Source organism: Thermovenabulum sp. (genome assembly GCF_049723235.1).
Taxonomy (GTDB): Bacteria; Bacillota; Thermosediminibacteria; order Thermosediminibacterales; family Thermosediminibacteraceae; genus Thermovenabulum.
This window is the reverse complement of sequence record NZ_JBNARB010000021.1, coordinates 1-42,081: the sequence shown is the minus strand read 5'-3', so window position 1 is coordinate 42,081 and position 42,081 is coordinate 1. Positions and strand designations below refer to the sequence as shown.

Genomic DNA, 42,081 nt, shown 5'->3' with positions numbered 1-42,081 from the left:
AGAGGTTGTAATTAACAGTACTTGTACTTTCTGGAAAATTATATCATAACTTCAGAATAGTTTTAATTAATTTCTTGACAGAAAATTAAAAACAACATATAATTTTTAGTAATATATTAAAGCAATGAAGGGTGTAAAAGGAATTCCCCGGTGAAAAGAGAGGGAAACTCATGGGCTGAAAGGTTTCCTGCACCGGTTTCCCGATCCCGACCCTGAGCAGCTGGCGATGAGCTCAGCCGGTGTTCCTTACCGTTAAAAAAGGAGGGTATTTCCCCAGCTGCTGGGGCGTACCTCAAATGAGCGGGCTGTTTGTAAAATCCTTATTTTTTGCAAACAGTCAATCAAAGGTGGTACCGCGGAGAGAACCTTCCGTCCTTTTTACGACGGAAGGTTTTTTTATTCATCATTTTCAAGGGGGAATTAAAAATGGATAGTAAAAAACTGGGTTTTTTTGGAGCCGGTTCAATGGCTCAAGCCTTAATTAAAGGAATATTAGGAGCATTGACTTTTCCGCCGGAAGGGATATATGTTACAAATAAAAATAACGAAGAAAGGCTAAAATTTATTGAAAAAAATTTTTCTGTCAGGACTACACGAGATTACCAGGCTCTATTAAAAGAGTGTGATGTAATTATTATTGCTGTAAAACCCAAGGATATTAATGAGCTGTTATGTAATATAAAGAATTATATAACCGAGGATCATCTGGTTATTTCCGTAGTTGCCGGCGTCACCACTTCAATGATAGAAAAGTTAGTGGGAAAAAATATAAGGGTTATAAGGGCGATGCCCAATACCTCATGTCAGGTAAAGGAATCGGCCACAGCGATTGCCGCCGGAAGATATGTGAAGCCTGAGGATGAAGAGGAAGCCTTTAGAATATTTTCTTCGGTAGGTAAAGTGGTGAAAGTTGATGAACAATGGATGGATGCGGTTACTGCACTTTCGGGAAGCGGACCGGCGTATGTATATCTTATGATTGAAGCCTTAACCGAAGCCGGCGTAAAAGCAGGTTTACCTAATGAAATTGCATTAAATCTATCAATTCAAACGGTTTTTGGGGCTGCAAAAATGGTGGTAGAGACCGGGGAAATGCCGGAAAACTTGCGTAAAAAAGTAATGTCCCCGGGAGGCACCACTGTAGCCGCAATAGAAACTTTAAAGAAAATGGGTTTTGGGGACTCAATTATTCAGGCTGTAAAAAATGCAGCTCATCGTTCAAAAGAACTTATGAAGGAAAGGGAAAATTACAATGGTAATTAAAAGTTACAAATAACTCCAATAATTCCTATGGATTATTAGAAATAAATTCATTAATAATTATTAGCTTGTAGCTAAATCTTAAATTTAATGCTAATATTATATTGTTATAAGGGATAAATTGAAAAAAAGGGCTGATAAAATTTGAATAGATATTTTCTCAATGTTACAATTGCAACGATTACAGGATATTTAACGGCTTATTTTCTCCCCGATGCCGGGAGATTTTTTTATTATTTTGCAACAATCTTTATTTTAATTTCCCTTTTTCTTTTGTTTTATTATTTGAACAGCAGAAAATATAATCAGATTATATTGATAGCTGCCATTTTTTTATTAAGCCTTTTGTATTTTCATTTTTATGAATTAAAGATGCAAAATGATTTTATTAATTACAATGGTCAAGAATTGGAATTAATAGGATATATAAAGGATTTTCCCGAAATTAAAAATGAGGAAGTGATTTATTCTATAAATACTCTATATATAAAAAAAGATAATACATATAAAAGGATAAAAGGTATTATTAGGCTTAAAACCGTAGACAATAAAAACATTTTCAACTACGGTGATGTTTTGAGGTTTAAAGGGAAGATAAGAATTCCAAAAGAAAGAACCAATCCCGGAAGCGTTGATTATAAAGCAGTGATGTTACAAAAAGGAATTTTTGCCACGCTTTTTTCCCGGGAAATAGAAAAAATAGGTGAGTATAATGAAGGTTTATTAAGGACTTATATTTATAAAGTTGCTTATAATTTAAGGGAACATTATCGGAAGGTATTACAAAATAATTTAGATTTAAAATTTTCTTCATTGATGATGAGTGTGATTTTTGGTATAAAATCAAATGTGGATTCGGAGTTGCTCAAGGAAATGGGAGAAGGGGGCATTATACACGTTCTTGCTGCTTCGGGGCTTAATGTAGGGATAATTTATACCGCTTTCTATAGCTTGCTGAATTTTTTTAAAATTAAAAGTTCTATTAAAGCCTGTATTTCTTTATTTATAGTGTTTATTTATGCCCTTGCAGCAAATTTTTCTCCTCCGGTTTTCAGGGCATTTATTATGCTTCTAATTATAGTTTTGGGAAATATTATAAACAGAAAATCAGATCCGTTAAATAACTTATCATTTGCAGCTTTTTTAGTATTAATTTTTAACCCTTTGTTATTATTTTCCATTAGCTTTCAATTTTCTTTTTTGGCCACCCTGGGTTTAATCTTATTTTACGGTTATTTTAAGAGGATGTTTTCTTTCTTGCCGGATTTTTTAAATGCAACTTTTTCTACTACCCTTTCCGCACAAATATTGTTAATACCTTTTTTGATATACTATTTTCACTATTTGTCCTTAGCGAGTATTTTTACAAATATTATAATTGTTCCTATTATAAGTTTTTGTTTAATAATCGGTCTGATCTCGGGAATAAATATATTCCCCATTTTTAATTCATTTTTATTAAAGTTGAGCGGATTGCTTTTAAAATATTCCTTGATGTTTAACAGTATTGTAATTAAATTTCCTTATGCAGTGGTGCCCGTAGAGGATAAAGGTCTTTTACCATTAATACTGTATTACCTTATTATTGCGATGCTGTTTGATTTTCCTAAAAAAATGTTAAGTAAGGGAAATTATAATGTAGATTATTACAGGAAATTTAAAATAACAACCCTAATTTTTAGTATTATTCTAATTATTTTTGTATATTTTCAAAAAGGTCCTCTTGAAGTAACTTTTCTCGACGTTGGTCAGGGGGATTCCTGTATTATAAAAACTGAAGATAATAGAGCGTTTATAATAGATGGTGGAGGAACACCGCGGTATTTAACTGGAGATTTTGATACCGGGGAAGATATTTTGGACCCTTTTTTAAAAAGTAAGGGTTTAAATAATATTGAAGCGGTAATAATAAGTCATTTCGATGATGATCATGCTAAGGGGCTTTTATATATACTAAAAAATTATAAGGTTAATTATCTGCTTTACGGTGTAAAAAGTAGTGCAATGCTGTATGACGAAATTATGAAAATTGCTTTAAAGAAAAATATTAAAGTAATGAGCATAGCCGAAGGGGACGAATTTAAATACAGAAATATAAAGTTTGAAGTCCTGAATCCTTTAAAAAAATACGACTTTAAAGATGAAAATGATGCATCTATTGTACTAAAAATGGATTATAAAGGTTTCAAAATATTATTTACCGGTGATTTGAGTGTAGAGGGAGAAAAACTGCTTTTACAGCAAAAAGCCGATTTAAAAGCCAATGTATTAAAAGTAGGACATCACGGCAGTAAGACTTCCAGTTCCCAAGAGTTTGTTAAAGCGGTAAGCCCTCAGTTTGCAGTGATCTCCGTAGGGGAAAATAATTTTGGGCATCCTTCGGAAGATGTGCTTAATTTATTAAAAAAACAGAAAATTTCTATCTTAAGGACCGATGAATACGGAGCTATTACCTTTAAAATTTTTGATAATAGAGTACATATAGGAACAATGAGAGATGAATAAAGATTTACATTAAATTATGCGAAAGCTAAAATATAAATCGGGGGTGGTTTCAATTTCAAAGGATTCGATGAATAAAAATATTTTTTTACTTTACGGTAGTGAAGGATTATTAATTGAGGAAGCGGTGGAAAAAATTAAAAAAAAGTATTTAAAGGGTGGTTCTGAAGAAATGGACTTTATTAAATTCGATGGAGAAGAGATTAATAGTTCGGATATTATAGATTCATGTCTTGTAGTTCCTTTCATGAGTGAAAAAAGGGTTGTGCTTGTTAAAAATGCAAGCTTTTTAAGTGATTCTAAAAGCAGCAAAAAAATTGGGGAAGAGAAGCTTGCTAATTTTATTGAAAAGGATTTTCCCGAATATGCATGCCTTATTTTAACCTGCGAGAAAGTTGATAAGAGGAAAAAAATATACAGGACAATAGAAAAAATAGGGTTTATAAAGGAATATAAAATAAATAATCAAAAAGAAAAAATTCAATGGATAAAGAAAAGGGCAATTCTTTACAATAAAAATCTGGATGAAACAGCTGCAGCATATTTAGCATATTATACCGGGGATTTATACCAAACGGAAAACGAGATAAAAAAAATTGTTTTTTCTTTTGACGAGAATAAAGTAATAAAAGCAGAGGAGATTGAAGAAATAATTTCCAAAAATGATGAAACAAATATTTTCGAACTTATTGACTGCATAATGGAAAATAAAAAAAATTTAGCTCTCTCAAAGTTGACAGAGCTTTTTAAAAAAGGAGAGAAAGGAATATTAGTTTTGCACATGATTTCGAAACATTTGATTAATTTATTCTGTATAAAGATTGCAGGTGAAGAGGTAGAAAAAATAGGTGAAAAATTGGGCTTACATCCCTTTGTATTTAAAAAGCTTAAAAACCAGGCCAATAATTTTTCTATTGAGAAGTTAAAATACGCCTTAAATTTATGCGAACAATTGGATTTTGAAATAAAAAAGGGAAGGATTGATGATAAAATGGGGCTCGAGATTTTTATAAGTCGATTGTAATTTTTTCCTACTCAGGTATCCTTTTGGTGCCGAATCTGGTTTTTATTACTAAACCTATGGATAGTAAAAATACGAATAGGTTCATTAAAAAGCCTGCTATTGGGACAAACTGGAGAAGCCAGATTACTAACGCACCAAAGATAAATTCGACAAACAAATTTTTATTTGCTCTTATATATTCGTTAATTTTTCTTCCTAAGAAAATGCAAATTCCTATATAACCGAAAAAGTATGCTGTTGAAATAAATATAATTACCATCGGAATTAGCGGTATTCCAATAATTGAAAGAACTAAAAGAAAGATTACTATCGGAGTGATAATCAATCCTGCAAGACCTAACAGAAAATTATAACCTATGCTCTTATCTACGGATTCAACAATATTGCCGAGAATGTTTGGGAAAAAAGCAAGTACAATAATTCCAAGAGTTAAAAGTCCTAAAAGGCGCATAATTTTGAAGAAAAATAGTTGATTGGTATAAAAACTGCCTGCGAATCCGGGTCCAAAATAAATGTTATTTTTGTGTAAATTTCTAAAAATTTCGTTGATGCTATTACCCAGGCTTATTTCATTTGTGTTACCTAAAACCGTGCCCGTTGGTTCAATTGTAACCTTACCGCCTATTGCTACTGCATCCCCATCTACTCGGCCTCTTACCACAACATCGCCCATTATTGCAACAGCGTCTTTTAAAACCTTTCCTTCTACAATTACATTACCCATTATCGAAACTGCACTGCCGTAAATTACTTCATCGTTTTTAATATACAAATCTTTACCAATGTTTACCCTGTCGTTGCTGTTAGCAAAAACTATTGAAGGTATAGTAAAAATAAAAATTAACAATATAAAGAATAAGGATTTAAATTTCATATTTTTTCCTCCTCTAAATTGGTATTATTATTATATCGTTAAACATTATTAATAACAACAAAATTATTATTATTTGGAAGATGACAGAGAGAAAAAAAATACCGCTTTTTTAAGCGGCAAATTAATATTAATAAACTATATAAAAAGGTTAGATTTTAATACCAGGGTTGCTGCTGCTGTTTGGCTGGAGGGACTTCCTTGGCTGTATGCTGGCCGTACTCTTGATTATAGGCCTGCTGCCTGTATTCATTGAAGTTTTGCCTTGCAGGAGGAACTTCCTGAGCCTTATAATAGGGTGCTTGATACTGGGTGCCCTGGTATTGGGTTGCGTATTGCTGCGGGGTGCTCATCTGCATTACCAGATCCCTGGTTAAACTGTTTAGTTGTTGCAGCTGCTTTACCATATCGTTGAACATTCTCTGCATCTGATTTAGCTGATCAGTGGCCTGTTGTTCAGCTCTCTGTATTTGCTGTAACCTTTGGGCGACAGTTTGTTCCTCGCTGACTATCTGAGCAAGCTGGGAAACGTGGGAACTTTCCATGCGCTGGAGGTTATTTACAAGCTGGGAGAAATTGTTAATATTATTCTGTAAATTCTGAAGCTGACTCTGAATCTGATTTACCCTGTTATCCATAAAAAACACCTCCAGATAATTTATTTATTTTATTTTATTTTCATTATTAGGATTACCTGAGAACATCTTTTTTAAGCTGGAAATAAAAAACGCGTAAGACATATCTTACGCGTTTTTTAAATTGCAATATTTTGTTCCTTTAACCTTCTGTAAAGGCTGGATTTTTTTCTTGCAGCGGCGTTCTTATGTATAACGCCTTTTGCTGCAGCTTTATCTAAAGCCTTTATAGCATTTTTAAGGGCGATTTTTATTGTTTCTGCGTCTTTTGATTTTAATGCTTCGTTGAATTTTTTGACGGCAGTTTTTATACTGGCTTTTACAATTCGATTACGAATGGTTCTTTTAATTGCTTGGCGAAGCTTCTTTTTTGCAGATGCAGTATTTGGCAATTTTTCACCCCCTTGAAAGCACTAAACCTATTTTATCATTTCAAAAATTAAATTGCAAGAGAAAAGACCTTTTAAATTAGTATATTTAATATTCTTATAGGTTATTATATAAAAAGAAATTAAAAAATAAAGCTAAAGAGGTGAAAATACAAATGATAGGTATGATAATTAGGTTTATAGTTTCGGCTCTGGTGCTGATGCTGGTAAGTTTTCTAATACCCGGATTTCAGGTGGCCGGGTTTACTGGAGCTCTTATTGCGGCAATTGTAATAGCAATTCTGGGATTTATCGTGGAAAGCTTACTCGGCAAATCCGTTTCGCCTCAGAGCAGAGGAATAGTAGGGTTTATTACCGCTGCAGTGGTTATTTACCTTGCACAGTTTATCGTGCCTTCCATGAGGGTAACGTGGTGGGGAGCTTTGCTTGCTTCCTTGGTAATAGGTATAATTGATGCCTTTGTGCCTACTGAATTAAGGTAGGAGGGATGAAAAATAAATATTCGCACCGATTTGGCAATTGAAGCCCGGGAGATGGTGGGTAAAGGAGAGGTTCCCGGGGTTTTGTTTGAAAAAGAGGGAACATTAAGTTTAAGGATAAGCAGGGTAAAGGTATTAAATGAAGAGGGAAAAAAAGCTATTGGCAAGCCCATTGGTACTTATATAACTATTGAGACTGATGGTATCAGGAATAAGGAGCAAAAATTTATCAGGAGAATATGTGAAGCCATTGCCAGAGAAATAAACAAAATGCTAAACATTTCTATTAATTCTACTGTTCTCGTTATAGGTCTTGGGAACTGGAATGTTACACCGGATTCCTTAGGACCAAAGGTTATTGAAAAAATATTCGTCACAAAGCATCTTATAGAATATATGCCTGAAAGTTACAACCCCGAAGAAGGGATAAGGCCGGTATGTGCACTTTCGCCCGGTGTGCTGGGTATAACAGGCATAGAAACAGGAGAAATTATAATGGGGGTTGTAAACAGGGTAAAGCCATCCGCTCTCATAGTTATAGACGCCCTTGCCTCCAGAAGCCTTGAGAGAATAGGAGCAAGTATTCAGATATCCGATACGGGGATTCACCCTGGATCCGGGGTTGGAAACAAAAGGATGGGAATAACAAAAGAAATTATAGGAATACCGGTTATTGCTATTGGAGTGCCGACGGTAGTCGATGCAGCCACCATTGCCAATGATACTTTGGAAAAAGTTTTTAACTCCATTGAGCGCGAAATTAAACCCGGGACGGAGTTATTCAAACTCGTGACAAATCTTAGCAGAGAAGAAAAATATGAAATGATAAAAGAGGTTTTATCACCTTATGTGGGAGAGCTTGTAGTAACTCCGAAAGAAATAGATTCTTTGATTGAAGATGCTGCCCTTGTATTGGCTCACGGAATAAATTTAGCCCTGCATCCCGGAATTAAATATGAAGATTTAAATAATTTATTGATACATTGAGGCAAAAAAAGCCTCATTTTTTTTTATCTTTGTGAATATCTTTAATCGGAGGGTGATTTGATGCAGGGCATAAAGGTGATAAAAATTAGAAGAATTACTGTTAAAATACTTTTATTAATTTGTTTTTTATTTTTAATAACAAATTTAGGTTTTTTAATTTATAAGAAGGCCTTTTTGCAAGAAACCATTACTGCTTTTAACGAACAAAGACAAATTCAAGTATTTGAGTACATAAAAGCCTTTGACAACAGATTTTTTGAATTCATTTTTTCTCAGACGATTCCGAGTTACGAAGTTTTAATTGAAAAAGCCCAAATGGATAATACAACAGGAAATAGAAGTAATACATCAATTACGGGGAGTATTTTAAAACTTGCATTAAATATTAATTCGTTTTCAGGGAAGGATATAATTAACTATCAAATGCCCATTTTAGGGCAGATCCGTTTGGAGGCTGCATCCACACCGGGAGTTGAAATTGACGGCAACTCAGAAAATGAAAATAGTCCCTCGCTGGAACAAATCCCCGAAAATGAGCATGAACCGGAAAATGAAGAAAATGAAAGTCTTCCTCCTCCTGAAGTGGAGCCCGAACAAATTGAAGAAGTTGTACCGGTAAAAGGGGCACCTATTGTTCTTATTTATCACACCCATACCACCGAATCCTACATGCCGTCAAAGGCTTACAATTATAAACCCAGGGATAAAGCCTATCACTCGGATGATTTGAATTTTACGGTGGTAAAGGTAGGAGAGATTTTAAAAAAGGAATTGGAAAATTACGGAATAAAGGTTTTACACGATAAAACAGTCCATGATGTACCTACATATATGTATTCCTATTCCAATTCTTTAAATACCGTACAGGGATTATTAAAAAAATATCCTACTCTTCAGATTCTTATAGATCTACACAGGGATGCTCCCTACTCCGATCCTGATAAGTCCAGGGAATTGACTACTGTTAAGATAAACGGAAAACTTTATTCCAGAATTATGCTGGTGGTAGGGACGGATAAAATGTTTCCGCATCCAAACTGGAAAGAAAACTATAAATTTGCATTGCTGATTCAAGAAAAAATGGAAGAGCTTTTTCCCGGGCTCGGAAGAGATATAGATTTGAGGGAACAGCGATTCAATCAACATCTTTCTAAAAAGGCCATTCTTGTAGAGATTGGAAGTCATGGAAATACAATGGAAGAATCCATAGAATCGGCTAAGGCTTTTGCCAAAGTTCTGAATGAAGTGATAAAATCCCTTTCAAAGAAATCGTAACAAAAAAGAATAATTACTACCACCCGATGAAAAAATAATAAAAAATTTAAGAATGCGGGTGGTATAAATGTATGATGATGTCAAATTGATAGTTGTAATATTTCTTATTTCGTTAATTTTATTTTTACGTTTTGCTGAAAAAGGCGTTATGGAAATAATGGGTGTACATTTTGATCCTAGGATTTTTGATTTTAAGGTAGAGGATAGTGGAATATATAAAATAGAAGTGTTAGGCGAAAATTTTGTACTTACAAAAAATATAAAAATTTTTGATATAACTGTTGAAAATAAAAATATTGTTATCAAAAGAGGCAATAAGGAATACTCCTTTTCCCCCTTGATAAAAGTGTATGAAATAGAAAATGCTACGGAGATTTTTAGCAGGTTGATAAAAAAAATAAGTGAATGTATAATTAAACTAACTGCTGCGATAAATCATTTCAAATAAATGAGGGAGGAAAATGGATGCCGATACCCCAGGAGAGGATTAGAAATTTTTGTATAATTGCTCATATAGATCATGGTAAATCCACCTTGGCGGATAGATTATTGGAATTTACCGGGACCATTTCTCAAAGGGAAATGAAAGAACAGGTACTGGACAGAATGGATATTGAAAGAGAAAGAGGAATTACCATTAAGGCTCAGGCAGTAAGAATGATTTACAAAGCTGACGATGGGCTTGAGTACCTTTTAAATCTTATAGATACCCCCGGGCACGTGGATTTTAATTATGAAGTATCCAGGAGCCTTGCTGCCTGCGAAGGTGCTCTCCTGGTTGTGGATGCAACGCAGGGAATAGAGGCTCAAACCCTTGCCAATACTTATCTTGCTTTGGAGCACAATCTGGAAATTATCCCGGTTATTAACAAAATAGATTTGCCCAGTGCTCATCCTGAAGAGGTGAAGAAAGAGATTGAGGAAGTAATTGGACTTTTAGCAGACGATGCCTTATTAATTTCCGCAAAGGAAGGAATAGGAATAAAAGAGGTATTAGAGGCCGTAGTTAAGAAGATCCCGGCACCAAAAGGTTCTGAAGATGATCCTTTGAGGGCTCTTATTTTTGATTCCCTCTACGATTCTTATAAAGGTGCTATTGCATTTGTAAGGGTTATGGAGGGTTCGATTAAGCCGGGTCAAACTATAAAGATGATGTCTACCGGGAAAACCTTTCTGGTGACAGAAGTGGGTATATTCAGTCCAGATATGGAAACTACCGATTGCCTGAGAGCCGGCGAAGTCGGTTATGTGGTGGCAGGCATAAAAAACGTTAAGGATACCCGGGTGGGAGACACCATTACGGATGCTGAGAGACCTGCGCAAAATCCCCTTCCGGGTTACAAAAAAGCTGTGCCTATGGTTTTTTCAGGAATGTATCCTGCTGATGGGGAAGATTATGAGAAATTGAAAGAAGCTTTAGAGAAGCTTCAGTTGAATGATGCGGCATTGTATTTTGAACCCGAGACCTCTGCAGCCTTAGGGTTTGGCTTCAGGTGCGGCTTTTTGGGTTTGCTTCACATGGAAATAATTCAAGAACGGCTGGAGCGCGAATACGATATAAACATGATCACTACTGCTCCAAGCGTTGTGTATAAAATAAAAAAGACCGATGGGGAGGAAATTATGGTGGACAATCCCACCAATTTTCCGGATCCCTCAAAAATAGAGTACATTGAGGAACCCTTTGTGGAAGCTCAAATTATGCTTCCTACCGAATACGTAGGCTCGGTAATGGAACTATGCCAGGATAAGCGTGGAATTTTTAAAGATATGCAATATATTAATGAGAAAAGAGTAATTTTAAGATATCATATGCCCCTGCTGGAGATTATTTATGATTTTTTTGACCAGTTAAAATCAAGAACTCGAGGATATGCATCTTTAGATTACGAATTTATCGGGTATTTCAAATCGGATTTATGTAAAGTGGATATTCTGGTTAACGGTGAAATAGTAGATGCTCTGTCCTTTATAGTGCATAAGGATAAAGCGTATTACAGGGCAAGGCAAATAGTAGAAAAATTGAAGGAAGTCATCCCAAGACAACTTTTTGAGATTCCAATTCAAGCTGCAATTGGTGGAAGAATAATTGCGAGAGAAACAATTAAAGCTTTAAGGAAAAATGTTCTTGCGAAGTGTTATGGCGGTGACGTAACGAGAAAGAAAAAATTATTGGAGAAGCAAAAAGAAGGTAAAAAGCGGATGAGGCAGTTTGGGAAGGTAGAACTTCCTCAAGAAGCCTTTATGTCCGTATTAAAGATGGGGTAAAGTTATGCAATTAAAGGATGTTTCTGTTTACATTCATATACCTTTTTGTATAAAAAAATGTTTTTACTGCGATTTTAATTCTTATTCTAATTTTGATTTATTGGATGACTATTTAAATGCTCTTTTTTATGAGATAGAACGATATAAAGATTTAAAAAGACCTGTAAGAACTTTATACATTGGTGGCGGGACTCCGACAGTTTTAAATGAAAAAAAATTATACCTGTTAATAGACACCCTGTATAAAAATTTTTGCATAAATAACGGTGTAGAATTTACTGTAGAAGCAAATCCCGAAACCCTCACAAAAAATAAAATTATGGTTTTAAAAAAAATGGGAGTAAACAGGCTGAGCATTGGTTTACAGGCTTATGATGATAAGCTATTGAAAGTCCTCGGGAGGATTCATGATGTAAAAAGATTCGAAAAAGCCTATTTTGAAGCAAGGGAAGCTGGTTTTGAAAATATTAATGTAGATTTAATTTTCGGTATTCCCGGTCAAACAAAAGATAATTTTGAAAAAGAATTGAAAAAGTTGATAAAGTTAAAACCTTCCCACATATCCTGCTACAGCCTCACCCTGGAAGAAGGGACAGTTCTTCATTTAATGAAGCAAAAAGGATTGCTGGAATTACCCGATGAAGATGAAGAAAGATATATGTATTATAAGGCTAAGGAAATACTTGAAAATGAAGGTTATATCCACTATGAAATATCCAATTTTGCAAAGCCGGGAAAAGAATGTAAACACAATATAACTTACTGGAAGTGCGAGGAATATCTGGGCTTCGGAGCGGGAGCCCATTCTTTTATTGGAAATTTAAGGTTCAGCAATCATAAAGGAATAAAGGAATATATTGAAAGCATATTTAATAAGAATTTGAGAAGGTATGAGGAGATTTATGTCCTTAACCAAAAGGATAAAATGCAGGAGTTTGTGTTTATGGGACTTCGAATGATTGAAGGGATTTCAAAAAATGAATTTAAAAAACGATTTTGTAAACAGATTAATGATATTTATGGTACAAAAATCATTGAGCTGAAGGAAAAAGGATTAATTTATGAGGATGAAGAAAAGATTAAACTAACCCTCAAGGGGCTTGACCTTGCCAATCTTGTTTTCATGGAATTTATAGATTAGCCTTATCTTGACAAAGAAAATTGAGAGTGCTATTTTTTAAAGTAGGATTTTAGCACTCTCACTATGAGAGTGCTAAAAAAGAGGTGTTTATGATGCTGGATGAAAGGAAAATAAAAATTCTAAGAGCCATAATAGATGATTATATAGCAACCGCAGAGCCGGTGGGGTCCAGGACAATAGCGAGAAAATACAGAATGGGTATCAGCCCGGCAACTATAAGAAATGAGATGGCGGATTTAGAAGAACTCGGTTATATTTCCCAGCCTTATACTTCTGCAGGAAGAATACCTTCCGATAAAGGTTATAGGTTTTACGTTGATTTCCTAATGAATTGCAAAAAGCTCGATGAAAAGGATATTTTCATAATAAATCAACTGCTGAAAAAAAGGATAAGGGAGTTAGAAGACTTTATTGAAGATACCAGCAAAACAATTTCAAACCTTACCAATTATACCGCTTTAATTTTAGGACCGGAATTAAACAACAGTTTTTTGAAACATATTGAAATAATAAAAATCGAAAATAAAAAAGGTCTTGTGGTAATTATTACTAACCTGGGAAATGTGGTACATCAAATTATTGATATCCCCGACGGGTTCAAAGATAATGAACTTACCAGGATAAGCAATTTGTTAAACACTTTTTTAAAATATAAAACCATAGATGAAATTACTCCCGAACTTATGGAAAATGTAAAGCACGAAATAATTGAACATGAAGAAGTCATATGCATTTTAATGAACATTTTAATTGAAACTTTAAGTCAATTCAGAGAAGGCGGAAAGGTATACTATTTTGGCAGCTCTAAAATGCTGGATTTTCCTGAATTCAGGGATTTAGATAAAGCGAGGAGCTTTCTTTCTTTATTAGAAGAGGAAGACCTTATCTCAAATATTCTGAAATCCATCACAAAACCTAATAAAATTTCTATCAGCATAGGCAATGAAAACCCCTGGAAGGAACTTCAGGATTACAGCATTATTACTACCAATTTTTCCATAGATAATAATAATCTTTATATTTTAGGGGTTCTTGGACCTACAAGGATGGATTATTCAAGGGTGGTAACAATATTAAAGGAACTGGTGGAATCGTTAAAAGAGAGAGTTAACAATATTCTTTAACAGATAGGGAGGTATTAATTTTGACTTACAAAAACAACGGCGGTCAGGAAATGGACGAAAGATTTGCTGCCTATATTACAAATGCTAATGCGGTAAGAGCGGTTGCATCGGCAGTGGAAGGCACTATCGGTCCAAAGGGACTGGATATAATGCTTGTGGATAGGTTTGGAGAAGTTACGATCACTAACGATGGAGTTACAATTTTAAAGTTAATGGATATAAATCATCCTGCGGCAAAAATGCTTATTAATATAGCTAAAGCCCAGCAAGAGGAAGTGGGGGATGGTACCACTACTGCCACAATAATGGCGGGAACTCTTGTCACTGAAGGGGTAAACCAAATTATTCGAGGAGTTCCTGTAGCCAGGGTGATAGAAGGAATAAAATACGGAATAAAAAAGGCTCAAGAAATTATGAAAACGAAAGCAATTCCCGTTAAAGGTATTAACGATGAAAATCTAAGGAAAATAGCATATATTGCTGGAAGGGAACACGACGATATTGCTGATTTGGTTTTTGAGGCTGCAAAGCTGATAGGAGAGGAAAAGTTAAAGGAGAAGAATTTTAGGCTAAGAGATATAATAATCGCCAAAGCTGGAGCTGAGAATGAGGTCTTCTTAGGTCTAATAATAGATAAAGAAAAATTGAATAAACAGATGCCGAAAGAAGTACACGGGGCAAAAATTTTACTAATAGATGATGCATTGGAACCCGAACATATTGAGGAAGAAGCCCTCGGTACAGAGGCGGGTTTTGCAAGGTATATGGAATTGAGGGAAGAATTTAAGAGAAATATTGAAAAGATTGTGGAATTGGGAGTTAATGTAGTTTTTGTTGGTAAAAATATCAGCGACAATGCAGAAGAATTGTTTGTCGATAAAGGAATACTGGCTGTGGACAGAGTGTCCAGCAGAGATTTAGAAAAAATTGCAGAACATACCGGGGCAAGGATGATTAAGCGATCGGGTCTTAAAAAGTCTAAAGAAGAGATACAAAACTACATAGGATTTGCAGAAAAAGTTTACGAAGACGAAAAGTTAGAACATATAAGGATTGTGGGCGGAAATGGGAAAAGAATGGCCACTATACTGGTGGGGGCTGCGACCTCAGAAATAGTCGGCGAAAGGGAAAGAATAGCAAAGGATGCAGCCTCTTCGCTTCAGGCCGCAATTAAGGGCGGTATTGTGGCTGGAGGTGGTGCGGTTGAAATCGCAGTTGCCCGGGAGCTGGAGAGAGAAAAGGAAAGACTGAAAGGAATGGCTTCTTATGGCATTGATTGTGTAATTTCTGCTTTAAAAAGACCCCTTGGACAAATTGTATATAATGCGGGATTTAATCCCCTCGAAAAAGTAGAGGAGGTAATATATACCCAGGCAGAAAAAAATATGGATTCCATTGGTGTAAATTGTGATTCCGGTGAACTTTCGGATATGATGGAACTGGGAGTGCTTGATCCTGCAGCGGTCAAACTTCATGCTATAAAAGCTGCAGGAGAAATTGCGGAGGCCATTCTTCGCATTGATACTATTATTAAAAAGAAGGACGAAGATATGGGAAGGGCAAATGTAGATTCATCTCAAGGGATTAAAGATTTAGATTTTTAGAAAGAAGGTGGCATTGGTGGAAGAGAGGGAAGAAAAGGAAACCATAGATGCCAGGGATTCCGAGGAGACTAAGGAAAAAAATGCAGATGTACAAATTCAAGATGAAAAAGAAAATTTACTTAATCAATTAGAAGAAAAAGAAAAAATAATTCAAGATTATAAAGAAAGATGGCTCAGGGCGCTGGCGGATTATGATAACTTTAGAAAAAGAATGGAAAAAGAAATAAAAGAAGTCAATTTATATGCGGGAGAACAGCTAATAAAGGATATTCTCCCTATTCTTGATAATTTTGAAAGGGCTTTAAAGTCTGCTGAAAATGATTTAAATTCTACCATTGAAGGAATAAAATTGATCTACAATCAATTAAAAAATCTTCTTTCAAAATACGGTGTTGCCGAGATAGAAGCAGAGGGTAAACCTTTTGATCCTTATTACCATGAAGCCGTCATGCAGGTACAGAATCCCGAGTATGACGACAATATAGTTTTGGAAGTTCTTCAAAAAGGTTACACCTTTCACTCAAGGGTAATTAGACCGTGTCTTGTAAAGGTAGTAAAAAATAATTAAATCCGGAGGTGGCATAAATGGGTAGAATAATTGGTATCGACCTTGGAACTACTAACTCTGTAGCTGCTTACATGGAGGGAGGGCAGCCCGTAGTAATCCCGAATGCGGAAGGATCAAGGCTTACACCTTCAGCTGTTGCCTTTACAAAAGATGGTCAAAGATTAGTGGGGCAACTGGCAAAGCGTCAGGCAATTTTGAATCCCGAAAGGACCATACTTTCCATAAAAAGACATATGGGAACCGATTATAAAGTTCACATAGATGGTAAGGCGTATACCCCGCAGGAAATTTCTGCAATGATTTTGCAGAAAATAAAACAGGACGCTGAAAGTTATCTCGGAGAAAAGATTACTCAAGCAGTAATAACGGTACCGGCTTATTTTACCGACAGCCAGAGGCAGGCGACGAAAGATGCGGGAAGGATCGCAGGACTTGAGGTATTAAGAATTATAAACGAGCCTACGGCTGCAGCGTTAGCTTATGGCCTTGATAAAGGCGAGGACCAAATTATTCTTGTATTTGACTTAGGCGGTGGCACCTTTGATGTTTCTATTTTGGAACTGGGCGATGGGGTATTTGAAGTTAAAGCTACCAGCGGAAACAACAGGCTGGGCGGAGATGATTTTGACCAGAGAATAATTGATTATATAGCCAATGAGTTTTATAAAGAACACGGTATTGACCTGAGAAAGGACAGAATGGCCCTTCAAAGATTGAAGGAAGCTGCTGAAAAGGCAAAGATTGAACTTTCAAGCATGCTTGAAACTACAATTAGCTTGCCGTTCATTACGGCAGATGCTTCCGGTCCGAAGCACATAGAAATGACATTAACACGGGCAAAATTTGAAGAATTAACAAGGGATCTGGTAGAAGCTACCATGGGACCGACCCAGCAAGCTTTAAAGGATGCAGGACTTACCCCCCAGGACATCGATAAGGTTATACTCGTTGGTGGTTCTACAAGAATTCCGGCAGTTCAGGAGGCTATACGGAGATTTATAGGTAAGGAGCCCTGCAAGGGAGTAAATCCCGATGAAGTTGTTGCTATGGGCGCAGCTATACAAGCGGGTGTCCTTGCGGGTGAAGTAAAGGATATAGTCTTACTTGATGTTACTCCTCTTTCCCTGGGTATTGAAACCCTTGGTGGAGTATTTACGAAAATTATTGAAAGAAATACCACCATTCCGGTATCCAAAAGTCAAATCTTTACCACCGCTGCCGATGGTCAAACAACTGTGGATATCCACGTACTCCAAGGGGAAAGGCCAATGGCTGCCGACAATGTAACCTTGGGGAGGTTCCAGCTTACGGGTATTCCGCCTGCTCCTCGAGGAGTTCCCAGAATAGAGGTAAAATTCGATATTGATGTAAACGGCATTGTTCACGTTTCTGCAAAAGATTTAGGGACGGGTAAGGAACAAAAAATTACCATTACTTCTACTACAAATCTGAAAGAGGAAGAAATTCAAAGAATGATAAAAGATGCGGAAAGGTTCGCGGAGGAAGATAGAAAGAGAAAGGAAAAGGTTGAGGCCAAAAACCATGCTGATTCACTGATTTATCAATCGGAGAAAATGTTAAACGATTTGAAGGATAAAATAAGTAATGAAGAAAGAGAAAAGATACAAAAAGAAATTGAAAATGTAAAAAAAGCTATAGAAAGTGACGATATTGATAAAATAAGAAAGGCTACCGATGACCTTACCAAGGCATTTTACGATATTTCTTCAAGACTGTACAGTCAGGCAGATTCACAAACTCAAACAGGAACGGGTACGAATGCCGGTGGTAGCACCAATTTTGGTTTTGGCGCTGCTAATGATAATAAAAAGGATGAAAAAATATTTGATGCAGACTACAAATTTGTAAATGATGATGAAAAAAAATAAAAAAGTCAGCCCTTATTAAGGGCTGACTTTTATTGGAGTGATGATTTTGACTAAGAGGGATTATTACGAAATACTCGGAGTTTCCAGGGACGCAACGGAAGAGGAAATTAAAAAAGCATATAGAAAGCTGGCGCGGCAGTATCATCCGGATGTGAATAAAAGTGAAGATGCCCAGGAGAAGTTCAAAGAAATTAATGAAGCTTACGAAGTGTTAAGTAATCCGGAAAAAAGAGCTCTTTATGATAAATTTGGTCATGCGGGAGTCGATCCAAACTCTGCAGGAGGGTTTGGCCAGGATTTTCATCAAGGTAATTTTGATTTTGGCGATTTTAGAGGTTTTGATTTTGGCAGCGACATTTTTGGAGATATTTTTGAAAGCTTTTTCGGAGGAATGGGCAGAAGGGAAAACAAAGGGCCTATTAAAGGAGCGGATGTAAGGTACGATCTGGAAATTACTTTAGAGGAAGCTGCTTTTGGTGCTGAAAAAGAAATAGAGATAATCCGGACTGAGACCTGCGGAAAATGCGGTGGAACCGGTGCAAAAGGAAATTCCCTTAGAAACTGCCCCGTATGTAATGGCACCGGTCAAATAAGACAGGAAAAAATGACTCCTTTTGGAAGGTATATTAATATTACTACCTGTTCAAGATGTGGAGGGAGTGGTAAAATAATCGAAGAACCCTGCAACGTATGTGGGGGCAGGGGCTATACCAGGGTACCGAGAAAGGTCAAGATAAAGATTCCCCAGGGAGTAGATACGGGAGCCAAACTGCGAATAAGTGGAGAAGGTGAACCCGGCATTAGAGGCGGCCCGCCGGGAGATTTATATGTAGTAATTCACGTAAAACCGCACAAACTCTTCGTAAGACAGGGGGATGACCTTATATACGAAACATACATTTCTTTTGTTCAAGCGGCCCTGGGAGACGAAATTGAGATTCCTACGTTGAATGGAAAGGTAAAATTAAGAATACCGGAAGGGACCCAGCCGGATACCAGATTCAGAATTAAAGGGGAAGGAATGCCGCGTTTAAAGGGGTATTCAAGAGGCGATCTTCACGTGAAGGTAAATGTGGTTATTCCCAAGAAGTTAAACGAAAAACAAAAAGAACTTTTAAGAAAATTTGCAGAAATAAGCGGAGAAGAACTTGCGAAACATCAAAAAAGTTTCTTTGATAAAATGAAAGACGCTTTTGGTGTTTAATGTTAAGGAGGAAAAGAATGGATTGGATAGAAATTAAAGTGGATACCACCACCGAGGCTGTGGAGGCTATAACGGGAATATTTTACGAAAAAGGTGCTCAGGGTGTGGTTATAGAAGATCCGAAGGATTTTCTACGTCCAAAAGAAGATGGGGATTGGGACTACATGGAGGTCCCCGAAGGTCTGGATTTTGAAAAAGCGGTAGTAACGGCATATTTACCCGAAAAGGAAGGAATCTACGATATAATAAGTGAGATTGAAAACAAAATTAAAAAACTTCCGGAATACGGTTTGAATATCGGAACCGGTAAAATTACGATAAATTCCGTTTCCGATACCGACTGGGCGAATGAATGGAAAAAATATTATGATATATTGCATATAGGTAAAAAAATTGTTATAAAACCTTCATGGAAGGAATATTTTAAAAAAGAGGAAGAAGTGGTAATAGAATTAGATCCGGGAATGGCTTTCGGTACCGGAACTCATGAAACAACTGTAATGTGTTTGGAATTTATAGAAAAATATATAAAGGATGGTTTTCAAGTAATTGATTTTGGATGCGGTTCCGGGATACTCTCCATAGCCTCGGCTAAATTGGGAGCTAACAGGGTATTTGCTATCGACAAAGATGAAGTGGCGGTTAAGGTAACCAAAGAGAATGTAGATAGGAATGGGCTAAATCACATTATAGAAGTAAAAGCGGCAGATACACTTGATATTATAAAGGAGAAAGTTGATTTAATTGTATCTAATATCATAGCTGATGTAATAATAAAAGTGTCAGATAAGGCGGCATTTTTACTTAAAGAAAAAGGGATATTCATTGCATCCGGAATCGTAAAAGATAAAAAGGAAAAAGTAAAACAAGCAGTAATAGAAAAAGGGTTTATCCTGCTTGAGGAACAGGTAAAGGGAGATTGGGTAGCACTGGTTTTTATGAAAAACGCTGATCAATAAAAGGGGGTGACTATAATGCCCCTGTTTTTTATAAAAGAAACTCCTATCGCAGGGAAGGTTATAAAGATTACCGGGGAAGATGCACACCATATTTCAAAAGTATTGAGGTACAAAAAAGGTGATATTATTGAAGTATCTAATGGCAATTACTATTCAGGAGAAGGGATTATAGAGGAGATAGATAATAAAAACAATGTAATTAAGATAAAAATAATTAAAGAAGAAAAGGATGAATCAGGTTTTACGGAAATTACGTTGTTTCAAGCAATACCCAAAGGTCAAAAGTTTGATCTTATTGTTCAAAAAAATGTAGAAATCGGTGTGAAGAGAATAGTACCGGTTTTTACTAAAAGAATTATTCCCAGATATGAAGAAGAGAAAATATCAGATAAAATTGAAAGATGGAATAAAATAGCAATGGAAGCAGCTAAACAGTGCAAAAGAAAGGATATTCCCTTTGTGGAAAAACCTTTGAATTTTCAACAGCTACAGGAGAAAATAAAAATCTTTGATTTTTTTTTAGTCCCATGGGAAAATGAAAAAAGTTTAACTTTGAAACAAGTAATAAATGACATAAAAAAAGGAGAAGTCCATAAAATCGCCATTTTTATAGGCCCCGAGGGTGGTTTTGATGAAGAGGAAATAAAAAATTGTATAGAAAAAGGAGCGATACCTTTAACGCTCGGCAAAAGAATATTAAGAACAGAGACGGCAGGCTTTGTGGTAAGTACAATTTTGATGTACGAACTTGCAGATTTGGGAGGTTAATGAATGCCAAAAGTTGCCTTTTATACCTTAGGATGCAAGGTAAATCAGGCTGAAACGGAAGCCATGATGGAACTTTTCAGAGAAAAGAATTATAATATAGTAGATTTCGATGAAATCGCCGATATTTATGTAATAAACACCTGTGCGGTTACCAATGAAAGTGAAAGGAAATCCCGCCAAATTATAAGGAGGGCTATAAGGAATAACCCCCTTGCGGTAATAGCAGTCGTAGGTTGCTATTCCCAGCTTGCAGCGGAGGAAATTATGAAGATCCAGGGGGTAGATGTGGTAATAGGTACCAGAGACAGAAAAAAAATTGTAGAACTGGTTGAAAAAGCCCTGTTCGATAATGAAAAAGTAGTCAGGGTAAGCAATATAATGGAAGTTAGATCCTTTGAAGAAATTGCTTTTAGAGGTTACAGGCAAAAAACAAGGGCTTTTTTAAAAATTCAGGAAGGATGTAATTTGTTTTGTTCTTACTGTATTATTCCCTATGCCCGGGGCCCTATAAGAAGCAGGAAGATGGAAAGTATTATAAAAGAGGCGCAGGAGCTTGCCAAAGACGGATTTAAGGAAGTAGTTTTGACCGGAATTCATTTAGGGCTTTACGGGGAAGACTTTAAAAAAGATCCAAATCTTTTAGATGTAGTAAAGGAAATTTCTAAAATACCGGGTATAGAGAGAATACGATTGAGTTCTATCGAAATCTTTGAGATTGACAGGGATTTTATTCTGGAGGTTTCTAAACTGAAAAACTTCTGCAGACATTTTCATATACCATTGCAGAGCGGCAGTAATGAGATTTTAAGAAAAATGAATAGACGTTATACAACTGAGGAATTTTTAAATAAAATAGAAATAATACGCACATATATGCCGGATGTGGCTATTACCACCGATGTTATTACTGGATTTCCGGGAGAAAAAGATGAAAATTTCAAAGAAACATTGGAATTTATTAAAAAGGTGGGATTCAGTAAACTCCACGTTTTCAAATTTTCACCTAAAAAAGGAACCCCCGCTTATGAAATGAAAGAACAAATACCCGAAAGGATAAAAGAAGAAAGAAGCAAGATATTAATAGACCTAAGCCATCAATTGGAAAAAGATTTCAGGGAAAAATTTAAAGGGAAAATACTCAGGGTTTTGTTTGAGGAGGAAACAAAAGAAAATTTATACGAGGGTTTTACGGATAATTATATACGCGTTGCTGCTTTTTCCGGGGAAAATCTTCATAATAAAATTTACAGTGTGTTGTTAAAAGAAAACGGCAAGGAATTTATTTTCGGAGAAGTAATTTCCAGATAAAAAATTTTGTTTTAAGCAGGAAATTTATAATTTTTGTGGAATAAAAAAATAATAGCCTTGCGATTTTTTAAAAAGGAGGTGGAAGATTTGGAATGTATATTTTGTAAAATAATCAAAAAAGAGATCCCCAGCAATATCGTTTATGAAGATGATAACATCATTGCTTTTAAAGATATAAATCCTCAAGCCCCCGTCCATCTCCTTGTGGTTCCTAAAAAGCATATTCCAAATTTATTGGAAATTGAAGAAAAAGATAGTTTTCTTATATTGGAAATAACAAGAGTAATAAAGGAATTAGCAAAAACATACAATATCGATGATAGAGGATTTAGAGTAGTAATAAACACGGGTGATGAGGGTGGCCAAACGGTACACCATCTCCACTTCCATTTGCTGGGCGGTAGGTTCATGACATGGCCTCCAGGATAATATATGATGGCCTTTAATTTTTCTCACGTTAAGCGGAGGGAGGGAAGTTCATGACAGAAGTGCGCATTGGTGAAAATGAATCGCTGGACAGTGCATTGAAGCGTTTTAAGCGCGAATGCCAGAAAGCCGGTGTTCTCTCTGAATTAAGGAAAAGAGAGCACTACGAAAAGCCCAGCGTAAGAAGAAAGAAGAAATCTGAAGCAGCACGCCGCAGAAAATTTAAGTAGTTTTTGAGGAGGTATAAAATTTGTCTATAAAGGATGTTTTAACAGAAGACATGAAAAGGGCATTGAAAGAAGGCGAGAAGGAAAAACTTTCGGTAATAAGGATGGCAAGAGCAGCAATATTAAATGAAGAAAAAGACAGATTGCACGAACTTGACGATAGTGAAGTAATTGAAGTATTGTCTAGAGAAGTAAAAAAACTAAGGGAAAATAAAGAAGAGTATGAGCGCCTTAATAGACCCGATGTAGCAGCCCAGTTAGAAAGAGAAATTGACATCCTTTTAAGTTACCTCCCTCAGCAGCTGACCGAGGAAGAAATAGAGGAAATTGCTCGGCAAGTTATTTACGAAATAGGTGCTAATAGCATCAAAGATATGGGAAGGGTAATGACTGCCATCATGCCTAAGGTAAAAGGTCGGGCAGATGGCAGGGTGGTAAATCAAATAGTTAAAAAATTATTGGGATAACATTTATTTTATGAAAGCTATAACCCTGCAGAAAAAAACTGCAGGGTTTTTTAATTCTGTAATTTTCTCTTCACAAAAAGAATAAATTTAAAAAATAAGGAACAAAAAATTGGATAAAGAAGGGAAAAGCATGAATTATAACGAGTTTATGGAAAAACTTGCCGATAAGCTGGATTTGCCCAAGGACGTACTCATAAATTTGCCTGTTATTACCCTGACCGGAAACATAGTGTTAAATGTGGAAAACTTTAAAGGGATAGTAAGGTATGAAGACAATTCGGTAGTGTTGAATAGCTCAATTGGCGAAATAGAAATCTTTGGAGAAAATCTGTTTATAAAATATCTGGTTTCTGATGAAGTAAGGATAGAAGGGAAAATAAAAAAAATAATCATTAAAGATTGATGAATTAAGGGGGATCCCCGGTGATTTTTTTCAAATTATGGAATTGTTTCGGCGGTTATGTTATTATTAAAGCAAAGGGAGAGTATGTGGAAAGGCTGTTAAATCAAGCTTCTATAAATAATATATTTCTTTGGGACATAAAAAAGATTAATGAATGGGAATTAGAGGCTAAAGTAGATGTAAAGAGCTATTTTAAACTGGTAAAATTATCAAAGAAGGTCAAATGTAAAATAATAGTTGTAAAAAAAGTGGGATTTTATTTTTTAATGTCCAATCTTAAAAAAAGAAAAATTTTTCTACTGGGTATAGCAATTTTTATTTTATTGATGTACGCCTTGTCTTCTTTTATCTGGGTGGTTCAGATAAATGTAAATAACGACGAACTTAAACAGAAAATTGAAAAAGACCTTCAGGAATGGGGTTTAAAGCCCGGTATAAACAAATACAATATTGACAAAAAATACGTTATTGATAAAATACTTTTAAACTATAATAATATTTCATGGGTGGAAATTTATTTTAAAGGGACGAGAGCTATAGTGGAAATAGTACCTAAGGGGCCGGCTCCATCCCTGAAAGAAAAGAGCCCGTGTAATATAGTTGCTTCAAAGGATGGTGTAGTTGAGGAAATCCTCGCGTTAAATGGAGAAGCTAAGGTAAAACCTCATGATTTTGTGAGAAAGGGAGACATCCTTATTTCGGGGAATATTAATCTCGGGGAAGGGAAGGGAGAACTGCTGGTTCCCGCTGAAGGTATTGTCAAAGCCAGGGTGTGGTATGAACGTTCAGTAAAAGTTCCCCTTATAAAGGTTAAAAAGGAATATACCGGCAGGGAAAGAAAAATTTTAAGGTTGCAAGTAAAAGGTAATGAGATGTATATATATTTTAGTAATAGGGAGTTTAAAAAATACGAAGAAACTCTTTTAAAGAGAATTACCCTTTTGCCCGAAGCCTTTGGAAATTTAAAATGTGATTTGGTTTTAATTAAAGAATATGATGAAAAAAAAGAATTTTTTGGGGTTGAGCAGGCAAAGAAAGAAGCAAAAGAAATGCTTGAAAAAGAGATTGAGGAATTGTCAAAAGCCGGAGAAATTGCGAGAAATAATATGGTGTTTATCCTGGATAATGACAGCAATGCCGTAATTGGAATTTTAAATTTAGAGCTTATAGAAGACATAGGGCAAAAGGAAGCAATAAAATAATTTGAGGAGGAATGTTTTTTTGGGTAAAAATTTGGCACAGGCAAGGTTTACCATTGACAATTTTCAAAATATGTTAAGTCTTTTTGGGAACAGGGATGAGAATATTAAATTCATCGAAAAAGAATTTAATGTTAGGGTAGTGACGAGAGATGGGGAAATAACAATTTTAGGTGAAAAGGAAGATGTATTTTCTGCAGAAAAACTCCTATCCAACCTGTTAAATATAATAAAAAATGGCAATTATATTACCTTTGCTGACATTAAATACTTTTCAAAACTTGCAAAAGAGGGGCAGGAAGAGAAAATAAAAGACTTGTTTGACGATATAATTTGTGTTACCCACAGAGGAAAATATATAAAACCTAAAACCTTAGGGCAAAAACTTTATGTTAATGCTATAAAGAAAAATGATATTGTATTTTGTATAGGTCCTGCAGGTACAGGGAAAACTTATTTAGCAATGGCTATGGCAATTACCGCCTTAAAGGAAAAAGAGGTAGGTAGAATTATATTAACAAGGCCTGCTGTAGAAGCGGGAGAAAAGCTTGGTTTTTTACCGGGTGATTTGCAGGAAAAGGTAGATCCGTATCTCAGGCCTTTATACGATGCATTGTATGATATTATGGGAATAGAGACCTTTCAAAGGTATATGGAAAAAGGCATAATAGAAGTGGCACCTTTGGCTTATATGAGAGGGAGAACTCTCGATGATTCTTTTATAATTCTGGATGAGGCGCAAAATACCACTGCCGAACAAATGAAAATGTTCTTAACCCGATTGGGATTCGGGTCAAAGGCGGTAATCACCGGGGATATTACTCAGGTAGACCTTCCCAAGGGCGTTGATTCAGGTCTGGAGGTTGTGCAGCAAATTCTTAAGGGAATTGAAGGTATTGAGTTTATATATCTTAATGATAGGGATATAGTAAGGCACGAAGTCGTCCAGAGGATAATAAAAGCTTACGAAAAGTATGAGGGGAGTAAAAAGCTTTTATAGGGAGCTGAGATTAAGTGTCTTTAGATTTAAAGCGAGACAATCGCCGGGTTATAATAAAAATCAAATTATTGCAGAACAATAAGATACAGAAAATTTTATTAGGCTTGATCTTCTTTTTATCGGTAACTTCACTGGTAATTACAAATGCACTACCCAAAAAATACGACTTAAAAGTCGGGGATGTATTACAGGAGGATATTATTGCCGAAAAAGAAGCCATAGACACTATTGCTACCAAGAAACTTCAGGAGGCTGCAGCGGAATCGGTCCCTCAAAAATATACCTTGGACCAGACGGTGGTAAAAGAGGTAAAAGCACAGCTTACAGAACTGTTTGACAACGTCAGGGAAATACGATCAAAAGATTATTTAGATATTAAAGAAAAGGCAAAAATTTTAAAGGATAATATTTCTCTTTCATTATCCAATGAATCCTATTTAACTTTTTTAAATATGGACATGGTACAGTTAAAGGAACTGGAAACTATAACCAAAGCGGTTATAGAAACCGTAATGGACAGCGGTATCAAGGACGATTCGATTGATAGAGCAAAGGCCTTTGTTATAGAAGAATTTAAAAAGGTGAATCTCCCTCAAAATGTAAAATCCCTGGGAATGGAAATCGCAATTAGTGTAATAAAACCAAACATGGTCCTTGATCGAGAAGCTACAGAAAAAGGAATTAAAATGGCTATGGAAGCCGTCGAACCTGTAAAAATATCAAAAGGACAAGTCCTTATTGAAAAAGGAAAACCCGTTACTGCTGAACAATTGGCCCTTCTTAAAGAACTTGGACTTCTGGCACAGGATAATAGAGTAAATTTAACAATAATATCCGGCATTTCCCTATTAGTATTAATACTCGAACTGATTCTGGGCTATTATGTTTATTTTTATTTCAGGAATTACTATGATAATAATATTGACCTTTTACTTCTAACAATAGTAATTTTTTCTACCTTAGCTTTATCGGTTATTTTTAAACATATATCGCCTTTTCTACTTCCATTAGCGGCCGGTGGCATGCTCATTACAGTTTTATTAAATCCTCAGATTGCTCTTGTTTCCTTATTTGTAATGAGCATAATAACGGGAATAATGATGGGAAATGAATTTTCCTATTCCGTGATGAGCGTCCTCGGAGGAATAATAGGGATACTATTTACCTCCAAGATTTCCCAAAGGCCGGATTTGACCAAAGCCGGAGGCATTGTGGGACTGGTGAACTCCCTTGTTATTTTATGCGTTGGGCTTTTAGATCATCTTCCCTGGATTGAAATGGCAAGAAATGCTTTCTGGGGCATGCTGGCAGGTATACTTTCTTCAATACTGACAGTAGGAACATTACCCTTTTTCGAGAATGCTTTTGGTGTAACCACATCGGTAAGATTGCTGGAACTTTCAAATCCAAATCAACCCTTGCTAAGAAAACTGCTTGTTGAAGCGCCTGGAACGTACCACCATTCAATAATTGTGGGGAATTTAGCTGAGGCGGCTGCCGAAGCGGTGGGAGGAGATTCCCTTCTTGCGCGCGTTGGAGCCACCTATCATGATATTGGTAAATTAAAAAGACCATATTTTTTCATCGAAAATCAATTTGCTCAGGAAAATCCTCATGATAAACTTAACCCATCTTTGAGCGCTTTAATTATAGTTTCACATATAAAAGATGGATTGGAATTGGCGAAACAATATAAATTACCCAGAATAATAATGGATTTTATAGCCCAGCATCACGGAACCTCTCTTTTGACCTACTTTTATAACAAGGCGCTTTCTCAGGAAAAAACCACCGAAGAAGTAAGTTTTCGATACGACGGTCCCAAACCGCAAACCAAAGAAATTGCAATAATAATGCTTGCCGATTCGGTAGAAGCAGCTGTCCGTTCAATGAACAAACCTACTCCCGGGAAAATCGATGGTTTAATCCGACAAATTATTAAAGAAAAATTAGCCGATGGGCAGTTAGATGAAAGCAATTTAACCTTAAAAGATCTGGATAAAATTGCCAATGCTTTTTCAAAGGTATTAACGGGCATCTTTCATAATAGAATTGAATATCCGGAAAAGGTAAAGGAATTGGAAAGGAAGGGGAAATATGTCAACGGTGATAATAAACAATCTGCAGGATGCAATTGAAATTGGAGAAGAAACGGAAGAAATCATTAAAAAAGTAGTAATGAAGGCATTAGAAATTCATGGGGAGAACTGTGTAGAAGTAAGCGTGGTACTGGTAGATAACGAATATATAATGGAATTAAATAGAATTTATAGGGGAAAAGATGAGCCAACGGATGTGCTTTCGTTTGCTATGCGTGAAGGTGAGGAAGAAATTGAAGGTGAAATAGGAGAAGGATTGGGAGAAAATGAGCTTCTCGGTGATATTATTATTTCCTGTGAAAAAGCCAAATCCCAGGCAGAGGAATACGGACATTCATTTCAGAGAGAAATGGGATATCTTGCGGTGCACGGAATCCTTCATCTTTTGGGATACGATCATGAGACGGAAGAAGAAAAGCAAGAAATGAGGTCAAAAGAGGAAGAAGTGCTGTCATCCATCGGTTTGGTTAGAGAGGATAATTTAAAATGAAAAAGTCCAGGAATATATTTGAAAGTTTTTATTACGCTTTTAGCGGATTAATCTTTGCCTTCAGAACCCAGAGGAATATTCGCATTCATTTTTTTATTGCAATATTTGTCATTATTATTTCCCGGTATTTAAATCTTTCAAATTTTGAACTTTTAGCGGTAATTTTATCTATTACCCTGGTGATAGCCGCAGAAATGATAAATACGGCAATTGAGGCTACCATCGACCTTGTTACGAAAAACTATCATCCCCTTGCCCGTATTGCAAAAAATGTAGCCGCGGGAGCGGTGCTTATTACTGCTATAAATGCTATTGTGGTAGCTTTTTTTGTATTTTTCCCCAAAATTCAAAAGATTATATTTTAATAAAAATAATTGCAGGGGAGATTTTATATGTGGTTTAAAAAACCTGTTATTTTATTCATTTTGTTTCTCATTTTGATTGGTATAGTGTTAAACGCTTGCGGCAGTAACAGTGGAAATGTAAAAAATAATGGTGAAAATAATACCTTACCAGCCAATGAGATTCCTTCCGAGAATAACAAAAGTACACCGGAAGAAAAAATAATTAATCCTTTGACGGGACTTATGGTGCCCAAAAATAGTTTATTAAAAAGACCTTTTGCTGTGGTAATTGAAAATGAAAAAAAATCAAGGCCTCAATCGGGTCTTTATAAAGCAGATGTTGTTTATGAAGTACTGGCAGAAGGCGGGATAACCCGTTTTCTTGCTCTGTATTTAAGCTTTGACCCTGAAAAAGATTTAGAAATCGGTCCTGTAAGGAGCGCAAGACCCTACCTTATAGAATTTGCTAAAAATTACGGTGCGGTATTTGTTCATTATGGGGGAAGTCCCCAGGCGTATAGCTATTTTAAAGAAGACAAAAAGTTCCCTCATATTGATGGTATTTACGATAATGTTACTTTTTATAGGAAAAAAGAAAGACCTGCACCTCATAATGCATATACCTCTATGGATAAACTTGTAAGTACTGCAAACAGGTTAAATTTATATAAAGATGTGGACACTAAACCCTTCGAATTTTCTGATGAAGAATCGGATATTATAAACGATTTTCAAACTGCAGAAAAGGTAGAAATTCCTTACAACAGTAGTTATAAAGTCACTTATATTTTTGATAAAAAAGAAGGGATTTATAGAAGGTTTATGAACGAAAATCTTCATGCAGATAAAAATACTAATAATCCTATAACGACAAAGAACCTTTTAATTTTATACATGAATACTAAGGTAATAGATAAAGAGGGACGACTCACAATTGAAACTTACGGTTCTGGCAATGGGTTTTATATTTTTGACGGGAAATGTGTTAAGATATTATGGGAAAGAAAAGAGAATGGAAATTTAAAATTACTTTCACTGGACAAAAAGAATATTAAATTGAGAAAGGGTAATATCTGGATTCAGGTAGTACCTCAGAATACAAAAATAAAATTTGATAGTAATAACAATTAAAAGCTAAAAGGAGTTTATAAAATGGCTCTATACAAAACGGAAGGAGTTGTTTTAAACCATAGAGAGCTCGGAGAATCGGATAAAATATTGACCCTGTATACTTTGGAAAAAGGTAAAATACATGTGGTGGCAAAAGGGGTAAGAAGACCGCGGAACTCATTGATTGCAGGAACTTTAATCTTTTCTCACAGCAATTTTCTGGTTGCAGAAGGAAGAAATCTGGATATCATTATTCAATCGGAAGTTATTAATTCTCATTCAAAAATAAGGGCTGATTTAAAAAAAATGGCGTACGGTGCTTATTTCAGCGAGCTTTTAAGGATTTCAACCCCGGAAAGAAATAAAAATGAAAAACTATACCATTTTTTTTTAAAAACCATAAATTTTGTGGAACGATTCGATGAACTGGATGTTTTAGCAAGGTGTTTTGAAGTAAAATTGTTATCTATTCAAGGTTATACACCCAATTTGAGCCAGTGTGTAGTTTGTGGCAAGGATAAATCTGCCAGTTTTTATTTGAGTTCATTATTTGGCGGCTTGCTTTGCGAAAGCTGTTTTGAAAAGGATAAAAACAGTAAAATTTTAAGCAGACAATCTATTTCCATTATATTAACCCTGCTATACTCTCCTATGGAAAAAGTGCAATTACTTAAAATCGACGGCAAAATACTTAAAGAAATGGAAAATGCGCTAATAAATTTTATTTCAACTATATTCGATAAGGATATAAAAACGTATAAGTTTTTGGATGCTGTAAGGAATTTATGAAGAAGGAGGTTAATATGGAACCAATTTTAAATTCATTTAAAGACAAAAAAGGATACATAATTTTTTCCATTTTACTTTTTGCCGCAGGAGCAGTAATTGGATATTTTGCTTTTAAGCAAGATCCGGAATTCATACTGTCTAATTTAAATAATTTAATGGGCAATATAATTAATATCGGTAAACAAATTATGGGTAAAAAGAAGTTATATGCTATAGGTTTAATATTTCAAAACAATGTAAAAGCACTGCTTTTAATGATGTTTGGCGGGATATTTTTAGGAATTATTCCATTAATAGGAATGATATTTAATGGTTTATTAATAGGAATAATGCTGGCTATGGTTTTTTATGAAGGAAAGACTCTTGCATTTTTTCTTGCAACCTTGCTTCCCCATGGGATATTAGAACTTCCGGTTATTATTTTGGGTGCGTCCTTTGGTTTAAAAACCGGTTTTGAAATCATTATTCCCAATAAAAATAAGAACAGAATGGAAAACTTAAAAGAAAATTTAACAAAGTCCGTTTTATCTATGGGAGTACTGGTTCCTTTACTTTACATAGCTGCCGTAATCGAAACATTGATTACTCCGTATTTTGCAAAATTGTTCTAAATGGAAAATAAGATAAATTTTCCTTTAACTCTTTCATAAATGTGCTATACTAAAAATTAATATTACCGCATAAATATTTGGAAGGGAGTGAAGTTCGATAGAATTAACTCCAAGACAATTACAAATTATTGATATAGTTAAGGAGAACGAGCCTATTACCAGTGAAGAAATAGCTGAAAAACTAAATATTTCCCGCGCGGCTTTGAGACCCGATCTATCAATATTGACAATGGCAGGAATTTTAGAAGCAAGGCCAAGAGTAGGATACTTTTATGCGGGAAAACACACAAAGAACCTTATTGCTGAAAAAATACGGGAGATAAAAGTAAATGATATTAAATCGGTGCCCGTAGTCGTGAGAGAAGATGCATCGGTATACGACGCGATTGTAACATTATTTGTTGAAGATGTTGGTACTCTATTCGTCGTTCATGATGACGGAAGCCTTGCTGGGGTTATTTCAAGAAAAGACCTTTTAAAAATTGCCATAGGAAATGCTGATATAAGACAGATTCCTGTAAGTGTGATTATGACAAGAATGCCCAATTTGATCACGTGTACTCCTGAAGAATCTGCATATGATGCGGCAAGAAAAATAGTAGTTCATCAGGTAGATGCGCTTCCTGTAGTTAAAACAGAAGAAATCAACGGGAAAATAAAGTATAAAGTGATAGGGCGGATAACAAAGACGATTATTACGAAACTTTTTGTAGAACTGGGTACCATTTGATTTGAAGGAGGGATTCAAAATAAATAAAGGGGCAAATCCAATTATATTTGCAGTATCTGATTCTATTGGAGAGACGGCTGAACTCGCTGCGCGCGCAGCGACGGTACAGTTTGATTCTGGTAATATTGAAATTATTAGGTTTCCTTATGTAACGGATTTGGAGTATGCCAGTGAAGTGATTCAGGAAGCGAAAAAACATGAGAGCTGTGCTATAGTTTGTACAATTGTATTGCCCGAAGTTAGGGAATACCTTATTGAAAAAGCAAGGGAAAACAATATTCCATTAGTTGATATTATGGGTCCTCTTATTGATACCATAGGCAGAATAACACCTTTAAAGCCCAAATTGGAGCCCGGTTTAGCCAGGCGTGTAGACGAGGAGTATTTCAAAAAAGTAGAAGCTGTAGAGTTTGCCGTAAAATACGATGATGGTAAAGATCCCAGAGGATTAGCTAAAGCGGATGTGGTACTAATAGGAGTATCCAGGACTTCAAAAACCCCATTAGCAATGTATCTTGCACATAAAAGAATAAAGGTTGCTAATTTACCTCTCGTGCCTGAGGTAAGTCCTCCGGAGGAATTGTTCGAAGTCTCTCCTAAAAAAATAATAGGGCTCACTATAAATCCTCAAAAGCTTTATGAAATCAGAAAAGAAAGATTAAAAGCTTTGGGGTTAAACGGTGAAGCAACTTATGCCAGTATGGAAAGGATTTTAAAAGAATTAGAATATGCCGATGAGATAATGAAAAAGATAGGATGTCCTAAAATTGATGTTTCAAATAAAGCTGTGGAAGAAACTGCAGCTAAGATAATTGAGATAATAAAGAAAAATGAAGAACAAATTTTATGAAAGAGAAATAATTCTAAAATTTTAAGAGGCCTATGAGCCTCTTTTTTCGTACAAACAAAAGTAATGGCAAAAAGGAGGAACATATCAATGAGAGAATTTACGCTGAATCTGAGGGAAATAACCGAAGAGAAAGAAGAAATGAATCTATCCCAATATGCATGTAAGAGCAAATATTCAAAGGGAAGGATGTTTCCTGAAGATAAATGCCTGGTAAGGACTGATTTTCAGAGGGATAGAGACAGGATACTTCATTCGAAAGCCTTTCGCCGGTTAAAGCATAAAACTCAGGTTTTCATCTCTCCGGAAGGAGATCACTTTAGAACCCGATTGACTCATACCTTAGAGGTTTCTCAGATAGCTCGGACTATTGCAAGGGCTTTGAGGTTAAACGAAGACTTAACGGAAGCAATAGCCTTAGGGCATGACCTGGGGCATACCCCCTTCGGTCACACGGGTGAAAAGGTCCTTAATGAATTGATGCCCGGCGGTTTCAGGCATGAGGAACAAAGTTTAAGGATCGTGGATAAACTGGAACAGGGACGAGGGTTGAATCTTACCTTTGAAGTAAGAGACGGAATATTAAATCATACGAGCAGGGGAAATCCTGCCACTTTGGAAGCACAAGTTGTGAGGATTTCCGATTGGATTGCATATATTAATCACGATATTGACGATGCTTTAAGAGCAGGAATATTAAAGGAAGAAGACCTTCCCCGGTGGCCAATAGAAATACTGGGAGAAAAACATAGAAAAAGAATAGATACAATGATAAAGGATATTATAATAGAAAGCCTGGATAAACCTTTTATTAAAATGAGCGAGGAAGTGTATAAAGCTACTTATACTTTGAGGGAGTTTATGTTTGAAAGAGTATATATTGGCTCTAAAGCAAAATCCCAGGAAGAAAAGGCTCAGCGGATGCTTGAACTGATGTATAAATATTTCGTTAACAATGTCGAGAAACTTCCCGATGAGTATAAAAAAATTGTAGAAAAAGAAGGGAAGGAAAGAGGAGTTTGCGATTATATTGCCGGAATGACTGATAGTTTTGCTATATACAAATTCAGGGAAATATTTTTACCATCTTCGTGGCCTATAAAAAGTTAAATATGGGTTAAGTTTATATTAAAAATTTTTGATTCTGATAAATAAAGAAGGAATATTTAATATTAATGTAGAATATTCATTTATGAAAAATGGGAGATTTATTTATTATTATTTTTTTCGCTGCAGGACTCCTCTTAAAATATTTTTGGAGGAGTTTTTTTGAATTAGGCAGGTGTAAGGATGGGTTTATTTTCCGAGGATGTTATTAAAGAGGTACAAAGCAGGGTAGACATAGTGGATTTAGTATCGGATTATGTCAAATTAAAAAAAAGTGGAGAAAATTATGTAGCTCTATGTCCTTTTCATAGCGAGAAAACTCCCTCTTTTACCGTCAGTCCTAAAAAACAACTATTTTACTGTTTCGGATGCGGAACGGGTGGAAATGTTTTTACTTTTGTTATGAAGAAAGAAAACTTGAATTTTCCCGAGGCAGTTCGATTTCTTGCTGAAAAGTACGGTCTGGAGATAAGAGAATATGACGACGGTATAAGCGGTTCCTTCAGATTGAAAAGAGAAATTTATAACATAAATAAAATTGCTGCAGATTTTTATCATGATGTATTGCTTACTAAATATGAGGGAGAGAAAGCTAAGGATTACTTGAAATCCAGGGGGATTAATATACAAACAATCGAAGAGTTTACGCTGGGATACGCACCATCTAACTGGGATAGCCTTTACAACTTTTTGGTAAAGAAAGGCATAACCCCTGAACTTATTGTTCAGGCTGGACTAATTATACCGGGTAGGGTTAAAGGTTCGTATTTCGATAGGTTCAGAGATAGAATTATTTTTCCAATAAAAGATATATACGGACATATAGTAGGATTTGGAGGCAGGGTAATTGGAGAGGGAGAGCCCAAATATTTAAATTCTCCCGATACACCGGTTTTTAGTAAAGGATCAATACTTTATGGTTTAGATAAAATTAAAAAAGAAGAAGGAAATGGAATATTGCTTGTAGAAGGATATATGGACGTAATAAGTCTTTTTCAATCAGGATTCAAAAAAGCTGCGGCATCCTTAGGCACTTCTCTTACGGAAACCCAGGCAAAGCTTTTAAAAAAATATACGGATGAAGTAATTATTTCCTATGACATGGATTTAGCCGGAAGAAACGCAACACTGAGGGGACTTGAAATTTTAAAAAAGGAAGGATTTAATATAAGGATTTTAACACTTCCGGAAGGTAAAGATCCGGATGAATTTATCCAAAAATACGGGCGGGAAGAGTTCGAAAGGGAGCTTCATAATTCAAAGAGCATTATCGAATATCTAATAAAACTGGAAGCAGAAAAATTAGATTTAAATAACAGCACTGACAGGTTAAAATTCATAAAAAAGGCTGTGCAGCTCCTTTCGGAAGTAGAGGACGAAGTGCAAAGAAATTTTTATATAGATAAGCTTTACAAAGATTATGAGATTCCAAAAAATATTTTAATGAAAGCTTTATCAGGCAAGAATACGGAAAATATTCCAGAGATTGGCTTAAAGTATAAAAATAGCCAATTTAGAAATAATAATAAAGAACTGTTAAGGAAACATTCACCAGTTAAATCATTAAACGATGGCATCTACATGGCTGAAAGGGAATTTCTTAAAATTCTTCTAAATGATCCCGAAACCTGTAAAAAAGAAGCTATAAAGCTCTTACCCATATACTTTCTTTATAAAAATCACAGGGAAATATTTAATGTCATAATGGATCTTGTAAAAAATGGCGAAGTCTTATCCCAGGAGAAAATATTTTTAGCACTAAGCGATAAACAGGAAATTGCTTCTGATATGGCTAAGTTATTGATGGAAAGTGAATCTGTTAAGAAGGAGGAAAATGTTGAAAAATTGGTGTTAAAAATAAAGAAAAATTATCTGAGGTTTGCAATGAAACAATTAAAAGAAAGGATTAAAAAAGCAGAAACCATAGGTGAGTATAATACGGTATTGAACCTGCTCAATTACTACCAAAAATTAAGAAAAGAAATGGAATCATTAAATGAGAAGTTTACAGAGAAAGGGGGAATGTAAATGGCAAAAGAAAAAGTAGAAAACAACAAAGCTGAGTACAATGAAGAATCAAATGCTATTGAAAATAGCAGCGATGTTTCAAACAAAGTAAAAGGAGAATCGAAAGCAAAGGAAAAAAAGGATGATAGAATCAAAGCTGTAAAAGAACTAATTGATAAAGGAAAAAAAGCAGGGGTATTAAGCTATAAAGAAATAATGGATACGCTAAGCGAGTTTGAAGATTTAGATTCCGAAGCTATTGATAAAATATATGAATCCTTTGAAGAGCTGGGAATTGAAGTAGTTAATGATGCGGATGAATTATCAGAATCTTTGATTGAGGACCTGCCGGAAGATGAATTGGATATTTCTATCCCTGAAGGGATTGCAATAGATGACCCGGTAAGAATGTATCTTAAAGAAATTGGCAAAATACCATTGTTAACTCCTGAAGAAGAAATAGAATTAGCAAAACGCATAGAAAAAGGCGATAAAGAAGCAAAAAGAAGGTTAGCAGAGGCGAATTTAAGGCTTGTGGTTAGCATAGCAAAAAGGTATGTGGGCAGGGGAATGCTTTTTCTGGACCTCATTCAGGAAGGCAATTTAGGTCTTATGAAAGCAGTAGAAAAATTCGACTACAGAAAAGGGTATAAATTCAGCACCTATGCTACCTGGTGGATAAGACAAGCCATAACCCGTGCAATTGCCGATCAGGCAAGAACAATTAGAATTCCCGTGCATATGGTTGAAACCATTAACAAACTGGTAAGAGTATCCAGGCAACTTTTACAGGAATTGGGCAGAGATCCTACTCCTGAGGAAATTGCGGAAGAAATGGAAATGCCCGTAGAAAAGGTTAGAGAAATCATGAAAATAGCTCAGGAGCCTGTTTCGCTTGAAACTCCTATTGGCGAGGAAGAAGATAGCCACTTAGGCGATTTTATCCCCGATGAAGAAGCTCAGGCTCCGGCTGATGCAGCTGCTTTTCAACTTCTTCGTGAACAACTGGAGGATGTACTGGAAACTTTAACTCCAAGGGAAGAAAAGGTGTTAAGGTTAAGGTTTGGACTCGATGATGGAAAACCGAGGACATTGGAAGAAGTAGGGCAGGTTTTTGGAGTCACCAGGGAAAGAATACGCCAGATTGAAGCAAAGGCTTTGAGAAAATTAAGACACCCAAGTAGGAGTAAAAAACTAAAGGATTTCCTTGAATGATAAGAAGGGGATAGTTCCCCTTTTTTTGTTAAAATCCGTACAAAATTAAAGGAGAAAATATGAAGGATATTTATTTAAGCGAAAGATTAAAAAAAATTGCAGAAATAATACCTTCAAATTCTATAGTTGCAGATATAGGTACGGATCATGCATATCTTCCAATTTTTCTGGTAAAGAATAAAATTTCTCCCCGGGTCATCGCGGTAGAGGCCAAAAAGGGGCCTTATGAAAGAGCACTAAAGAACGTTTTTTACTACCAATGCGAAGGAAAAATTGAAGTAAGGCTGGGGCAGGGACTAAAAACCATTCTTCCAGAAGAAATTGATGTAGCGGTTATTGCGGGTATGGGAGGAGAAACCATAAAGAAAATTTTAGTTGAATCAAAGGAAAAATTGGAGGTTATACCAGGTTTTATTCTTCAACCCATGAAAAACCTTTGTGAGCTAAGAAGGTTTTTATTGGAAAATCGATTCGTATTTAAAGATGAACTGGTTATAAAAGAAGGAAAAAGATTTTATGAAATATGGGTAGTGACAAAAAGTAAAGATATGGAATTTAGTTTTGATGATGTGGATATCCTGATAGGACCGATTTTAAAAAATAAAAGAGAAGAGATAGTAAAAGAGTATTTAAAAGACAGAATCGATAGATTGCAGGAAAATTATAGATTTAGCGCTAAAGGCAAAGATAAAGTAAAACAGGAAGAAATACTAAAGAAACTAAAAATTTTAACGGAGGTTTTAAAAGATGCCTTCTTGTGCCACGATTATTAATATATTAGAAAAACTTGCTCCTAAAAACTTGGCATTTGATTGGGACAATACGGGAATTCAGATAGGTGATTACAATAAAGAAGTAAAAAAAATATTAATTGCCCTTTCGGTAACGGAAGATGTGGTGGAATACGCTTATCAAAAGGACTTTGATATGGTGGTTGCGCATCATCCTTTAATTTTTAAACCTCTAAGGAATGTCAGGAAAGATCAACTCTTGGGAAAAATTATTTATAAAGCGATAAAGAAGGACATAACAATATACTCCGCCCATACAAATCTTGATGTGGCCGAAGAAGGTGTAAACGATATTTTGGCGCATTTACTGGGTCTGGAAAGAATAGAAATATTAAAAGAAACCTACACGGAGCCGTTAAAAAAGATTGTTGTTTTTGTTCCCGAAGGATATGAAGATAATATCGTTGAAGCAATGGGTAATGCAGGGGCAGGATTCATAGGGAAATACAGCAACTGCTCTTTTAAGGTAAAAGGAGAAGGTACCTTTAAGCCCGAAGAAGGGGCAAATCCCTTTATCGGCAAAAAGGGAAAATTAGAAAAAGTGAATGAATTTCGGATTGAAACAATCGCTCCTGAAAATAAAGTGAAAGGAGTAATTAATGCGGTTTTAAAAGTGCATCCCTATGAAGAAGTGGCCTATGATGTATATCCCATGGATAAGGAAGGGAAAAAATACGGTATTGGAAGAATAGGATTTCTAAAACAAGAAATGTCCTTAGAGGAATTTGCCCGGCTGGTAAAAGATAAATTAGACCTTTCAGCAATTAAAGTAGTAGGAGAGCTGAATAAAAAAGTAAAGAAAATAGCTGTATGCGGAGGTGCGGGCTCTGACCTTATCGGTACGGCCATTTTTAAAAATGCCGATGTCTTTGTTACCGGGGATGTAAAATATCACGATGCTCTGGATGCTTTTATGCACGGTATAGCTGTAATTGATGCGGGACATTCGGCTACAGAAAAAATAGTCTTAAATAAAATAAAAGAATATATAGAAAAGTCTCTCGATGAGATTAATCAGGAGGCTTATATTGAGGTTTATATGGAAAAGGAAATATTTAAGTACTTGTGAAAGAGAATGGGGAAATACCTATTCTCTTTTTTTGATTTATAAAGAAAAAGGAGGATTTTTATGTTAAAAGAGATGGAACTTTTATGGGAACTTCAGCAAATAGAAAAAGAAGAAAAAAAATTAATAGAAGCCTATAACGTTCTTGTGAAAAACACCGAACTGAAGAATCTGTATCAAATTATTTTATTGGAAATGAAAGAATACGAAAGATTAGAAAACACTTTAAAGGATAAAAGGGAAAAACAAACGCAAATTGAAAAAGAAATCAAGGAAATTGAAAAAAAATATATTGAAAATGAAAGCTTCTTGTACAGTGGTAAGATCAAAAATTATAAAGAAATGGAAATGTTATCGGATAATCTTAAAAAGCTAAAAGATGTAAAAGCAGAAAAGGAAGAAATTTTATTAAGGTATATGGAGGAAGTTTATCAATTGGAAAATTTAATAAAGCAAATTTCAAATAAAATCAGAAAAATGCAAAAAGAATATAAAGAAATTAGATTGAAAAATAATGAGGATATTGATAAAATAAAAAAAGAAATTGAAAAATTAAGGGATTGTAAACTTACTCTCGCGGAAAAAATAAAACCCGAATTGTTGACCATTTATAAAAAAATTAAACTTACAAAAACCGATCCTGTAGCCAAGGTAGTGGATTTTAAATGCAGTGGTTGCAATACAATTCTGTCATTTGCTAAAATACAGGAGGTGAGCCAACACACTCTGCCGGTATATTGTGAAAGTTGCGGACGATTAATTTTTGCTGAATAATCATGTAATAATTTATTTCAATTAATAGAAAGATTGGGAGGTATTATGAAGAAGTTAACATTGTACACAGATGGAGCATCCCGGGGTAATCCGGGGGATGCGGGAATTGGAATTGTAATTATTGATGAAGAAGGAAATGTAGTTAAAGAAATCAGCGATTATATCGGACAGACTACAAACAATATTGCAGAGTATAAAGCTTTGATTGCAGGATTGAAGGAAGCTCTTGAAATGGAATGTGAAGAAGTAAATGTTTTTACCGACAGCGAACTCATGGTAAAACAAATCCAGGGGGAATATCAAGTAAAAAACGAAGGTTTAAAGCCCCTTTACAAAGAGGTATTTGAGTTGATAAAGGAATTTAAAAAATTTTCTATCTGTCATGTAAGAAGAGAAATGAATAAAAGAGCAGATGAGCTGGCTAATGAGGGAATTGACCTTGCCTTAAGCGAGGATGAAATAGAAGTGGACTTTTAGGTTGACATAAAATTGTTCCCGTGATAAAATAAATAAGCTGTGAGTAGGTCGGATGGTCGCGGATGTTTTTCATCCGAGGAAAGTCCGAGCTCCACAGGGCAGGGTGCTGGGTAATACCCAGTGAGGGCGACCTCAAGGAAAGTGCAACAGAAATATACCGCCTAACGTTTAACCGTTAGGTAAGGGTGGAAAGGTGAGGTAAGAGCTCACCAGCACACTGGCGACAGTGTGGCTCTGTAAACCCCACCCGGAGCAAGACCAAATAGGGGAGCAATGTGGTGGCCCGCCACGCTCCCGGGTAAGGTCGCTGGAGGTGTCAGGCAACTGACGCCCTAGATAGATGACCATCCAAGACAGAACTCGGCTTATAGACCTGCTCATAGTTCTTAAATAAAATTTTGTTAAAAAAGAGATGAAATTTTTTCATCTCTTTTTTTATTATCCATGAAATGCCGTTAAAGCTAAATCTTAAGAAAAATTTCCTTTAATTTAGGTCCCCTTGATATATCTGCCTTTATTTAGTGTAACCAAAAAACGAAATAATAGTAATATTAAGAAATTTACATTATAATTAAGATTAGTATAACAAAATTAAAAGGGGAGCATGATATGAACATTTTTTTAAAAGCTTTTATTTTTCTTGTTATCTTCAGCGGTTTACATTTTGGTTATGAGCTGACAAAATGGGAGTTTTTAAAACCTATATGTGGCATTAATGAATCGGTTTTTCAACATTTAAAAATGGCTTTTTGGGCTTATTTTTTTGTATGTATTATCGAATATTATTTTTTCAGGAATTACATAAGAAAAAAGGATTCTTTTTGGTATTCCCGGTTTTTATCTTCGGTCACAGTACCGTGGATTATTTTTTTAGTATGGTATTTTATAGCTGCCGTATATGGTAAGGTAGAGCCACTCTTATTAGAGATATTGTTGGCTTTAATCGAGAGTTTTATGGGAGGAATAATAGCAGGAATAATTGAGAAAAACATCGAAAAAATTCATTTCACCTTTGGCTTTAAAATTGCGGTTTTACTCTTATTTTTTATTTCGGGGTTTTTATATGTACGGTTTACATATAAACTACCCTGGATAGATTTATTTACTGAGCCTAATAGTTTATAAAAAATGTTGAATATTTTTTAAACCTTGCCCAATATATGCGCACAGATCATGACAACTATATTACTTTCTTAACAGAAGGCTATAATTCGCCTACAGATATTAAAGGATAGATTATTATATTTGGGACAATGATGATGATCCTTAGCGAGTTATATGAAGGAAAGTTAATTGCAAGTTTAAATAATAAAATTCTGGGAAACGGTTTGAGAATAAGTATATCATTGGTGAGATTATGTGTAATTTTTAAGGCATAGCAAAATATTAACATAAGAGCAAATAAAACGGCTTGGGATAATTTTCCATTCTCCCAAGCCTTAATTTTATTGCCTTTCTGGAGCTGATGGAGGGATTCGAACCCTCGACCTGCGCATTACGAGTGCGCTGCTCTGCCGGCTGAGCTACATCAGCAAATTACAAATAATATTTTATAGATTTTAGCTGAAATAGTCAATAAAAAATTAATATCCACTGAAGTTATGATATAATTTTCCAGAAAGTACAAGTACTGTTAATTACAACCTC

42 protein-coding genes, 1 tRNA gene and 1 other RNA gene are annotated in these 42,081 nt (G+C 35.4%); 40 read left to right on the top strand and 4 right to left on the bottom strand.

All coding sequences use genetic code 11. The features are described from left to right. Nucleotides 1-426 precede the first annotated feature (426 nt). From proC to holA, 3 genes are all read left to right on the top strand, one after another. Nucleotides 427-1,263 carry a pyrroline-5-carboxylate reductase gene (gene proC, locus ACPLOV_RS09900; RefSeq protein ID WP_424908361.1) on the top strand — a complete coding sequence of 279 codons (837 nt, stop codon included), beginning with the start codon at nucleotides 427-429 and terminating at the stop codon, nucleotides 1,261-1,263. Between the two features lie 141 nt (nucleotides 1,264-1,404). Then, nucleotides 1,405-3,765, top strand: a complete 2,361-nt coding sequence (locus tag ACPLOV_RS09895) for a DNA internalization-related competence protein ComEC/Rec2 (RefSeq protein ID WP_424911093.1) — start codon at nucleotides 1,405-1,407, stop codon at nucleotides 3,763-3,765. Between the two features lie 67 nt (nucleotides 3,766-3,832). Beyond that, nucleotides 3,833-4,786, top strand: a complete 954-nt coding sequence (gene holA, locus ACPLOV_RS09890) for a DNA polymerase III subunit delta (RefSeq protein ID WP_424911092.1) — start codon at nucleotides 3,833-3,835, stop codon at nucleotides 4,784-4,786. Between the two features lie 7 nt (nucleotides 4,787-4,793). On the opposite strand, the gene ACPLOV_RS09885 is transcribed toward holA, so the two are convergent. The 3 genes from ACPLOV_RS09885 to rpsT all read right to left on the bottom strand — a co-directional run bounded on the left by ACPLOV_RS09885 (nucleotide 4,794) and on the right by rpsT (nucleotide 6,684). Next, nucleotides 4,794-5,660, bottom strand: a complete 867-nt coding sequence (locus ACPLOV_RS09885; RefSeq protein WP_424911091.1) for a polymer-forming cytoskeletal protein — start codon at nucleotides 5,658-5,660, stop codon at nucleotides 4,794-4,796. A 155-nt stretch (nucleotides 5,661-5,815) separates the two neighbouring features. Beyond that, nucleotides 5,816-6,295, bottom strand: a complete 480-nt coding sequence (locus tag ACPLOV_RS09880; protein ID WP_424908357.1) for a hypothetical protein — start codon at nucleotides 6,293-6,295, stop codon at nucleotides 5,816-5,818. Nucleotides 6,296-6,411: 116 nt separating this feature from the next. Next, complete coding sequence (gene rpsT, locus ACPLOV_RS09875; RefSeq protein WP_068748855.1) at nucleotides 6,412-6,684, bottom strand: 30S ribosomal protein S20; 273 nt, start codon at nucleotides 6,682-6,684, stop codon at nucleotides 6,412-6,414. A gap of 152 nt (nucleotides 6,685-6,836) precedes the next feature. Between rpsT and ACPLOV_RS09870 the strand changes: the two genes are divergently transcribed. The 37 genes from ACPLOV_RS09870 (at nucleotide 6,837) to ACPLOV_RS09690 (ending at nucleotide 41,559) form a co-directional block, all read left to right on the top strand. After that, the gene (locus ACPLOV_RS09870) at nucleotides 6,837-7,163 is read left to right on the top strand and encodes a phage holin family protein (protein ID WP_068748856.1); all 327 of its coding nucleotides are present in this window, start codon (nucleotides 6,837-6,839) and stop codon (nucleotides 7,161-7,163) included. 12 nt (nucleotides 7,164-7,175) lie between these two features. Beyond that, nucleotides 7,176-8,147: a GPR endopeptidase gene (gpr, locus tag ACPLOV_RS09865; protein ID WP_424911096.1), complete on the top strand. Its 972-nt coding sequence runs from the start codon at nucleotides 7,176-7,178 to the stop codon at nucleotides 8,145-8,147. Between the two features lie 60 nt (nucleotides 8,148-8,207). Continuing rightward, a complete protein-coding gene (gene spoIIP / locus ACPLOV_RS09860; RefSeq protein WP_424908356.1) occupies nucleotides 8,208-9,422 on the top strand; it encodes a stage II sporulation protein P in 1,215 nt (404 codons plus the stop codon). Nucleotides 9,423-9,489: 67 nt separating this feature from the next. Next, entirely contained in the window at nucleotides 9,490-9,870 is a 381-nt protein-coding gene (locus ACPLOV_RS09855; RefSeq protein WP_424908355.1) for a hypothetical protein, read from the top strand. Between the two features lie 17 nt (nucleotides 9,871-9,887). Next, the gene (lepA, locus tag ACPLOV_RS09850; protein WP_424911090.1) at nucleotides 9,888-11,690 is read left to right on the top strand and encodes a translation elongation factor 4; all 1,803 of its coding nucleotides are present in this window, start codon (nucleotides 9,888-9,890) and stop codon (nucleotides 11,688-11,690) included. A 4-nt stretch (nucleotides 11,691-11,694) separates the two neighbouring features. Beyond that, entirely contained in the window at nucleotides 11,695-12,831 is a 1,137-nt protein-coding gene (gene hemW / locus ACPLOV_RS09845; RefSeq protein ID WP_424908353.1) for a radical SAM family heme chaperone HemW, read from the top strand. Nucleotides 12,832-12,923: 92 nt separating this feature from the next. After that, nucleotides 12,924-13,955, top strand: a complete 1,032-nt coding sequence (gene hrcA, locus ACPLOV_RS09840; protein ID WP_424911089.1) for a heat-inducible transcriptional repressor HrcA — start codon at nucleotides 12,924-12,926, stop codon at nucleotides 13,953-13,955. A 50-nt stretch (nucleotides 13,956-14,005) separates the two neighbouring features. Next, nucleotides 14,006-15,559 (top strand): TCP-1/cpn60 chaperonin family protein, encoded by a 1,554-nt coding sequence (locus ACPLOV_RS09835; protein ID WP_424911095.1) that lies wholly within the window; start codon nucleotides 14,006-14,008, stop codon nucleotides 15,557-15,559. Between the two features lie 16 nt (nucleotides 15,560-15,575). Further along, nucleotides 15,576-16,127 carry a nucleotide exchange factor GrpE gene (gene grpE, locus ACPLOV_RS09830; protein WP_424908351.1) on the top strand — a complete coding sequence of 184 codons (552 nt, stop codon included), beginning with the start codon at nucleotides 15,576-15,578 and terminating at the stop codon, nucleotides 16,125-16,127. A 17-nt stretch (nucleotides 16,128-16,144) separates the two neighbouring features. Continuing rightward, nucleotides 16,145-18,016, top strand: a complete 1,872-nt coding sequence (gene dnaK, locus ACPLOV_RS09825; protein WP_424908350.1) for a molecular chaperone DnaK — start codon at nucleotides 16,145-16,147, stop codon at nucleotides 18,014-18,016. A gap of 46 nt (nucleotides 18,017-18,062) precedes the next feature. Beyond that, entirely contained in the window at nucleotides 18,063-19,220 is a 1,158-nt protein-coding gene (gene dnaJ / locus ACPLOV_RS09820) for a molecular chaperone DnaJ (RefSeq protein WP_424908349.1), read from the top strand. 17 nt (nucleotides 19,221-19,237) lie between these two features. Further along, nucleotides 19,238-20,179: a 50S ribosomal protein L11 methyltransferase gene (prmA, locus tag ACPLOV_RS09815; protein WP_424908348.1), complete on the top strand. Its 942-nt coding sequence runs from the start codon at nucleotides 19,238-19,240 to the stop codon at nucleotides 20,177-20,179. 15 nt (nucleotides 20,180-20,194) lie between these two features. Continuing rightward, entirely contained in the window at nucleotides 20,195-20,947 is a 753-nt protein-coding gene (locus tag ACPLOV_RS09810) for an RsmE family RNA methyltransferase (protein WP_424908347.1), read from the top strand. A 3-nt stretch (nucleotides 20,948-20,950) separates the two neighbouring features. Beyond that, nucleotides 20,951-22,255 carry a tRNA (N(6)-L-threonylcarbamoyladenosine(37)-C(2))-methylthiotransferase MtaB gene (gene mtaB / locus ACPLOV_RS09805; protein WP_424908346.1) on the top strand — a complete coding sequence of 435 codons (1,305 nt, stop codon included), beginning with the start codon at nucleotides 20,951-20,953 and terminating at the stop codon, nucleotides 22,253-22,255. Nucleotides 22,256-22,342: 87 nt separating this feature from the next. Continuing rightward, nucleotides 22,343-22,684, top strand: a complete 342-nt coding sequence (locus ACPLOV_RS09800) for a histidine triad nucleotide-binding protein (protein ID WP_424908345.1) — start codon at nucleotides 22,343-22,345, stop codon at nucleotides 22,682-22,684. A 50-nt stretch (nucleotides 22,685-22,734) separates the two neighbouring features. Then, a complete protein-coding gene (rpsU, locus tag ACPLOV_RS09795; protein WP_068748869.1) occupies nucleotides 22,735-22,911 on the top strand; it encodes a 30S ribosomal protein S21 in 177 nt (58 codons plus the stop codon). Between the two features lie 20 nt (nucleotides 22,912-22,931). After that, complete coding sequence (locus ACPLOV_RS09790) at nucleotides 22,932-23,375, top strand: GatB/YqeY domain-containing protein (protein WP_424908344.1); 444 nt, start codon at nucleotides 22,932-22,934, stop codon at nucleotides 23,373-23,375. 130 nt (nucleotides 23,376-23,505) lie between these two features. Continuing rightward, entirely contained in the window at nucleotides 23,506-23,778 is a 273-nt protein-coding gene (gene yqfC, locus ACPLOV_RS09785) for a sporulation protein YqfC (RefSeq protein ID WP_424908343.1), read from the top strand. Nucleotides 23,779-23,798: 20 nt separating this feature from the next. Beyond that, a complete protein-coding gene (yqfD, locus tag ACPLOV_RS09780; RefSeq protein ID WP_424911088.1) occupies nucleotides 23,799-24,980 on the top strand; it encodes a sporulation protein YqfD in 1,182 nt (393 codons plus the stop codon). A 19-nt stretch (nucleotides 24,981-24,999) separates the two neighbouring features. After that, on the top strand, nucleotides 25,000-25,977 hold the full coding sequence (locus tag ACPLOV_RS09775) for a PhoH family protein (protein WP_424908341.1): 978 nt from the start codon (nucleotides 25,000-25,002) through the stop codon (nucleotides 25,975-25,977). A 14-nt stretch (nucleotides 25,978-25,991) separates the two neighbouring features. Continuing rightward, nucleotides 25,992-28,115: an HD family phosphohydrolase gene (locus ACPLOV_RS09770; RefSeq protein ID WP_424911087.1), complete on the top strand. Its 2,124-nt coding sequence runs from the start codon at nucleotides 25,992-25,994 to the stop codon at nucleotides 28,113-28,115. Then, nucleotides 28,075-28,566, top strand: a complete 492-nt coding sequence (gene ybeY, locus ACPLOV_RS09765) for an rRNA maturation RNase YbeY (RefSeq protein WP_424911086.1) — start codon at nucleotides 28,075-28,077, stop codon at nucleotides 28,564-28,566. The genes ACPLOV_RS09770 and ybeY overlap by 41 nt, the downstream gene beginning before the upstream one ends. Then, the gene (locus tag ACPLOV_RS09760) at nucleotides 28,563-28,931 is read left to right on the top strand and encodes a diacylglycerol kinase (RefSeq protein WP_424908338.1); all 369 of its coding nucleotides are present in this window, start codon (nucleotides 28,563-28,565) and stop codon (nucleotides 28,929-28,931) included. The genes ybeY and ACPLOV_RS09760 overlap by 4 nt, the downstream gene beginning before the upstream one ends. Nucleotides 28,932-28,958: 27 nt before the next feature. After that, entirely contained in the window at nucleotides 28,959-30,041 is a 1,083-nt protein-coding gene (locus ACPLOV_RS09755) for a DUF3048 domain-containing protein (RefSeq protein ID WP_424911085.1), read from the top strand. Between the two features lie 21 nt (nucleotides 30,042-30,062). Then, nucleotides 30,063-30,809 (top strand): DNA repair protein RecO, encoded by a 747-nt coding sequence (gene recO / locus ACPLOV_RS09750; protein WP_424911084.1) that lies wholly within the window; start codon nucleotides 30,063-30,065, stop codon nucleotides 30,807-30,809. 14 nt (nucleotides 30,810-30,823) lie between these two features. Continuing rightward, nucleotides 30,824-31,420, top strand: a complete 597-nt coding sequence (locus ACPLOV_RS09745) for a stage II sporulation protein M (protein WP_424908335.1) — start codon at nucleotides 30,824-30,826, stop codon at nucleotides 31,418-31,420. A 97-nt stretch (nucleotides 31,421-31,517) separates the two neighbouring features. Then, entirely contained in the window at nucleotides 31,518-32,150 is a 633-nt protein-coding gene (locus tag ACPLOV_RS09740) for a helix-turn-helix transcriptional regulator (protein WP_424908363.1), read from the top strand. Nucleotide 32,151: 1 nt separating this feature from the next. Further along, the gene (locus ACPLOV_RS09735) at nucleotides 32,152-33,000 is read left to right on the top strand and encodes a pyruvate, water dikinase regulatory protein (RefSeq protein ID WP_424908334.1); all 849 of its coding nucleotides are present in this window, start codon (nucleotides 32,152-32,154) and stop codon (nucleotides 32,998-33,000) included. 102 nt (nucleotides 33,001-33,102) lie between these two features. Next, the gene (locus tag ACPLOV_RS09730) at nucleotides 33,103-34,107 is read left to right on the top strand and encodes a deoxyguanosinetriphosphate triphosphohydrolase (RefSeq protein ID WP_424911094.1); all 1,005 of its coding nucleotides are present in this window, start codon (nucleotides 33,103-33,105) and stop codon (nucleotides 34,105-34,107) included. Nucleotides 34,108-34,287: 180 nt separating this feature from the next. After that, complete coding sequence (dnaG, locus tag ACPLOV_RS09725) at nucleotides 34,288-36,132, top strand: DNA primase (RefSeq protein ID WP_424911083.1); 1,845 nt, start codon at nucleotides 34,288-34,290, stop codon at nucleotides 36,130-36,132. Continuing rightward, nucleotides 36,133-37,326, top strand: a complete 1,194-nt coding sequence (gene rpoD, locus ACPLOV_RS09720; RefSeq protein ID WP_424908332.1) for an RNA polymerase sigma factor RpoD — start codon at nucleotides 36,133-36,135, stop codon at nucleotides 37,324-37,326. Nucleotides 37,327-37,385: 59 nt separating this feature from the next. Beyond that, nucleotides 37,386-38,099 (top strand): tRNA (adenine(22)-N(1))-methyltransferase, encoded by a 714-nt coding sequence (locus ACPLOV_RS09715; protein ID WP_424911082.1) that lies wholly within the window; start codon nucleotides 37,386-37,388, stop codon nucleotides 38,097-38,099. Further along, a complete protein-coding gene (locus tag ACPLOV_RS09710; RefSeq protein ID WP_424910020.1) occupies nucleotides 38,074-39,186 on the top strand; it encodes a Nif3-like dinuclear metal center hexameric protein in 1,113 nt (370 codons plus the stop codon). Before ACPLOV_RS09715 ends, ACPLOV_RS09710 begins: the two co-directional genes overlap by 26 nt. A gap of 60 nt (nucleotides 39,187-39,246) precedes the next feature. Next, nucleotides 39,247-39,957 (top strand): zinc ribbon domain-containing protein, encoded by a 711-nt coding sequence (locus ACPLOV_RS09705; RefSeq protein ID WP_424910021.1) that lies wholly within the window; start codon nucleotides 39,247-39,249, stop codon nucleotides 39,955-39,957. A gap of 45 nt (nucleotides 39,958-40,002) precedes the next feature. Beyond that, complete coding sequence (locus tag ACPLOV_RS09700) at nucleotides 40,003-40,434, top strand: ribonuclease HI family protein (protein ID WP_424910022.1); 432 nt, start codon at nucleotides 40,003-40,005, stop codon at nucleotides 40,432-40,434. 40 nt (nucleotides 40,435-40,474) lie between these two features. After that, nucleotides 40,475-40,818: RNase P RNA component class A (gene rnpB / locus ACPLOV_RS09695), an RNA gene on the top strand. 225 nt (nucleotides 40,819-41,043) lie between these two features. Continuing rightward, nucleotides 41,044-41,559, top strand: coding sequence for a DUF6512 family protein (locus ACPLOV_RS09690; RefSeq protein WP_424911081.1), 516 nt, complete (start codon nucleotides 41,044-41,046; stop codon nucleotides 41,557-41,559). A 332-nt stretch (nucleotides 41,560-41,891) separates the two neighbouring features. Here the strand turns inward: ACPLOV_RS09690 and ACPLOV_RS09685 are convergent. Next, a tRNA-Thr gene (locus ACPLOV_RS09685) sits at nucleotides 41,892-41,967 on the bottom strand. Between the last annotated feature and the right edge of the window lie 114 nt (nucleotides 41,968-42,081).

Bases quoted from the DNA above. Each gene is read 5' to 3' on its own strand.
- dnaK (WP_424908350.1), top strand. From the start codon at position 16,145: ATGGGTAGAATAATTGGTATCGACCTTGGAACTACTAACTCTGTAGCT.
- dnaG (WP_424911083.1), top strand. From the start codon at position 34,288: ATGGGTTTATTTTCCGAGGATGTTATTAAAGAGGTACAAAGCAGGGTA.
- ACPLOV_RS09690 (WP_424911081.1), top strand. From the start codon at position 41,044: ATGAACATTTTTTTAAAAGCTTTTATTTTTCTTGTTATCTTCAGCGGT.
- lepA (WP_424911090.1), top strand. From the start codon at position 9,888: ATGCCGATACCCCAGGAGAGGATTAGAAATTTTTGTATAATTGCTCAT.
- hemW (WP_424908353.1), top strand. From the start codon at position 11,695: ATGCAATTAAAGGATGTTTCTGTTTACATTCATATACCTTTTTGTATA.
- recO (WP_424911084.1), top strand. From the start codon at position 30,063: ATGGCTCTATACAAAACGGAAGGAGTTGTTTTAAACCATAGAGAGCTC.
- ACPLOV_RS09745 (WP_424908335.1), top strand. From the start codon at position 30,824: ATGGAACCAATTTTAAATTCATTTAAAGACAAAAAAGGATACATAATT.
- spoIIP (WP_424908356.1), top strand. From the start codon at position 8,208: ATGCAGGGCATAAAGGTGATAAAAATTAGAAGAATTACTGTTAAAATA.
- ybeY (WP_424911086.1), top strand. From the start codon at position 28,075: ATGTCAACGGTGATAATAAACAATCTGCAGGATGCAATTGAAATTGGA.
- ACPLOV_RS09705 (WP_424910021.1), top strand. From the start codon at position 39,247: ATGTTAAAAGAGATGGAACTTTTATGGGAACTTCAGCAAATAGAAAAA.
- ACPLOV_RS09885 (WP_424911091.1), bottom strand. From the start codon at position 5,660: ATGAAATTTAAATCCTTATTCTTTATATTGTTAATTTTTATTTTTACT.
- ACPLOV_RS09870 (WP_068748856.1), top strand. From the start codon at position 6,837: ATGATAGGTATGATAATTAGGTTTATAGTTTCGGCTCTGGTGCTGATG.
- ACPLOV_RS09835 (WP_424911095.1), top strand. From the start codon at position 14,006: ATGGACGAAAGATTTGCTGCCTATATTACAAATGCTAATGCGGTAAGA.
- ACPLOV_RS09760 (WP_424908338.1), top strand. From the start codon at position 28,563: ATGAAAAAGTCCAGGAATATATTTGAAAGTTTTTATTACGCTTTTAGC.
- ACPLOV_RS09710 (WP_424910020.1), top strand. From the start codon at position 38,074: ATGCCTTCTTGTGCCACGATTATTAATATATTAGAAAAACTTGCTCCT.
- hrcA (WP_424911089.1), top strand. From the start codon at position 12,924: ATGCTGGATGAAAGGAAAATAAAAATTCTAAGAGCCATAATAGATGAT.
- holA (WP_424911092.1), top strand. From the start codon at position 3,833: ATGAATAAAAATATTTTTTTACTTTACGGTAGTGAAGGATTATTAATT.
- ACPLOV_RS09755 (WP_424911085.1), top strand. From the start codon at position 28,959: ATGTGGTTTAAAAAACCTGTTATTTTATTCATTTTGTTTCTCATTTTG.
- yqfC (WP_424908343.1), top strand. From the start codon at position 23,506: ATGAATTATAACGAGTTTATGGAAAAACTTGCCGATAAGCTGGATTTG.
- rpoD (WP_424908332.1), top strand. From the start codon at position 36,133: ATGGCAAAAGAAAAAGTAGAAAACAACAAAGCTGAGTACAATGAAGAA.
- rpsU (WP_068748869.1), top strand. From the start codon at position 22,735: ATGACAGAAGTGCGCATTGGTGAAAATGAATCGCTGGACAGTGCATTG.
- prmA (WP_424908348.1), top strand. From the start codon at position 19,238: ATGGATTGGATAGAAATTAAAGTGGATACCACCACCGAGGCTGTGGAG.
- proC (WP_424908361.1), top strand. From the start codon at position 427: ATGGATAGTAAAAAACTGGGTTTTTTTGGAGCCGGTTCAATGGCTCAA.
- ACPLOV_RS09810 (WP_424908347.1), top strand. From the start codon at position 20,195: ATGCCCCTGTTTTTTATAAAAGAAACTCCTATCGCAGGGAAGGTTATA.
- ACPLOV_RS09855 (WP_424908355.1), top strand. From the start codon at position 9,490: ATGTATGATGATGTCAAATTGATAGTTGTAATATTTCTTATTTCGTTA.
- ACPLOV_RS09700 (WP_424910022.1), top strand. From the start codon at position 40,003: ATGAAGAAGTTAACATTGTACACAGATGGAGCATCCCGGGGTAATCCG.
- mtaB (WP_424908346.1), top strand. From the start codon at position 20,951: ATGCCAAAAGTTGCCTTTTATACCTTAGGATGCAAGGTAAATCAGGCT.
- ACPLOV_RS09880 (WP_424908357.1), bottom strand. From the start codon at position 6,295: ATGGATAACAGGGTAAATCAGATTCAGAGTCAGCTTCAGAATTTACAG.
- ACPLOV_RS09715 (WP_424911082.1), top strand. From the start codon at position 37,386: ATGAAGGATATTTATTTAAGCGAAAGATTAAAAAAAATTGCAGAAATA.